Origin of the sequence: Pseudomonas sp. Q11 (assembly GCF_024494355.1) — a bacterium.
Classification (GTDB): Bacteria; Pseudomonadota; Gammaproteobacteria; order Pseudomonadales; family Pseudomonadaceae; genus Aquipseudomonas; species Aquipseudomonas hefeiensis.
The window spans coordinates 295,159-351,970 of the sequence record NZ_JAKNQY010000003.1 but is presented as its reverse complement, the minus strand read 5'-3'; the positions used below and the strand labels follow the sequence as shown (position 1 = coordinate 351,970).

Sequence of the window (56,812 nt, the reverse complement as noted above, 5' to 3'; positions counted from 1 at the left end):
TGCGGCGGTCTGCTGATTTCCGCGCTGGGTATCTACACTCACCAGATATGGCTGATGTGGGTAGGCTCCGGGGTAATCGGTGGTATCGGCCTGGGGCTGGGCTACATCTCCCCGGTTTCGACGCTGATCAAGTGGTTCCCGGACAAGCGTGGCATGGCTACCGGTATGGCGATCATGGGCTTCGGCGGCGGCGCGATGGTAGGTGCTCCGCTGGCTGCAGCGCTGATGAGCCATTTCTCTTCGCCGACTGAAGTGGGCGTATGGCAAAGCTTCCTGGTCATGGCCGCGATCTACTTCGTATTCATGGTCGGTGGCGCCCTGTCGTACCGCGTCCCGCCGACCGGCTGGAAGCCTGAAGGCTGGACCCCGGCACCGAAGAAAGCCGCGAACGCGATGATCACCCATCGTCACGTTCACGTGAACGTGGCCTGGAAAACCCCGCAGTTCCGTCTGGTATGGCTGGTGCTGTGCCTGAACGTATCCGCCGGTATCGGCATCATCGGCATGGCATCGCCACTGTTGCAGGAAGTGTTCGGCGGCAAGTTGCTCGGCAATGACTTGCCGTTCGGTCAGTTGGATGCTGTGCAACTGGGTCAGATCGCGGCCATTGCGGCCGGTTTCACTGGTCTGTTGAGCCTGTTCAACATCGGTGGGCGGTTCTTCTGGGCATCCTGCTCGGATTACCTGGGTCGCAAGAACACCTACTTCGTGTTCTTCGCCCTGGGCTTTGCCCTGTACGCGCTGATCCCGAACCTGGGCCATCTGGGCAGCGTCGCGCTGTTCGTGGCGGCGTTCTGCGTCATCCTGTCGATGTACGGCGGTGGTTTCGCCACCGTGCCGGCCTACCTGGCGGACCTGTTCGGTACGCAAATGGTCGGCGCGATCCACGGTCGTCTGTTGACCGCTTGGGCCGCAGCAGGCGTGCTGGGTCCGGTACTGGTGAACTACCTGCGTGAATATCAACTGAGCATCGGCGTTGAACGCGCCGCGGCCTATGACATCACCTTGTACATCCTCGCCGGCCTGCTGGTGCTGGGCTTCCTGTGCAACATGATGGTTCGCCCGGTTGCCGACAAGTACTTCATGACCGACGCCGAACTGGCCGCCGAACAGGCGCTGGGTCATGACAAGGGCGCCGACAGCAGCACTTCGCTGGAGTGGAAAGCCGCGCCGGGCACCAAGCCTTTGGCGATCGCCGCCTGGCTGGTGGTGGGCATTCCGTTGGCGTGGGGTATCTGGGTAACCCTGCAGAAGACGGCGGTGTTGTTCCAGTAAGACTGTTGCCCGAACCTTCAAGGTGAGGGCAAACCCTATGTGGGAGCGGGCTTGCTCGCGAAAACGGTGTGTCAGTTAACGATGATGTCGACTGATACGCCGCTTTCGCGAGCAAGCTCGCTCCCACATTTGTTTGGGTGATGGCCTCAATTGCTTGTACGGACATGTCTATCGCCGACAACCCGTCAGGGATATCACCTCCCGTGTTTCTGTTTGCCGCTCGCGCCCCTATAATGGCTGCCTTTTTCGCCCAATGATTTTGCGGAGCTGGTGATGGCCGAACGTAAGGCGTCTGTCGAGCGCGACACTCTGGAAACCCAGATCAAAGCCTCGATCAACCTGGATGGCACCGGAAAGGCCCGGTTTGATATCGGCGTGCCTTTTCTTGAGCACATGCTGGACCAGATCGCCCGTCATGGGCTGATCGACCTTGATATCGTCAGCAAGGGTGACCTGCACATCGACGACCACCACACGGTGGAAGACGTCGGTATCACCCTGGGGCAGGCTTTCACCAAAGCCATCGGCGACAAGAAAGGCATCCGTCGCTACGGTCACGCCTACGTGCCGCTCGATGAGGCGCTGTCACGCGTGGTCATCGACTTCTCCGGTCGCCCGGGCCTGCAAATGCATGTGCCATACACCCGTGCCACCGTTGGCGGCTTCGACGTGGACCTGTTCCAGGAATTTTTCCAGGGCTTCGTCAACCACGCCAATGTGACCCTGCACATCGACAACTTGCGCGGGCACAACACCCACCACCAGATCGAAACCGTGTTCAAGGCTTTCGGCCGCGCGCTGCGCATGGCCGTGGAGCTCGATGACCGCATGGCCGGGCAAATGCCCTCCACCAAGGGCGTTCTGTAATGCAGACGGTCGCGGTTATCGATTACGGCATGGGCAACCTGCACTCGGTGGCCAAGGCCCTCGAGCACGTGGGCGCCGGCAAGGTACTGATCACCAGCGATGCCGATGTAATTCGCGAAGCCGACCGGGTGGTCTTTCCTGGCGTCGGTGCGATTCGTGACTGCATGGCCGAGATCCGTCGCCTGGGCTTCGATTCGCTGGTGCATGAAGTCAGCCAGGACCGTCCGTTCCTTGGCATTTGTGTGGGCATGCAGGCCTTGCTTGAGAGCAGCGAGGAGAACGACGGCGTCGATTGCATCGCGATGTTTCCAGGCCAGGTGAAGTTCTTCGGCAAGGATCTGCACGAAGACGGCGAGCACCTGAAAGTCCCGCACATGGGCTGGAACGAGGTGAAGCAGACGGTGGATCACCCGCTGTGGCACAACATTCCAGACCTGGCGCGTTTCTACTTCGTGCACAGCTACTACATCGCGGCCGGTAATGCCCGGCAGGTGGTGGGCGGCGGTCACTATGGCGTCGACTTCGCCGCGGCCCTGGCCGACGGTTCACGCTTCGCCGTGCAGTTCCACCCGGAGAAGAGCCACACCCATGGCCTGCAATTGCTGCAGAACTTCGCGGCGTGGGACGGTCGCTGGTAATGGCTCGCAAGAAACCGCCGATCCTCACCCTCACACCCGAGCAGGAGAGTGAAGCGAACCGCAAGATCCAGCGGTTCATGGAGGATCGTTTCGAACTGGACCTGGGTTCGTTCGAAGCGGCGGAAATTCTTGAGCTGTTTACCCGCGAAATTGCTCCGCACTATTACAACAGGGCGATTTTCGATGTGCAGGCGCACCTTAAAGAAAGGTTCGAAAGCATCGAAAGCGATTTGTGGGCTTTAGAAAAGAGCAGCTGAAAGCTTCGAGCCGCAAGCTGCAAGAATTGAAACGCGTGCCTGCTTGCAGCTTATAGCTTGCAGCTTGCAGCTCTTTGACGAAGGAAAAGCATGCTCATTATCCCCGCTATCGATCTCAAGGACGGCGCTTGCGTACGTCTGCGCCAGGGCCGGATGGAAGACTCCACGGTGTTCTCCGATGACCCGGTGAGCATGGCCGCCAAGTGGGTGGAGGGCGGCTGCCGTCGCCTGCATCTGGTTGACCTGAACGGTGCCTTCGAAGGGCAGCCGGTGAACGGCGAAGTGGTCACGGCCATTGCCAAGCGCTACCCGAACCTGCCGATCCAGATCGGCGGCGGTATCCGCTCGCTGGAAACCATCGAACACTACGTCAAGGCTGGCGTGAGCTATGTGATCATCGGCACCAAGGCGGTGAAAGACCCGGCGTTTGTCGCTGAGGCCTGCCGCGCCTTCCCTGGCAAGGTCATCGTTGGCCTGGACGCCAAGGACGGTTTCGTCGCCACTGACGGTTGGGCTGAAGTCAGCACCGTGCAGGTGATTGACCTGGCCAAGCGTTTCGAGGCCGATGGCGTGTCTGCAATCGTCTACACCGACATCGCCAAAGACGGCATGATGCAGGGCTGCAACGTGCCGTTCACCGCCGCCCTGGCCGCCGCCACGAAGATTCCGGTGATCGCCTCCGGCGGCATTCATAACCTGGGCGACATCAAGGCGCTGCTCGACGCCAAGGCGCCAGGCATCATTGGTGCGATTACGGGCCGCGCGATTTATGAGGGCACGCTGGATGTGGCAGAAGCCCAAGCTTTTTGTGATGGCTATGCGGCCAGCTCTAAGCTGTAAGCTGCAAGTTAAAGCGCGATCGCAATCCGCTCTTTCTTGCAGCTTATAGCTTGAAGCTTGCAACTCTTAATCGGAGATTAAGCCCATGGCGTTAGCCAAACGCATCATCCCTTGCCTGGACGTGGACAACGGCCGGGTGGTCAAGGGCGTCAAGTTCGAGAACATCCGCGACGCCGGCGACCCGGTTGAAATCGCTCGTCGCTATGACGAGCAGGGCGCGGACGAGATTACCTTCCTCGACATCACGGCCAGCGTCGACGGCCGCGATACCACGTTGCACACCGTCGAGCGCATGGCCAGCCAGGTGTTCATCCCGCTGACCGTGGGCGGTGGCGTGCGCACCGTGCAGGACATTCGCAACCTGCTCAACGCCGGTGCGGACAAGGTGTCGATCAACACCGCCGCGGTGTTCAACCCGGAATTCGTCGGCGAAGCGGCCCAGCGTTTTGGTTCGCAGTGCATTGTCGTGGCCATCGACGCGAAGAAGGTGTCCGGTCCGGGCGAAACCCCGCGCTGGGAAATCTTCACCCACGGCGGGCGCAAACCCACCGGCCTGGACGCCGTTGAATGGGCGAAGAAGATGGAAGGCCTGGGGGCCGGTGAGATCCTGCTGACCAGCATGGACCAGGACGGCATGAAAAACGGTTTCGACTTGGGCGTCACCCGCGCCATCAGCGATGCCCTGGGCATTCCGGTCATCGCCTCCGGCGGCGTCGGCAACCTGCAGCACCTGGCCGATGGCATCCTTGAAGGGCATGCCAGTGCGGTACTGGCGGCGAGCATTTTCCACTTCGGCGAATACACCGTGCCTGAAGCCAAGGCTTACATGGCGCAGCGCGGTATCTGCATTCGCTGATTGCTGGACACCATGGCGGGCCCAAGGCACTCTTGGGTACACCATGGATTACGGTAGCCCGATATGCTCAAACGCTTCGTTCTTGCCTTTGTCGGCGTCACGTTGTTGCTGGCAGGCACCGCCCGCGCTACCGAGTCTTCGCTGGTGTTGCTGACGGAAAATTTTCCGCCCTACAACATGGCCAAGAATGGCAAAAACTTCGCTCAGGACGAGAACATCAATGGCATCGCCGTGGACATCGTCCGCGAGATATTCAAGCGTGCCGATATCAGCTACAGCCTGACGCTGCGTTTCCCATGGGAGCGTATTTATAAGCTGGCCCTGGATAATCCCGGGTACGGCGTGTTTGTCACGGCACGATTGCCCGAGCGTGAAAAACTCTTCAAATGGGTCGGTCCGATTGGCCCGGATGACTGGATCATGCTCGCCAAAGCCGACAGCAAGATTTCCCTGGACTCATTGGAGCAGGCGCGACAATACAGGATCGGGGCCTATAAAGGCGACGCGATTGCCGAGACATTGGCCAGGCAAGGACTGAACCCGATTGTCGTATTACGCGATCAGGACAACGCCAGAAAACTGGTCAACGGCCAGATCGATCTGTGGGCCACCGGGGACCCGGCCGGGCGGTACCTGGCGCGTCAGGAAGGGGTGGACGATCTCAAGACCGTGCTGCGGTTCAACAGTGCCGAGTTGTACCTGGCGTTGAACAAAAACGTGCCCGACGACGTGGTCGCCCGCCTTCAAGCGGCCCTGGATGAGCTGCGCAAGGAAGGTGCGGTGGACGCGATCATGGCGCGGTATCTCTGAAGACTGCGCCACCGCTATCGCGAGCAGGCTCGCTCCCACACTGGATCTGCGGCGAGTCAGTAATTTGCAAACGACCTGATCCCTGTGGGAGCGGGCTTGCTCGCGATAGCAGTGGGTCAGCTTGCATCCATGTTGAATGTGCTGGCCCCTTCGCGAGCAAGCCCGCTCCCACAAGGTTGCTTGGGTGTTCACAGGTGCCGCGCCTGCCATAGACCCACTGTGGGGGATTGCTCGCGATGGCGGCAACACGGTCGCCGCTACCGATAAACCCCATCTTTCCCATGCCCGGCCATCGCCCGATTGCTGCGCAGGCTGATCATCGACTTGATGTCGATCCATTCGATGCCCTGGGCCTTGAGCTTTGGCAGTTCGCGTTCGAGCACCGCCAGGGTCTGCGGATAGGGATGGCCAATCATCACCGCGGAACCCTGCTGGCGGGCCAGTTCTATGGCGACCTGAAGCTGGTGCGCGATGGCCGCTTCGGTGCGCTCATCGTCCAGGAACACATCGCGCGACACGCTGGCGAGGCCGATCTTCTGCGCCTCGGCGGCGGCGACCGTCTGGGCGCTGGTGCGGCTGTCGACAAAGAACTTGTGCCGCTGCTGCAAGTTCGCCATCAACCACGCCATGGCCCGCGGCTGGGAAGTCATGCGGCTGCCCATGTGGTTATTGATCCCGCTGGTGAAGGGTACCGCGGCGAATGCGGCGTCGAGGCGTTTTCCCAGCTCTTCAAGGGGCAGTTCCGGATGCCAGGCGAACGGCCCGGTGGCCGGGTCCATGGGCATGTGCAGCATGACGATCTTGCCGGCGCGATGGGCCTCGCGGGCAAACTCGGCGGCGTGGGGCGTATCAGGCATGATCGCTGCGGTGACTGGGCCGGGCAGGGCCAGCACGCGGCGATCCCGAGGCAGGTTTTGCCCCAGGTCGTCGATGATCAGGCTCAGGTAGGCCTTGTGCGGTGCAGGTGGCGGTGTGGCGGGCGCGGCAAAGGCAACGCCCGCCAGACAGCACATCAGGCCCAGGATGACGCGCAGGCCCATCTCAGCGGCCGGAGGTGATGTTCAGTCCTTTGAGCAGGCTCAGGGCCTGGGCCAACTGATAATCGTCATCCTGCGGCATTGGCTTGGCCTTGGCGCCGGAGCCGGTCGGTTTGTCGGCGCCGCCGTTGCCATTGCCCAAGTGACCCTGCAAGTCCGCTTCCTTGAAGTATTCGCTGTCCTGCTCGCTGGTGATCTTGGCCTTGCGCACCTCGATGTCCGGGACGATGCCCTGGGCCTGGATGGAGCGGCCGTTAGGTGTGTAGTACAGCGCAGTGGTGATCTTCAGGGCGCGGTCATTGTTGAGCGGCAGGACGGTCTGCACCGAGCCCTTGCCGAAACTGGTGGTGCCCATGACGACACCGCGCTTCTGGTCCTGCAGGGCGCCGGCGACGATTTCCGATGCCGAAGCGCTGCCACCGTTGATCAGTACCACCAATGGCACGGCTTCGCTCAGGTCGTTGCCGGTGGCCGAAAAGCGCAGCTCGGAATTGGCGATGCGGCCCTTGGTGTAGACGATCAGGCCCTTGGTGATGAAGTGGTCGACTACTTCCACCGCCGATTGCAGCACGCCGCCGGGGTTGTTACGCAGATCCAGAACCATGCCGTTAAGCTTCTTGCCGTTGTCCTTGCGCAGCTTGGCCAGGGCCTTGGCGACTTCTTCGCCGGTCTTGACCTGGAACTGGGTGATGCGGATGTAGCCGTAGCCCGATTCCAGCAATTGGCTCTTCACGCTTTTGACCTGGATGATCGCGCGGGTCAGGGTCACGTCGAACGGCATGCCGCCATCGCGTACCAGGGTCAGGGTAATCTTCTGGCCGATCTTGCCGCGCATCTTGTCCACGGCTTCGGTCATGCTCTGGCCGCGAGTCGGCTGGCCGTTGATCTTGACGATGAAATCGCCGGCCTGGATGCCGGCCTTGGAAGCGGGTGTGTCGTCGATGGGCGAAACCACTTTGACGAAGCCGTCTTCGCTGCCGACCTCGATGCCCAGGCCGCCGAACTCGCCGCTGGTGCTTTCTTGCAGCTCGGCGAAATCTTCCGGCCCCAGATACGCGGAGTGGGGGTCAAGGTTGCTGAGCATGCCTTTGATGGCGTTCTCCAGCAGCAGCTTGTCGTCCACCGGTTCCACGTAGGCGGCCTTGATCCGGTCCATGACTTCGGCAAAGGTGCGCAGTTCGTCCAGCGGCAGCGGGGCCTTGGTGGTCGCGGCCGTAGCGGCTGTCGACGATGGGGCCGGTTCAGCGGCGAACGCCAGGGGCGCACCGATCACAAGTGCGATCGTCAGGGCCAGCGAGGTGAGGCGGGACAAATGCAGCATGTCGAACGAACTCCTGAGTTGGATGGGCGCGCTTATCCTTGCGCACGACACCATTGGGTCGGGTCACTGGGGCGACCCTGCTGACGAATAGCGAAATACAGCGCTGGCGTATCCTGCCCGCCACTGTTACCAACCGTAGAGATGGACTCGCCGGCCTTGACCACATCGCCGGCAGCCTTGAGCAGCGACTGGTTATGGCCGTACAGACTCAAATAGCCGTTACCGTGATCCAGGATCACCAGCAGGCCGGCGCCGCGCAGCCAGTCGGCGAACACCACGCGACCACCATGCACGGCATGCACCTGGCTGCCGGCAGTGGCGCTGATCATCACGCCGTCCCATTTGGTGCGTGTGTCATCGCCGCGGGTTTGACCGAAGCGTGCAAGCAATCGACCATTGACCGGCCATGGAAGTTTGCCCCGTGCCGAAGCAAAAGCGCCGCCGAAGGTTTCGCCACCTGTGGAAACCAACGGGCCGGGGCTTGATCGGGCAGGCTTGCGCGGTGCATCGCTGGTGTCGGCCTGGGCCTCACGCAAACGCTTTTTTTCGGCTTCCTGCTGGGCGATCAGCGCCTTCTGGCGCGCTTCTTCCGCCTCTCGAGCCTGGCGTGCCAGGGTCTCTTCAATGGTCTTGAGGACCTTTGCCAGTTGAGCCTGGTCTTGCTCGCGGGCCTTGAGCTTGCTGTCGCGGGCCTTCACGTCCTTATTGAGCTTAGCCAGGGCGAGCTGACGCTCCTTGCGAACCTTCTCGAGTTCTTCGCGCTGGGTGTCGAGGCTGCTTTTCTGCACCAGCAACTGCGCCTGCTGCAATTCAATCTCTTTTTCGACATTGGCCAATTGGCGCAGGGTTTCGTTAAAGCTCTTGAGTTGCTCCAGGCGTGCCTGGCTCAGGTAATCGTAATAGGTGAGCGTGCGGGCGAACTTCTCGGGGTTCTGCTGGTTGAGCAGCAGCTTGAGATATTCCTGCCGGCCGTTCTGGTAAGCCGCCCGGGCCTGGATGGCGATCAGCTTTTGTTGTTCAGTGCGCGCGCTCTGGAGTTTTTTTTTCTCTCCATCGAGCCGCTGCAGCTCGGATTCACTTTTCTTCAGCTCTTTTTGCAGGGCGTCGACCTGTTTCTCCAGCTTGCCCATCTCGGTCTCGGTGCCGCGCAGGTCTTTCTGCACGCCGGACTTCTCTTCCTGCAACTTGCCCAGCAGCTTTTTCAGCTCGGCAATGTCCTGACGCGTGGCGTCCAACTGCTGTTGGGTTTGCGCGCGCTCGTCAGCAAAGGCCGGTTGGAGCAGGCAGGTCAGAACGAGGGCTATCAGAACGCGAAGCATAGAGGCGGGCGACACCAGGGAAAGGGACGGCCTAGTATGCCCGGCCCACGCTGCAAAAAAAACGCCCATTTGGGGCTGTGTGATAACTGGCCCAAAAAACACCTTGAACCCTGTGGGAGCGAGCCTGCTCGCGATGAGTCCATAACATCCAACATAGATGTTGACTGTAATACCGCTATCGCGAGCAGGCTCGCTCCCACATGGGTAAGTGTTGGGTCAGACCAGGATCGAGGTCCCGGTCATCTCCGCGGGTTTCTCCATGCCCAACAGCATCAGCATGGTTGGCGCCACGTCAGCCAGCACGCCGCCATCGCGGACCTTGAAGTTGCGCTTGCCGACATAGATGAACGGCACCGGCTCGGTGGTATGGGCGGTGTGGGCCTGGCCGGTGGACTCATCGGACATTTGCTCGACATTCCCGTGGTCGGCGGTGATCAGCGCTTCACCGCCGACCTTTTCCAGTGCCTCGACGATGCGCCCGACACAGGTATCCAGGCATTCCACGGCTTTGACTGCGGCGTCGAACACACCGCTGTGGCCGACCATGTCGCCGTTGGCGTAGTTGACCACGATCACGTCGTAGCGCTGGTTCTCAATGGCATCGACGATGCGGTCGGTGACTTCCGGTGCGCTCATCTCCGGTTGCAGGTCATAGGTGGCAACTTTCGGCGACGGGATCAGGATGCGTTCTTCGCCGGGGAAGGGCTCTTCACGGCCGCCGGAGAAGAAGAACGTCACGTGGGCATATTTCTCGGTTTCAGCGATGCGCAGTTGGGTCTTGCCGTGCTTCGCCAGGTAGTCGCCCAGCACGTTTTCCAGGCTGCCGGCGGCGAAGGCCGACGGTGCCGGGATGCTGGCGGCGTATTGGGTCAGCATCACGAAGCCGGCCAGTTTCGGCTGGCGGGCGCGTTCGAACTCCTTGAAATCGTCTTCGACAAACACGCGGGTCAACTCGCGGGCACGGTCGGCGCGGAAGTTCATGAACACCACGGCGTCGCCGTCCTCGACTTTGACCGGCTCACCAATGGTGGTGGCTTTGACGAACTCGTCGCTTTCACCCCGTTCGTAGGCGGCTTGCAGGCCTTCCTGGGCGGTGGCGGCGTTGAACTCGGCGTTGCCGTCGACAATCAGGTTGTAGGCCTGGGCCACCCGATCCCAGCGGTTATCGCGGTCCATGGCGTAGTAGCGGCCGACGATGCTGGCAATACGGCCCTTGCCGAGGGCCTCGAAAGTGCTGTCGAGCAGTTTGATCGACGACGTGGCGCTTTTTGGCGGGGTGTCACGGCCATCGAGGAACGCGTGCAGGTAGATTTTTTCGGCGCCGCGCTTGGAGGCCAGTTCGGCCATGGCGATCAGGTGGTCCTGGTGGCTGTGAACGCCACCATCGGACAGCAGGCCCATGAAATGCACGGCTTTGCCGGCGGCCACGGCTTTATCCACAGCAGCGCAGATGGTCGGGTTTTCAAAGAATTCGCCGTCGCGGATCGCTTTGGTCACGCGGGTGAAGTCCTGATACACCACGCGGCCCGCGCCGAGGTTCATGTGGCCGACTTCGGAGTTGCCCATCTGTCCGTCGGGCAGGCCGACGTCCATGCCGCTGCCGGAGATCAGGCCGTTCGGCACGGTGGCTCCCAGACGGTCCAGCACAGGCTTGCGGGCCGCGTACACGGCATTGGATTCGTGGCTGTCACTGTGACCGAAGCCGTCGAGAATCATCAGGACCAAAGGTTTAGGCGTGGTAGTCATGGAATCCACTCGTGGCTGATTAAAAGAAGGCGATGGAAAAGGGACGGGCAGTTTAAAGGTAAGTTCCGGTGCCGTCACCGCCGGGCGGGGTTTGGCCGACCTTGTGTGCTGTGTATACTGGCCGACATTTTAACGCCCTGGAACCTCCTTCGATGGTTGCTCACCTGATTGAATTTGCCACTAACCACTACCTTCTCGTCGGTATCTTCGTCGTACTGCTAGCGTTGCTGGTTGTCCATACGATGCAGGGCGGCGGCCGCAGCCTCAGTACTGGCGAGCTGACTGCGCTGGTCAACAAGGACACCGGCGTGGTGGTAGACATCCGCCCGAGCAAGGATTACGCCGCTGGTCACATTGTCGGCGCGGTGAACATTCCCCAGGACAAACTGATCGCCCGTATCGGTGAACTGGAAAAACACAAGACCAAGACGCTGATCCTGGTGGATGCCCAGGGCCAGCACGCAGGCACTCATGCCCGCGAACTGATGAAGTCCGGCTTTACCGCCGCCAAGCTTTCCGGCGGCGTTGCAAGCTGGAAAGCCGACAATCTGCCCCTGGTGAAGTGAGATGACCCACGTCGTTGTCTATTCCAGCGATTACTGCCCCTATTGCTCCCGAGCCAAGTTCCTGCTCAAGAACAAAGGCGTGGCTTTCGAAGAGATCAAGGTCGACGGCAAGCCGCAACTGCGTGCCGAAATGACTCGAAAGGCCGGACGTACCTCCGTGCCGCAGATCTGGATCGGCAGCACCCACGTGGGCGGTTGCGATGATCTGTTTGCCCTGGATCGTGCCGGCAAGCTCGATGCGATGCTCAAGGCCTGAATTCCCTACTAAGAACCTGAAAGTAAGAAGGATCTGCGATGACTGACCAACAGAACACAGCTGCCAGCGAAGAAGAAACCGCACCGCAATTCTCCTTGCAGCGCATTTACGTACGTGACCTGTCCTTCGAAGCCCCGAAAAGCCCGGCGATCTTTCGCCAGCAGTGGGAGCCGAGCGTAGGCCTGGACCTGAACACCCGCCAGAAAGCCCTGGAAGATGACTTCCACGAAGTGGTGCTGACCCTGTCGGTCACCGTGAAGAACGGTGACGAGGTGGCGTTCATCGCCGAAGTGCAACAGGCCGGGATCTTCCTGATCAAGAACCTGGATGCCGCTTCGATGAGTCACACCCTGGGTGCGTTCTGCCCGAACATCCTGTTCCCGTACGCCCGCGAAACCCTCGACAGCCTGGTGACTCGCGGTTCGTTCCCGGCCCTGATGCTGGCCCCGGTGAACTTCGATGCCCTGTACGCGCAAGAACTGCAGCGCATGCAAGAAGAAGGCACCGCAACCGTTCAGTAAGCGGCGCTGCCCATCCGGCACAAAACCTGTGGGAGCGAGCCCTGTGGGAGCAAAGCTTGCTCGCGATGAACGATGACGCGGTTTTGCAGTTGAACCGTGTCGACCTCATCGCGAGCAAGCTCAGCTCCTACAGGCTCGCTCCCACAGGTGTTTCTGGCTGACAGGGGCTCAGGCGAAACCGTTCTGCCGCCAGGCCTCGTAAACCGCCACTGCCACGGTGTTGGACAGGTTCAGGCTGCGACAGCCTTCGCGCATCGGTAGGCGCAGACGCTGGTCGGCGGGCAGGGCATCCAGTACCTCGGCCGGCAGGCCACGGCTTTCCGGACCGAACAGGAATGCATCGCCGGCGACGAAACTGGCGTCATGGAACGGCCGCGAGCCTTTGGTGGTGAAGGCGAACAGTCGCGGATGCCCCAGGCTTTCCAGACAGCTGGCGAGGTCGGCGTGGCGCTGCAGGGTGGCATACTCGTGATAGTCGAGGCCGGCACGGCGCAAGCGCTTGTCGTCCATCTCGAAGCCCAGCGGTTCGATCAAATGCAGGTGGCAGCCGCTGTTGGCGCACAGCCTGATGACGTTGCCGGTGTTCGGCGGAATTTCCGGTTGAAAAAGGATGACGTGAAACATGCACGGCTCCGCAGATAAAGATGAGCGGCATTCTACGCCGCAAACCGATCGGCGTTCGAAGCTATTGCCTCGGGTGATGGGGTCTTTGGCGATCTTCGGTCTGATGGTCGGCTTGATGATCGGTCGCCTGACCACGCCCGACCCAAGCGTGCTGCAACAAGTCGAGGTGATCGATGGGACGCTGGTGGCCTGGTTCAACAACGAACCCAAGCTGCACGGGGAAATGATCGACGGCTCCGTGGCGCTGTTGTTCCAGGCAGAAGGCCGCCCGCAGAAGGGCCAGCTCAAACTCAACGGCAAGGACGTGAACTGGCGGGTGCGTTTGAGTGACAAGGGGTTGTTGCTGACGCTGGTAGCGGCGCGCTCGTTGCGAGGGGAGTGGGTCGGCAGCGAGGTTGATGACCGCTGGCGGCTGGAGGTCCGTCTCCAGGAGCAATAAAAGAGGGAATCCCCGGCCTGCCTGTACCAAGGTCCCCAAACGGGAGGGCTTGCGCGAAACGCGCGGCCCCGGGTGTAAAGAAGGGAAACCTTGACCTGCCTGTATCAAGGCCCCCAAAACAGTGGGCTCGATGAGCCCGATATAAAATGGGGAATCCCCGGCCTGCCTGTACCAAGGTCCCCGAAACTGGGTAGTGATTGAGCTATTGCAGGGGGCGTGCCAGTTTTAAATGGCTTGTCACAAAAAGACTGCTGGTGATGCGAAAAGCCCCGTATTCCGGGGCTTTTGCTTTTGTTTGTGCGGTTTTTTCGAGTTGGGCTGATTGGTTTTGACGTGGGGCCGCATGTGCCATTGCGGTTCTCAGTGCATCGATGCGGTGCATCAAGCCTTCAAAAGCATCGCGAGCAGGCTCGCTCCCACAAGATAGTCGCAACACTGCAAACCTTTGTGGGAGCGAGCCTGCTCGCGATTGGCCTTCAAGATCAGCGAAGACCTAAAGACGGTTTGTCAGCCCTCATCCCCCTCATCATCATCCCCACCATCAACCTTCATCCCCAATTCCTTGATCTTGCGGGTCAAGGTATTGCGGCCCCAGCCCAGCAGCACGGCGGCATCGCGGCGGCGGCCGGCGGTGTGCTTGAGGGCGGTTTCGATCATGATGCGTTCGAAACTTGGTACGGCGCTGTCCAGCAGGTTCGATTGGCCGCGGGCCAGGGCCTGGTCGGCCCACTGGCGCAGGGCCTGTTCCCAATTGGTCACCGGAGCCGAGTCCTGGGGCAGGCTCAGCAGTTCCGGTGGCAGGTCGCTAATGTGCACTTCGCGACCGGACGCCATCACCGTGATCCACCGGCAGGTGTTCTCCAGTTGGCGCACGTTGCCGGGCCATGGCAGGTTCTTGAGGTATTCCTCGGTTTCGCTCTTGAGCAGCTTGGGCTCCACCGCCAGCTCCTGGGCGGCGCGGCTGAGGAAGTGCCGGGCCAGGGTCGGGATGTCTTCGCGACGGTCCGCCATGCGTGGAATATGAATGCGGATCACGTTCAGGCGATGGAACAAGTCTTCACGGAATTTTCCCGCGTGGACCAGCGTTTCCAGGTTCTGGTGGGTCGCGGCGATGATGCGTACATCGACCTTGACCGGGGTATGGCCGCCCACTCGATAGAACTCGCCGTCCGCCAGCACGCGCAACAGCCGGGTCTGGGTGTCGGCCGGCATGTCGCCGATTTCGTCGAGGAACAAGGTGCCGCCGTCGGCTTGTTCGAAGCGTCCGCGCCGCAGGTTGGCCGCGCCGGTGAACGCGCCTTTCTCGTGGCCGAACAACTCGGACTCCATCAGGTCCTTGGGGATCGCCGCCATGTTCAGTGCGATGAACGGTGATGCCGCCCGTGGACTGTGGCGGTGCAGGGCATGGGCGACCAGTTCTTTACCGGTGCCCGATTCGCCGTTGATCAGCACGGTGATATTGGAGTGGCTCAAGCGCCCAATGGCGCGAAACACTTCCTGCATCGCCGGCGCTTCACCAATGATTTCCGGGGTGCGGGCCAGCGCCGGCACCTCCTCCATGCCCTGTTGTTCCTGGGCGTGCTGGTTGGCGCGCTTGACCAGTGACACGGCCTCATCGACGTCGAACGGCTTGGGCAGGTATTCGAAGGCGCCGCCCTGGTAGGACGCTACGGCGCTGTCCAGGTCTGAGTGGGCGGTCATGATGATCACCGGCAGCCGGGGGTGCTGCTCGCGAATCCGCGCCAGCAGGTCCAGGCCGCTGGCGCCAGGCATGCGGATGTCGGAGATGATGACGTCCGGTTGCTGACGGGCAAGGCGGCTCATCACCCCGTCGGCGCTGTCGAAGCTCTGGGTGGTCATGCCTTCCTGTTGCAAGGCTTTTTCCAAGACCCAACGGATAGAACGGTCGTCATCGACGATCCACACGGTTTCACTACGGCTCATGTCGATGTGGCTCCTTGTTCCAGTGGCAGGAAGATCGAAAACGTGGTGTGGCCGGGGTGGCTCTCACATTCGATCAAGCCCTGATGCTGACTGATGATGTTCTGGGTAATGGACAGGCCCAGCCCGGTACCGTCCGGGCGGCCGCTGACCATGGGAAAGAAGATGGTTTCCTGCAACTCCGTGGGAATGCCCGGACCGTTGTCGATGATTTCGATCTTGGTCACCAGGCGATGGCGCACGTGGCCGATGGTGAATTGGCGCATGGCGCGGGTGCGCAGGCTGATGCGGCCCAGGCGCAGCTCGTTCTGGCTGCTGATGGCCTGCATGGCGTTGCGCACGATGTTCAGCACCGCCTGGATCATCTGTTCGCGGTCGATCAATACATCGGGGATGCTCGGGTCGTAGTCGCGCACCAAGGTGATGCACCCCTGGCTCTCGGCTTCCACCAGGCTGCTGACGCGCTCCAGCACTTCGTGGACATTGCACATCGCCAGGGACGGCAGCTTGTTGGAGCCGAGCATGCGATCCACCAGATTGCGCAAGCGGTCGGCTTCTTCAATGATGACGTTGGTGTAGTCCTTGAGGCTTTCTTCCGGCAGTTCCCGGGCCAGCAGTTGTGCGGCGCCGCGAATCCCTCCTAGGGGGTTCTTGATCTCATGGGCCAGGCCGCGCACCAGCATCTTGCTGGTTTCCTGCTTGGACAGCTGGGCTTCTTCCTTGGTGATGCGCAGCAGCCGATCACGGGGATGCACCTCCAGCAGCAACAGCGTGGCACCGTTGTTCAGGATCGGTGTTACCGCGTAATCCACTGTCAGGGTCTGACCGGTCAGGGCGGTGAGCATCGCTTCGCGCTTGGTGAACGGGTGCGCCTGTTCCACGGCCTGACGCAAGGAGTTGAGCGCCTCGGCCGATTCCGTGAACAGCTCGCTGATGAACTGCCCGTGGCTGCGCTGGCCGCTGACGGCCAGCAGCATCTCCGCTGCCGGGTTCATGTACTCGAGGCGCAGTTCTGCGTCGAGCAGGATGGTTGCGGTGGTGAGGTTGTCGAGTAGCAAGCGGTGTAGTGCGTCGCTAATGGTCATCAGGACCTCTTTTGGAGCGTAAGCAAGCACGCGTATGACGCGCTGATACAAGGAAAATGCAAAAACCAAACCAAGGCTCCGAAAAGAAGCGTTTAGAGCCTCAAACGAACCTTTTTCGCCCGATCGCGTGGCGTTCTGCCAGCTTTTTCGGGTACTTTCGAACCAAAATGGGCTGGAATTTGAGTAGGGTGCAGACACTTGCACCAATATAGTGCGCCATCCGGAGGCGTTAGAAAAACGGCAGGATGCTGCTTTGCTCTTCAGCCGGCTTATCGGCGAGGGGACATTCGGGGCGCTGGCCGTAATCGGCTGTGGCGCAGGGTTTGATGCGGCGTTTTTGCGCCAGGGAAATGCGCTGCATGTGGAAAGGCTGATTGGCGGTGCGTTCGACGATACGGTCCTGCTCATCGAGGATCTCCACCGCCAGATGATGGCTGCCTCGATCGATGTTGCCCAGGGCGAACACCGGGCTGGGCCCCGGTTCGTCGGTGGGATTGCCGTCCAGTAGCAGGCGGTAGCGGTGGCCTTTTTGCAAACCGGGTTCGCTGGTGACCGTGACGATCAGTTCCCCCGCTGTGCTGCGTATCGTGGCATCCGGTTCCGGGATCAGCAGCCGCAGCATTTCGTAACGGAACATTGGATCGGGCTTTTCTGCGGGCGCCGGCACCGAGGCTGCGCCGGAGGGCGGTGTCGCCATCCGGTTGGCGGGTGGCAGTTGCACTTTTTGGGCGTTACCGGGACGTGGTTGATCGGTGAAGACGCGATTGCCTTGAGCGTCGATGTAGGTATAGATCTGCGCCGCCCCCGGCAGCGCGGCCAGGGACAGGCACAGCGCGAGCAGCCAACGGATCATGGGCGGTGCACCCGTTGCACGGTGAAGATGACGGTTTCGCTCTGTTGCACAAGATGTTCGCCGTCGATGACCTGCACCGCCAGGCTGTGCTCGCCCCGGTCGATATTGACCAATTGCAGGCGCGGCACATTGCTCGGCTGGCCATAGGGCTGGCCGTCCAGCAACAACCTGAACAGATGAGGGCTTTGCAGGCGCGGCCGAGCCAGGACGCCAACGGTGAAGGTGCCGTTGTTGGCGCGCAAAGCCTCTTCGCTGGGGATGTCCGTCAGCTCCAGGGTTTCGTAGGCATCGGCTGATTCGTCGTAGGTCGAGGCGGGTGTGGGTGCATCCGCCGTGGCCGGGGGCTGGGGCTCGACGCTGTTGAGCGGCGGCAGGTCCACCGCCTGGGCCGGCACGCCATCAGGCGGCTGGTTGCTATAGGCGGTGTTGCCGTCGGCGTCGGTGTATTTGTAGATCTGTGCGGCGGCTGGCAGTGACAACAGCAACAACAGAATTCCTGGAAAGCCACGACCCATAAAATCAACCGAAAACCAAAAGTGTTGGATTGCAGCATAGGTCAGCGGAGGCGCTTGGCCCAAGTTGTTGCATGCAATCCATTGTGGGAACCGTCTCAGCCTCCAGGCTCGACACTGGCCCCCTGTGGGAGCGGGCTTGCTCGCGAAAGCGGAGTGTCAGTCACTGGAGTGCTGGATGTGCCGGCCTCTTCGCGAGCAAGCCCGCTCCCACATTGGAGTTGCGGTGTCCACAGCCTCCAGGCTCGCTCCCACAGGGGGAGATGTGTGGGGTCAGGTTTTTTTGAGCACGCACAACTCTGCGGTCGCTCGAACCAGCGCCATTTGCCGCAATGGGTCGTCACTGACGGTATGGGTGGCCTGGGCCAACCATTGTGGGCATTGCGGGTCGGTGCGGTAGGAGCTGAAGTCGGCCAGTTGTTGCAGCAGGCGTTTTTGCAGTTGATCCAGTTGCGGGCGGATCTGCCCAACCAGGTCCGGGCGCGGGGCGTCCGGGGCTTTGCCTTGCAATTGCCAGTCGGACAGGTGCGCGTATTGCACCAGTTTGTTGGCTTCTATTTGTGCGGCGAAAAACGCCTCTACCGCTGTGCTGCTCAGTTTGTAAGCCGATGCCTGGGCGACGGCTGCGGCGATCACCTCGCGTTCGCGCTGGCGATCTTCCACTGGTTTGCGGCTGTCCCATTTGCTCAAGGCGACTTGGTCGGCAATGGCCAGGCGCTCGCCTATGGTGCCCAGCAGCGGGGCGAGGGTGGCGGGTGCGGTGGCGGCCTGGGCGGCGGTGCCCAGCAACGCGGCAGACAGAGCAAGGCAGAATGAAAGGCGGGAAGTCATGGGTGATCTCGTCTTCGAACAGTGGAGGGCGCAGACAATCATGCACGTAACCTGCGCCCATAAAAAAGGCCTCCCGAAGGAGGCCTCTCTTTATTCACGCCGCGTGGGGCGGCACTACCGGATCAGCAGCTGTAGTACAGCTCATATTCCAGTGGGTGTACGAAGGTGCGGACCTTGATTTCTTCTTCGCTTTTCAGTGCGATGTAAGCGTCGATGAAGTCATCGCTGAATACGCCGCCCTTGGTCAGGAACGCACGGCCCTTGTCCAGCTCTTCCAGGGCTTCTTTGAGGCTGCCACACACCTGTGGAATTTCCTTGGCCTCTTCAGGCGGCAGGTCATACAGGTTTTTGTCGGCGGCATCGCCAGGGTGGATCTTGTTCTGGATGCCGTCCAGGCCGGCCATCATCAGTGCGGCGAAGGCCAGGTACGGGTTGGCAGCCGGATCCGGGAAACGGGCTTCGATACGGCGAGCCTTAGGGCTGTTGACGTAAGGAATACGGATCGAAGCGGAGCGGTTGCGAGCCGAATAGGCCAGCATGACCGGCGCTTCAAAGCCAGGCACCAGACGCTTGTAGGAGTTGGTCGACGGGTTGGTGAAGCCGTTCAGGGCCTTACCGTGCTTGATGATACCGCCGATGAAGTACAGGGCGGTGTCCGACAGGCCGGCATAACCTTCGCCTGCGAAGGTGTTCTTGCCGTCTTTGGAGATCGACATGTGCACGTGCATGCCCGAACCGTTGTCGCCGTACAGAGGCTTCGGCATGAAGGTCGCGGTGCGGCCGTAGGCATCAGCAACGTTGTGTACGCAGTACTTCAGGGTCTGGACTTCGTCAGCCTTCTTGACCAGCGTGTTGAATTTCACGCCGATTTCGTTCTGGCCGGCAGTCGCCACTTCGTGGTGGTGAACTTCGACGGTCTGGCCCATTTCTTCCAGTGCGTTGCACATGGAGGTACGGATTTCGTGGTCATGGTCGAACGGAGGAACCGGGAAGTAGCCGCCCTTGATGCCTGGACGGTGGCCTTTGTTGCCGCCTTCCACGTCCTGGTCGGACATCCACGAACCCTGTTCGGAGAAGATCTTGAACATGGAACCGGAGATGTCGGACTTGAACTTGACCGAGTCGAAGATGAAGAACTCAGGCTCAGGACCGAAGAATGCGGTGTCGCCGATACCGGTGGACTTCAGGTATTCCTCGGCGCGGTGGGCGATGGCGCGTGGGTCGCGGTCATAGCCTTGCATGGTCGAAGGTTCGATGATGTCGCAAACCAGGATCAGGGTCGGCTCTTCGGTGAACGGGTCCAGGACAGCAGTTTCGTCGTCCGGCATCAGGATCATGTCGGAGGCTTCGATGCCTTTCCAGCCAGAGATGGAGGAGCCGTCGAACATCTTCCCGATTTCAAAGAATTCGTCGTCCAGCGCATCACGGGCCGGCATGGTCACGTGATGTTGAGTGCCTTTGGTGTCAGTGAAGCGCAGATCAATCCACTTGACGTCATGATCTTTGATGAGTTGAACCGACTTCGACATATGTCCTCCGGGTGGCTTCGGGCGGGTAATGGTGTGCCCTTAGATATGGGTGATGCCGGCGCGAATACTCTGCCAAGGCAACCTGCCTCACAAGGGAGCAATTTGCATGCCAGTGCCCCAGCATGGGTTTTTTGCACCAAATCCACGCTTTTAAAGCCTTGAAGCCCGGATTGTCGAACAATTGCGCACTGCAATGTGGCGCGACTTGTGAGTGGTGACCTGTTTTGGTGCGTCGAAAACCGAGTGCACATTAACTGGTTAAACCTTGAGCAATTTCCGCTATAATCCGCGCCCCCCTTTTTCGGCTGGCCGTTCGCGCGCTGTTTTCATGAAACTAATCGTAAAAGTCTTCCCCGAGATCACCATCAAGAGCCGCCCGGTACGGATGCGTTTCATCCGCCAGCTGGCCAAGAACATCCGTGCCGTGCTCCGCGATCTGGACCCGGCTGTGGTGGTGAACGGCGTGTGGGACAACCTCGAGCTGGAAACCCGCGTCAGCGAACCCAAGATCCTCAAGGAAATGACCGAGCGCCTGAGTTGCATGCCGGGCATTGCGCATTTCCTGCAGGTCGATGAATACCCGCTGGGGGATTTCGACGACATCCTGGCCAAGTGCAAGCTTCATTACGGTGATGCTCTGGCCGGCAAGATTTTCTCGGTGCGTTGCAAGCGTGCAGGCAAACACCCGTTCAGCTCGATGGATGTGGAGAGATACGTCGGCAGCCAGTTGCGCCAGCAGTGCGGCGCCGCTGGAATCTCATTGAAAGAACCGCAAATCGAAGTGCGCATTGAAATTCGCGACCAACGGTTGTTCGTGATCCACAGTCAGCACGACGGCATTGGCGGTTACCCGCTGGGTTCGCTGGAGCAGACCCTTGTGCTGATGTCCGGCGGTTTCGACTCCACGGTCGCGGCCTACCAGATCATGCGTCGCGGGCTGATGAGCCATTTCTGCTTCTTCAATCTCGGCGGGCGCGCCCATGAACTGGGCGTAATGGAAGTGGCGCACTTCATCTGGAAGAAGTATGGCAGCTCCCAACGCGTGTTATTTGTGAGCGTACCGTTCGAGGAAGTCCTGGGCGAGATTCTCGGCAAAGTCGATAACAGTCATATGGGCGTCATTTTGAAGCGTATGATGTTGCGTGCCGCGTCCAGCATCGCCGATCGGTTGCACATCGATGCGCTGGTCACCGGCGAGGCGATCTCGCAGGTGTCGAGCCAGACGCTGCCGAACCTGTCAGTGATCGACTGTGTCACCGAAAAACTGGTGCTGCGCCCACTGATCGCCAGCCACAAGCAGGACATCATCGACCAGGCCAATGAAATCGGCACCGCCGAGTTTGCCCGGCACATGCCGGAGTACTGCGGGGTCATCTCGGTCAATCCGAAGACGGCGGCCAAGCGCGGGCGGGTGGAGCACGAAGAGAAAGAATTCGACATGGCGGTGCTCGAGCGTGCGCTCGAAAACGCCAGGCTGGTGCCAATTGATCGGGTAATCGATGAATTGGGCCAGGACATACAGATTGAAGAAGTCGGCGAAGCGCTGGCCGGTCAGATCATCATCGACATCCGTCACCCGGATGACGCCGAAGACGACCCGCTGAGTGTCGCCGGTATCGAGGTACAAACGATGCCGTTCTATGCAGTGAACGCGCGTTTCAAGGAACTGGACCCTACTCGCCAGTACCTGTTGTATTGCGACAAAGGCGTGATGAGTCGCCTGCATGCCCACCATTTGCTCAGTGAGGGGCATGCCAATGTGCGCGTTTATCGACCGAGCTAAGTGCCCGGGGCTGTTTGCCTGTGGCCTGCGTCACCGGCCCCCCGACGCCGCCGGCAAGCTGTAACGGCTTTGTCGGACTCAACGTAAATCGCTGCCACGACCTGTCAGCACACCGAATCCTCTGATCGAGATACACAAGTGATCGAAAATCTACGCAACATCGCCATCATTGCTCACGTTGACCACGGTAAGACCACCCTGGTAGACAAACTCTTGCGTCAATCCGGCACCCTGGAGCGCAACGAGCTCAACGACGAGCGCGTGATGGACTCCAACGACCAGGAAAAAGAGCGCGGTATTACCATCCTGGCGAAAAACACCGCCATCAACTGGAATGGCTACCACATCAACATCGTGGACACCCCGGGCCACGCCGACTTCGGTGGTGAAGTAGAGCGCGTAATGTCGATGGTCGACTCCGTGCTGCTGCTGGTCGATGCCCAGGACGGCCCTATGCCGCAAACCCGTTTCGTGACCAAGAAGGCTTTCGAAGCCGGCCTGCGTCCGATCGTGGTCATCAACAAGGTTGACCGTCCAGGCGCGCGTCCGGACTGGGTTCTGGATCAGATTTTCGACCTGTTCGACAACCTGGGCGCCACCGAAGAACAGCTGGACTTCAAAGTCGTCTACGCCTCGGCCCTGAACGGTATTGCCGGTCTGGACCACACCAACATGGCCGAAGACATGACCCCGCTGTACCAGTCGATCGTCGACGACGTACCTGCGCCGAAAGTCGACCGTGACGGTCCGTTCCAGATGCAAATCTCGGCCCTGGACTACAACAGCTTCCTGGGTGTGATCGGTGTTGGCCGTATCGCCCGTGGTCGCATCAAGCCGAACACGCCGGTCGTGGCTATCGACGCCGACGGCAAGAAGCGCAACGGTCGTATCCTCAAGCTGATGGGTCACCACGGCCTGCACCGCATTGACGTTGACGAGGCAGCTGCCGGCGACATCGTCTGCATCAGCGGCTTCGAGCAACTGTTCATCTCCGACACCCTGTGCGACCCACTGAACGTCGAAGCGATGAAGCCGTTGACCGTCGACGAGCCAACCGTTTCCATGACCTTCCAGGTCAACGACTCGCCATTCTGCGGTAAAGAAGGCAAGTTCGTGACCAGCCGTAACATCAAGGAGCGTCTGGACAAGGAGCTGCTCTACAACGTGGCACTGCGCGTTGAAGAAGGCGACTCGGCCGACAAGTTCAAGGTTTCCGGCCGTGGTGAGTTGCACCTCTCGGTTCTGATCGAAACCATGCGTCGCGAAGGCTTCGAAATGGGCGTGGGTCGTCCTGAAGTGATCATCCGTATGGTTGACGGCGTCAAGCACGAACCGTACGAAAACGTGACCATCGACCTGCCGGAAGAATCCCAGGGCGCGATCATGGAACAAATGGGCCTGCGCAAGGGCGACCTGACCAACATGGTTCCGGATGGCAAGGGCCGTGTGCGCCTTGAGTACAACATCCCGGCCCGTGGCCTGATCGGTTTCCGTAACGAGTTCCTGACCCTGACCTCCGGTGGCGGCATCCTGACTTCGATCTTCGATCGTTACGACGTGATGAAGTCCGGCGACATGTCCGGCCGTCAGAACGGTGTTCTGGTATCGGTTGCTACCGGCAAGGCACTGACCTACTCGCTGGAAACCCTGCAAGCGCGCGGCAAGCTGTTCGTCGAGCACGGCCAGGACATCTACGAAGGTCAAATCGTCGGCCTCAACAGCCGCGACAACGACCTGGGCGTGAACCCAACCAAAGGCAAGAAGCTCGACAACATGCGTGCTTCGGGCAAGGACGAAACCATCGCCCTGGTTCCGCCGGTCAAGTTCACCCTGGAGCAAGCGCTGGAGTTCGTGCAGGAAGACGAACTGTGCGAAGTGACGCCTAAGTCGATTCGCCTGCGTAAGAAGATCCTTGGCGAAAGCGAGCGTACCCGCGCTGCCAAGAAAAGCGGTAACTGAGTTTCGACTTAGTTAATGGCTGAAAAAAACGCCCCTGATTGTGAGATCGGGGGCGTTTTTTTATGCCTGGAAATTATGCGTCGCTTCTTAGGGCCCTATCGCGAGCAGGCTCGCTCCCACAGTGGATTTTCAGCGGATACAGATGTTGTGTCCGGCATAAATCCAGTGTGGGAGCGAGCCTGCTCGCGATGACAATGGTTCAGGCACTAAAGAGTCAGCGGCTGATCAGAACTTGTCCAACGTCCGAGGATTACGCTCGCGCACCACTGCCTTGGGCTGGTAGGCGCAATACCCTGGCCTCGGCCCGACTCGCGGATGGTTGCGGCAGGTGTCCGGGCGTTTCTCGTAAATGGTGCACAACCGGCTCTTGCGATCCAGATACAGGCAATCGTTGTTGCTCATGCGCTGAAGCGTGAAGATTTCGGATTTCTGGTTATAGCGCTCGACGATCCCTTCCTTTTGCAGGCGCTTGGCGATGTTTTTCGGCGGGTCGCCCAGCTCGAACTCATCGACGATGCCGATCCGGATCAGGTCCTTGATCTTGACCTCCACCGGCAGTGTGCAGCAGCTCGACACGCAGGAACCGCACATTGGCGCGGAGTACTTGGCCCAGGTATCGATTCGGTCGATCTCCGCGGCGGCGATCAGGTTGGGCTTCATCATCAAGGTTTACCAGCATGCATCAGGGCGCGCGATCATACCGGGACTGGTGAAATTTTGAACGACCATCTGCCGGTTTTTTTTCGAGCCTGGCAAAACTTTTCCTGGACCGGCACGGCCCCTGCATTCATTCGCTCATATGGCAATTCCCTGGCGGCGATTCTCCGGCACCACGGAAAAACCAACGAACCTGCGCCTGTAGCGCCTGTCAGACCGTCTAGGCTCAGACAATTTCATGCTCGTTCGAGGTCTCACCAATGACTCAAGAACCACTTGTTCGCGAAGCCGAAGTGGCTGCATTTCGCGATGCCGTGTTGACCAAACTCACTTACGCCGTTGGCAAGGACCCGGATCATGCGTTTGATCACGACTGGTTCGAAGCCATTGCCCTGGCCGCCCGCGACCATATGGTCGAGCACTGGATGGACCACACGCGACAGATCTACCGCAAGGGCCAGAAGCGCGTCTATTACCTTTCCCTGGAATTTCTCATCGGTCGCTTGCTCTATGACAGCCTGAGCAACCTCGGCCTGCTGGACACCGCCCGCGAAGCCCTGACCGAACTGGGCGTGGATCTGGAGCGCATTCGGCTGCTCGAACCCGATGCGGCGTTGGGCAACGGCGGCCTCGGCCGATTGGCGGCCTGTTTCATGGAAAGCATGTCCACCCTGGGCATTGCCGGCCATGGCTACGGCATTCGTTACGAGCACGGCCTGTTTCGACAGGCGATCGTCGATGGCTGGCAGCAGGAGCAAACCGAACACTGGCTGGATTTCGGCAACCCCTGGGAGTTCGAGCGGCCTGAAGTGGTCTACCCGATCGGCTTCGGCGGCAGCGTCGAGACCGTGACCGACGCCTCCGGCAATACCAAGCAAATCTGGTCCCCAGGCGAAACCGTGCGAGCCATCGCCTATGACACGCCCGTGGTGGGTTGGCGCGGTGCCAGCGTCAACACCCTGCGTCTCTGGCGCGCCCGCGCCATGGAAGAGCTGCACCTGGAACGCTTCAATGCCGGCGACCATTTGGGCGCTGTGGCGGAAGTGGCCCGGGCCGAAAGTATCTCCCGCGTGCTATACCCGGCCGACAGCACCGAGGCGGGCCAAGAACTGCGTCTGCGCCAGGAGTATTTCTTTGTGGCCGCCTCGTTGCAGGATTTGTTGCGCCGTCATCGCAACATGCACACCTCGGTGTTGACCTTGGGTGATCACGCGGCGATCCAGCTCAACGACACCCACCCGTCCATCGCCGTGGCCGAATTGATGCGTCAATTGGTGGACGTCTACGACGTGGCCTGGGACGCCGCCTGGCAGATCACCCAGGACACGCTCTCCTACACCAACCACACGCTGTTGCCCGAAGCCCTGGAAACCTGGCCGGTGGGGCTGATGGAACGCATGTTGCCGCGGCACATGCAGATCATCTACCTGATCAATGCCCAACACATCGATTCTCTGCGGTCCAAGGGCGTGCACGATTTCGACGTGCTGCGCGCGGTGTCATTGATTGAGGAAGACAATGGTCGCCGGGTGCGCATGGGCAACCTCGCGTTCCTCGGTTCCCACAGTGTCAACGGCGTATCGGCGTTGCACACGCAATTGATGCGCAACACGGTGTTTTCCGAGCTGCACACGCTCTACCCCGAACGGATCAACAACAAGACCAACGGCATCACTTTCCGCCGCTGGTTGTTCCAGGCCAACGCTGAATTGACCTCGATGATGGTCGATGCCCTGGGGCCGAGCGTGCTCGACAACCCCGAGGAGCGGCTGGTCGAGCTGGAGCCGTTCGCTGATCAACCGGCGTTCCGCAAACAGTTCGCCGAACAGCGCCTGCACAGCAAAAAGGCCTTGGCGCACCTGATTCACGAACGGTTGGGTATTGCCGTGAACCCGGCGGCGATGTTCGACGTGCAGGTCAAGCGGATCCATGAATACAAGCGCCAGTTGCTCAACCTGATGCACACCGTGGCGCTGTACCAGGCAATCCGCGCCGAACCGGAAGTGGACTGGGTGCCGCGGGTGAAAATTTTCGCGGGCAAGGCCGCCGCCAGCTATCACCAGGCCAAGTTGATCATCAAGCTGACCAACGATATTGCCCGGGTGGTGAACAACGACCCGACCGTGCGCGGCCTGCTCAAAGTGGTGTTCCTGCCCAACTACAACGTCAGCCTGGCCGAAAGCATCATCCCGGCGGCGGACCTTTCCGAGCAGATTTCCACGGCCGGTTTTGAGGCGTCAGGCACCAGTAACATGAAGTTCGGTCTTAACGGCGCGCTGACCATCGGCACCATGGACGGCGCCAACGTGGAGATGCATGAGCGCGTGGGCGGTGAGCACATGTTCATCTTCGGCCTGACGGCCGAGCAGGTGGAGGCTCGCAAGCAGAACGGCGAGTTCAGCGCCGCGCCGGACATTGCCGCGTCTCATCGCCTCAACGATGTGTTGCAGGCCATTCGCGGCGGGGTGTTTTCGCCTGACGATCCGATGCGTTACACCGGGCTTGTCGACTCACTGGTGGATTACGATCGCTTTCTGGTCTGCGCCGACTTCGACGCTTACTGGGATGCCCAGGCCAGGGTCGAGGAGCGCTGGCACGACGCCCAGCAATGGTGGCGTTCGGCGGTGCTCAACACCGCGCGCATGGGCTGGTTTTCCTCCGACCGGACCATCCGTGAATACGCCACCGACATCTGGAAAGCCTTGGAGTAGCAGTTGCAGGAAATGTGAGCGAAGCCCAACGGTGGTTGGGCTTGGCCGATATACTAAGCGCCAGTTTCGCCGGGCTGTGTGGCCGGGTTCAGTACTGCAAGCGCCAGCAATCCATTGTGGGAGCGAGCCTGCTCGCGATAACGGTGTGTCAGCCAAATGTCTGTAGCTGACGGACCGCTATCGCGAGCAGGCTCGCTCCCACAAGGTTTGTGTGATTCCTCTAGACTGAAGCAGACACCGCATCACCCCGGTTACGTCAGCAAAGGGCCGCTTAGGGATATCGACCATGCAATGGATCTTGACGCTGTTAGGCCTGGCACTCGGCTGGGTGGTGGATGAGTCGTTCGCCGATGCGCTGATAGGCGCGTTGCTAGGCCTTGGCATCGCTCAGGGGATTGGTCTGCGTCGCCTCGGTGCTCACGCCGCCGAACAGCAGAACCAGTTGCAAACGGCCCAGCGCGCCTTGAGCGCACTGGAGCAGCGGCTGATCGCGCTTGAGCTCAGCACTGTCGCAGCCTCGAGCGAACCTGCGCCATCGCCCGAGATCGTCGTGGCCCAGGCACCAGAATCCGAAATCCAACCTGAGCCGGAGCTGGTCTGGGAACTGCCGCCGGACCTTGAAGTCCTTCCGGCGATGACCGCACAAGCCGGCCAGCCGTTGCCCGACGACGTATGGAGGCCTGCGCCGGTCGCCCCCAAACCCGTTCAATCGGAACCAGTTGCCCCTCTTGGTCCGAATCTGCTCGAGCGTGCCGTGGCGGGCGGGCGTAACTGGCTGTTTGGCGGTAATACCGTGCTGCGGGTCGGCGTGGTGCTGTTGTTCCTCGGCCTGGCGTTTCTGCTGCGCTATGCCACTGAAGGCATGGTCGTGCCCATCGAGTTGCGTTACGCCAGCGTCGCGTCCAGTGCGGTAGGCCTGCTGGGCCTGGGCTGGTGGCTGCGCCAACGCAACAGCAACTACGCGCTGATGTTGCAGGGCACCGGGATCGCGGTGCTGTACCTGACCGTGTTCGCCGCCATGCGCCTGCATCCGCTGCTCGACTCCAAAGCAGCCTTGGGCTTGCTGGTGGCGGTCACGGTGTTCTCGGCGATTTTGGCGGTGACCCAGAATGCCCTCGGCCTTGCTGCGGTGGCGGCGTTGGGCGGGTTTGCCGCGCCGATCCTGACGTCCACCGGCAGCGGCAACCACATCGCGCTGTTCAGCTACTTCATCCTGCTCAATGCCGGCATCCTGGCGATTGCCTGGTTCAAGGCCTGGCGTCTGCTCAACCTGATTGGTTTTGTCGGCACCTTTGGCATCGGTTTCGCCTGGGGCTTGCGCTCTTATGGGCCAGAACTGCTCTGGAGCACCGAGCCGTTCCTGATTGTTTTCTTCCTGATGTACCTGGCGATCGGCTTGTTGTTCACCCGACGCAAGCTGCTGGAAATGGGCGATGGCCCCGAGCACGAAAGCCGCGATGCGCTGTTGCGCTGGTCGGTGCGCAAGGGCGACTACGTGGACGGCACCCTGCTGTTCGGCCCGCCGCTGGTGGGGTTCGGTTTGCAGTTCGCGCTGGTGCAGCATCTAGAGTTCGCCGCTGCGTTCAGCGCCTTGGCCCTGGGCATGATCTACATGGGGCTGGCGCGGGTATTGATGGGGGGTCGCGCCGTCCTGTTGGCCGAAACCTGCCTCGCTCTGGGGGTGATTTTTGCCAGCCTGGCGATTCCCCTGGGCCTCGACGCCCGGTGGACTGCGGCGGCATGGGCCGTGGAAGGGGCGGGGATTTTCTGGCTGGGCCTTCGTCAGCAGCGGCCATTGGCACGGGCTTTTGCCTTGCTGCTGCAACTGGGCTCGGCACTGGCCTTTGTCAGCGAGTTGCGTCAGGGCGACAGCAGCCTGATCGATGGCGCACCGCTGGGCGCGTTGATGCTGGGTGGCGCCTTGCTGTTCAGTTTCTACCAATTGCGCAAGACCGCGCCTGAGCACACCACCCGTTGGGAGCGCCACGGCCTGCCGGTGCTGGCTGTGCTGGGGTTGAGTTTTCTCTATCTGCTGGCGCCGCTGTTCTTCTTCACTCACGGCACCGCCATCGCCTGGGCTTTGGCCGGTCTGGCCACGCTGTTCGCGGGCCTGCGCCTGCAATCACGCAGCTTCCTGTTTACCGCGTTCGCGGTGCAACTGCTGGGCGGCGCGCTGTTCCTGTTGCGTTTGCAGGGGGCCGAAGGGGATTCGACCGCCGTGTTCAGCGCTGGCTGGAGCGGTTTGCTCAGCGCCTCCCTGATTGGCTTGGCGCTGATTGGCGGCATGCTGCTGGCGGCGCGCGATGACATGGTGCGCAACGATGTCCGATTGCTGCGCGGGTTGTCGGTGGTGCTGCTGGCGGGGTTGGTGCTGATCAACCTCGCCGTGCTCTTCGTCCTGCCCTGGCAAACGGCGAGCGGTGTATGGGCGGCCAGTGGCCTGTTGATCATCTGGCTGAGCCTGTACCTGAAGCAGCGCGTGAGTTTTGTGTTTGGCCTGCTGTTGCAGTTGATCGGTGGCGCGGCGTTCCTTGCCGCCGGGGCGGCGCTGCTCGGGCCGCTGAGTGCCGAGGATCTGCGGCCCCTGGCTCACAGCGGGTTCTGGACGCCGCTGGTGCTGGGGTTGGCGGCGCTGGTGGGCGCATGGCGATTGCAGCGGGGCCATCCTTCGGCGGTATTCCAGGCCTTGAGCTTGCAGCGTTTGTCCGAGTTGCTGCTGGTCTGGGGCGCAGGCTGGTGGGCGCTGGCGTGGGTCAGCGAAGTGCTGCGCTTTGCTCCGCAGAACCTGCAAGGTCATTTGTTGCTGATCGTCGCGGCAATCAGTGTGGCGCTGTGGACATTGCTGGCGCTGCGTTTGAAATGGCCGGTGATGGGGTTGCTATGTACCTTGCTGATTCTGGCGGCGGGCTGCGTGCTGGTCGCGACCGGGCACAGCCGTTATCACCCGGCGGCGGATTTTGGCTGGCTGGCCTGGTTGGCTGTGTTCGCCGTGCATTTCCTTTCCCTGAAACGCCTGGCGCCGATGCTGCCGGCCCGGGCGTGCAGCACCGCCCATGTGCTCGGTTGCTGGCTGCTCATCGGCATACTGGCGCTGGAGCTGCGCTATGCCCTGCTGCTGTTGTCCGAGCAGTACAACGCCTGGCGCTGGCTGGGTTGGGCGATTCTGCCGAGCCTGTACCTGGTGCTGATGGCCGCGCCACGCACCTGGCCATGGCCGGTCTCGGCTTACCCTCGCGAATATCGCGTGTACGCGGCGGCGCCCCTGGCGCTGTTGATGCTGGGCTGGTTCTGGCTGGCCAACACTTTCAGCGACGGCAGCGCCGAACCGTTGCCCTATGTGCCACTGCTCAACCCGCTGGAGCTGGGCTTGCTGTTCGCCTTGTTTGGCGTCTACGCATGGGCTCGCAGCACGGTAGCGCAACAGGCAATCCGATGGGGTCATGCCGGACACCTCGCCCAGTTGATCGCCGGCGTGTCGCTGTTCGCGTTCTTCACCGCCGTGGTGATGCGCAGTGCCCACCATTGGATCGGAGTGCCGTTTGAGCCGGAGGCGTTGCTCGAATCCATGTTTGTGCAGGCCGGGCTGTCCATCGTCTGGACCCTGATTGCCTTGGGCCTGATGATCGGCGGACATCTGCGCCATCGTCGTGAGGTGTGGCTGATCGGTGCAGCGTTGATCGCCGTGGTGGTGGCCAAACTGTTCTTTGTCGAATTGAGTAACCGTGGCGGTCTGGCGCGGATCGTGTCGTTTATCGGCGTGGGTGTATTGCTGTTGGTAGTGGGCTACTTCGCGCCGCTGCCGCCAAAACGCCCGGAAGGGGGCTCGCGGACCGAGCCGCCAATACCTGTCAGTGAGGGAGTGTCGTCTTGAGTCGCAAGTTGAGTCGGATCGGGCTGGGCGTGGCGGGGTTGTGGCTGGCCTTGTCGGTGACGGCCCAGGAACAACCAGCGGATTTCGCCCATCAGGTGCCATTGGCTTTGAGCGGCGAGGGGCCGTGGTATCGCCTGGCGTTGCCTCTGGAGATTCAGTTGCAAGCGCGGCAGACCGACCTGAGCGACCTGCGGGTGTTCAACGCCGCCGGGCAGGCCCAGGCCTATGCCCTTGTTCGCGAGACTGCCCGGAGCCGGGAAAACCGCACCACCGACGTGAAGTGGTTCCCGTTGTACAACGCCGCTGATGACAACGAGCGCGCGCCCAGCGTACGGGTGCAATCGAGCGCCAACGGCACGCTGGTGCAGGTGCAGCCGTCCAGCCGGCTCGAAGCGGGGGAGGAGGAGTTGCGCGGTTGGCTGCTGGATGCCAGTGCGATCAAGGCGCCCTTGCAGCAGTTGATCCTTGACTGGACCAGCGAGCGCGACGGCTTCCAGCGCTTCACCATCGAAGCCAGTGACGACTTGCAACACTGGCAGGCGTGGGGCGAAGGCCAAGTGGCGCGGCTGACCTTTGCTGATGAGCGGGTGGAGCAGCATGAGGTCAGCTTGCCGGGACAACCGGCGCGTTATCTGCGGTTGTTATGGGAATCGCCGTCATCGGCGCCGGTGTTGACCTCGGTCCAGTTGCAGAGCGGCAGTCGCGAAAGCCTGCCGTTGCCGTTGGCCTGGTCGCAGCCATTGGCCGGCAGCACCACGAAGGCTGGGCAATACACCTGGCAGTTGCCCATGGGGCTGAATATCGAGCAGGTGCAGGTCGAACTGAGCCAGGCCAACAGCCTGGCGCCGGTGACCCTGGCCGGACGGCGTGAAAGCAGCCAGCCGTGGCAAACACTGAACAGCGGTTTGCTCTATCGCCTGACCCAGAACGGCCAGGATGTACTGCAAAACCAATTGCAACTGTCGGGGCAGACCGTGCAGCAATTGAGGCTGACGGTGGACGAACGGGGCGGCGGCCTCGGTGCCGAAGCGCCGGCCTTGCGTTTTGCCGTGCGCCCGACCCAGGTGGTGTTCCTGGCGCGGGGCGAGGGCCCCTACAGCCTGGCACTGGGCAATGCGACGGTGAAAGCGGCCAGCCTGCCAATGGCCACGCTGGTACCCGACTACAAGCCGTCACGCCTGGCGACGCTGGGTACGGCGAAGGCGAATGGTGTTGCGACCTCGGCGCCGGCTGCCGCAACACCCACTGTCGAAACCAACTGGAAGAAAATCGGCTTGTGGGCGGTGTTGCTGATCAGCGTACTGGTCCTCGCGGCGATGGCCTTCAGCTTGCTGCGCAAGCCGCCGGTCAAATCCCCGTAGGAGCTGTCGAGTGCAACGAGGCTGCGATCTTGTCCCAGACACTTGAATCGGGAATGAAAGATCAAGATCAAAAGATCGCAGCCTCGCTTCGCTCGGCAGCTCCTACAGGGGTTGCCAGGGCCGGATATGAACTCAATCCCCTATAACCCGTCTCATAGGAGGAATTAAGTCCCGACTCGCGCTAAACTGCGCAGGTTTTTCCGCCCCCTATTCTTCGGAGCCGTCCATGTCCCGCGTTACCTTGAGTCGCTATTTGATTGAGCAGACCCGCAGCAACAACACCCCTGCCGATCTGCGCTTTTTGATCGAAGTGGTGGCGCGTGCGTGCAAGGAAATCAGCCACGCCGTATCCAAAGGCGCCCTGGGTGGTGTCCTGGGCAGTATGGGCACCGAAAACGTGCAGGGCGAAGTGCAGAAGAAGCTCGACGTGCTCTCTAACGAAATCCTGCTCGAAGCCAACGAATGGGGCGGTCACCTGGCCGGCATGGCGTCCGAGGAAATGGACAACGCTTACCAGATCCCGGGCAAATACCCCAAGGGTGCCTACCTGTTGGTGTTCGACCCACTGGACGGTTCGTCGAACATCGATATCAACGCGCCGGTGGGCACCATCTTCTCGGTACTGCGTTGCCCGAACGAGTACCTGAGCCAGAACGAAGCCTTGAATGAAAAGGCGTTCCTGCAGCCAGGCACCGAACAGGTAGCCGCTGGCTATGCCATCTATGGCCCGCAGACCATGCTGGTGCTGACCCTGGGCGACGGCGTCAAAGGTTTCACTCTGGACCGTGAGATGGGCAGCTTCGTACTGACCCACGAAGACATCACCATTCCGGAAACCACCCAGGAATTCGCCATCAACATGTCCAACCAGCGACACTGGGAAGCCCCGGTACAACGCTACGTTGGCGAATTGCTGGCCGGTGAAGAAGGTCCGCTGAAGAAGAATTACAACATGCGCTGGGTCGCCGCGATGGTCGCGGACGTGCACCGCATCCTGACCCGCGGCGGTCTGTTCATGTACCCGCGCGACAGCCGCGAGCCGTCCAAGCCGGGCAAACTGCGCCTGATGTACGAAGCCAACCCGATGTCGTTCCTGGTGGAGCAGGCCGGTGGTGCTTCCACTGACGGTCACCAGCGTATTCTCGACATCCAGCCTGAAGGCCTGCACCAGCGTGTGGCGGTGTTCCTGGGTTCGAAGGAAGAAGTCGCCCGCGCGACCGCCTACCACAAGGAATAAATCATGGCCCAGCCCTGGCAGTCGTTGCTCGATTGGTGGTTTGGCTCAGCCAAATCGCCGGACGAAATAGCCGCTGACAAAGGCAAGCTATGGTTTGGCAAGCGCCATGATCGCCAGGCGCACGAGCGCTTTGGCGATCAGGTCGAGCAGGCACTGGCCGGCGAATTGACCGATTGGGCGCAACGCCCCGAAGGCTGGCTGGCCCTGGTGCTGTTGCTTGATCAGCTCCCGCGAATGATCTTTCGCGACACTCCCAAGGCTTTTTCCGGTGACCTGCGTGCCCAAGCGCTGGTAGCCCAAGGCATGGCGGCGGGTTTTGACCGGCAACTCGAACCGATCCAGCGGGTGTTCATCTACCTGGTGCTCGAACATTGTGAAAACCTGGCGGTGCAGAATGAAGCGGTTTCCCGTTTCATCGAGCTGACCCGCGAGCAGCCCGAGGCGGATCGGGCGGTGTTCGAAGACAACCTGGATTACGCCGAGCGGCATCAGAAGATCATTGCGCGGTTTGGGCGCTTTCCCCATCGCAATGCGGTGTTGGGGCGTGAGTCCACGGCTGATGAAATCGAGTTTTTGAACAGGCCTGGGTCGCGGTTCTAATTTTGCGCTGCGGCGCCTACCGCTATCGCGAGCAGGCTCGCTCCCACAGTTGATCTCCAGTGCCCCCGGATTTTGTATCCGACAGAGATCGGTGTGGGAGCGAGCCTGCGATAGGGCTCGCCCTGGTGCTATATCCGGAAACTGCCCACCAACTGTTTCAACCGCGCCGCCTGCTGTTCAAGGTCGGCACAGGCCCGCAATGTGGCTTGCAGGTTTTCCACGCCTTCCTGGTTCAGCGTGTTGATTTCGGTGATGTCGACGTTGATTGATTCCACCACGGCGGTCTGTTCTTCGGTGGCGGTGGCCACGGACTGGTTCATGCCGTCGATTTCACCGATGCGCTGAGTCACGCTGCCCAGGCGTTCGCCGGCCTGGTTGGCGATGCCGACGCTACTTTCGCTCTGGCGCTGGCTGTCGGTCATGGTCAGGACCGCTTCCCGGGCGCCGACTTGCAGTTCTTCGATCATCTTCTGCACCTGCTGCGCCGAATCCTGGGTGCGATGAGCCAGGTTGCGCACTTCATCGGCCACCACCGCGAAGCCGCGCCCGGCTTCACCGGCCCGGGCGGCTTCGATGGCGGCGTTCAGAGCGAGCAGATTGGTCTGTTGGGAAATGCTGGTGATCACCTCAAGGATCTGGCCGATGTTCACCGTGTTGCTGTTCAGGGTTTCGATGTTGCCGCACGAATCGCTGATCTTGGCGGACAACTGCTGCATGGCGGTGATGGTCTTATCCACCACTTCTTGACCGTCTTCGGCCAGGCTGCGGGCATCGCTGGAATGTTGCGAGGCTAGGGCGGCGTTCTGGGCGATTTCCTGGGCGGCGGCACCGAGCTGGTTGATCGCCGCGGCCACGCTGCTGGTGCGCGAAGCCTGCTGGTCGGAGTTGACCATCGACGAGTTGGACGCGCTGACCACGCGCAGCGCGACTTCGTTGACCAGACCGGTGGCCGAGGCCACTTCGCGGATCGACGTGTGGATGCGCTCCACGAAACGGTTGAACGAGGTGCCCAAGGCGCCGAATTCGTCCTGGCCATGGATGGTCAGGCGGCGGGTCAGGTCGCCTTCGCCTTCGGCGATGTCATGCATAGCGCGGCCCATGGTCAGCAGCGGTTGCATCAGCACGCGGATCAGCATGCCCAGCAGGGCGATGATGAACACTACGGCAATGACCATGGCGATCAGCGCTGACGTACGGAACTCGCTGAGCATCGCCAGGGCAGTGTCCTTGTCGAGCACCAGCGCCACGTACCAGTCGGCCCCCGGCACGCCGTTGACCCGCGTGAAGGAGATGTATTGGGCCTTGCCGTCGAGTTCGACTTCCTTCATGCCTGGGCTGACTTGCAGTGCGCCGTTAGGGTAGGCCTCAGCCAGGGTTTTGAGCACGCGCTTGCTGTCAGGGTGGATGAGGATCTTGCCGTCGGCGCTGACGATGAACGCATGGCCGTGGCCGCCGAAGTTCAACGAGTTGATGATGGCGCTGACGCTCGACAGGTCGATGTCCGCACCGGCTACGCCGATCATCTGGTTCTGATGCTGTACTGGGGTGGCAACGGTAATCACCAGTTTGCCCGACGAGGCGGCGATGTAGGGTTCGGTGACGATGGTTTGTTGCGCGCTGTTGGCGGCCTTGTACCAGCCACGGGCGCGGGGATCGTAGTCGGCCGCACGATTGCCGGCCGGCACCGAGAACATCACGCCGTCAGTGCCGCCGAAATAGCTGAGCTGGAAGTTGCCGGTGTAGGCCGGTAGACCCACGGCGCGTTTGAGGCTGTCGGCATTGCTGCCATCCACCGCAATCTGCTGGGCCAGCGATTGCAGCAATTGGGTGCGGCCTTCGACCCAGGTTTGAATGTTACGGCTGGTCAGGCTGCCGAGCGCCTGCATGGAGGTCTCGGTGCTGGCATGCAGGCCCTGGCGCTGACGGTAATCGTTGAACAGGATGAAGCAGGCGAATGCAGTGGCTACCACAAGCGCAGCAGCCAGCAGGATTTTGTGGCTGAATTTCATGTTTTTGGTCATTAAGAACGCTACCGCAGAGGAGCTGGTCAGGAAGGGGCGCCAATTTGCCATAACACCTGGCATCGCGCTGCTCTTTTTATCGGCTCCAAAGCGCTTTGAATCAGGCGTGCGCAGGCTAATCCCGACGAAATACACGACGGCGTCACAAACTGATTGATTCATCCATGAAACACCTGCCCAAAGCCCAACAAATACTGGGTCTGTCAGGGAACCAGATAGGGGTTTTCTCTTCTAAGGTTCTGGTTGGCACCCTGCCACCCCCTTCCGTTCCAGGAGTTACACCATGTCGCTGCGATCTATCGCCCTGTTGTCCTTGTGCGTCTTGTTGACGGCATGCAGCAAGGTCAACCAGGAAAACTATTCGAAACTGTCTGCCGGCATGCCCAAGGCCGAAGTCGAAACGTTACTGGGGAAACCGACCGATTGTTCGGGCGCGCTCGGCATGTCCAGTTGCACCTGGGGTGATCAGAAAAGCTTTATCAGCGTGCAGTACGCCGGTGACAAAGTGTTGATGTTTTCCGGCCAAGGCCTGAAGTAAACCGGGGCCAGCGGCCCGCGGGAGAAAAATAATGATGCGGTTATTGTTAGTGCTTTTTGCCGGCCTGGTATTGGCTGGCTGTGCCACTTCTGGCGAAGACCCGTTGGCGCCAAAGACTGTCAACAGCGTCGACCTCAAGCGTTACCAAGGGACCTGGTACGAGTTGGCCCGTCTACCGATGTACTTCCAGCGCAACTGCGCGCAATCCGAAGCCCACTACACCCTCGAGCCTGACGGCAATGTGGATGTGTTCAACCGCTGCCTGACCTCGGACTGGCAGTGGGAAGAAGCCAGGGGCACTGCAACGCCTCAAGTGCCGGGCAAGACCGACAAGCTCTGGGTCGAATTCGATAACTGGTTTTCGCGGATCGTGCCGGGTGTGGCGAAGGGGCAATACTGGGTCCTGTATGTCAGCGATGATTACAAGACCGCCATCGTCGGTGACCCGAGCCGTCGTTACATGTGGTTGCTGTCCCGAACCCCGACGGTCAATGGCGTTGTGCGCGAAGAACTGCTGAGCAAGGCGCGCCAGCAGGGTTACGACACGACTCGGTTGATCTGGCGTGCGTCGGATCGGCAGATGGCCAAGACTTCGGATTGATAGTCACCGGGATCAAATGTGGGAGCGAGCCTGCTCGCGATGAGGTCGTCACATTCAACGCAGATGTTGACTGGTAGACCGCCATCGCGAGCAGGCTCGCTCCCACAGGTTTTTGTGGTCAACCCAACAGTTCGCGCAAGACTTGAGTGAACGCTCGGGCGCTTTGTTCTTCTTCGGCATGGCTGCCATCCCGCACCACCCATTGCCCGCCAACCATCACATCTCGCACCTGACGATCCCCGCCGGCAAACAGCCAGCGATTGAGAATCCCGTCGCCGTTGGCGGTGGCCAGGTAAGGGTCGTTGCCATCGAGCACCAGCCAGTCGGCGCGCTTGCCGACTTCGAGGGCGCCGACCGGTTGTCCCAAAGCCTGGGCTCCACCTTCCAGCGCAGCATCGAACAAGGTGCGCCCGACCATCGGTTGATCCGCCCGATACAAGCGGTTGCGCCGCTGGTCTCGCAGGCGCTGGCCGTATTCCAGCCAACGCAGCTCTTCCACCACGCTCAACGACACATGGCTGTCGGAACCGATTCCCAGGCGCCCGCCCTGGGCGAGGAAATCCACGGCAGGGAAAATCCCGTCGCCCAGGTTGGCTTCGGTGGTCAGGCACAGACCGGCGATCGCCCGGCTTCTAGCCATGAGGCTGACTTCGTGAGCATTGGCGTGGGTGGCGTGGACCAGGCACCAGCGCTGATCCACCTCGGTGTTTTCGTACAGCCATTGCAGCGGACGGGCGCCACTCCAGCTCAGGCAGTCGTCGACTTCCTTTTGCTGCTCGGCAATGTGTATGTGCACCGGGCAATGGCGGTCGCTGGCGGCGAGCACTTCCTGGATTTGCCCGGGCGTCACGGCGCGCAGGGAGTGGAAACACAAACCCAGCGCCTGGGCCGGTTGTCCGGCCAGAATCGGCTGCAGGCGTGACTGAAGTTTCAAGTAGTTTTCGGTGCTGTTGATGAATCGACGTTGTCCGTCATTGGGGGCCTGGCCGCCGAAACCGGAATGGCTGTAGAGCACCGGCAGCAGGGTCAGGCCGATACCGGCGGCGCTGGCAGCCTGGCTGATGCGCAGGGCCAGTTCCGCCGGGTCAGCGTAAGGCATGCCGTCGATGTTGTGGTGCACATAATGGAATTCGGCGACTGAGGTGTAACCGGCCTTGAGCATTTCGATGTACAGCTGTCGGGCGATGATGCCGAGCTGATCGGGGCTGATTTTTCCGACGAGGCGGTACATCAGGTCACGCCAGGTCCAGAAACTGTCATTGGGATTGCCCGCCACTTCCGCCAACCCGGCCATGGCCCGCTGGAAAGCGTGGGAGTGCAGGTTCGGCATCCCCGGCAACAGTGGCCCGCCCAGCCGTTCGGCGCCGTCTGCCTGGGAGTCGGCCTGGATATGAGTCAAGACGCCGCTGGCGTCGACTTCAAGACGTACATTATGGGCCCATCCATCAGGCAGCAGTGCGCGTTCGGCAAAGAAGGCGGACATGGTTCAACCTCATTGTGCGTAATTTGTATATACATATACAGACGTTTGCCTGCCCGGTAAACTCCGGCAAGCTAGCACCCTTCTTTTGCAGAACAAGGAACCGCCGTGCCGACTCCGCCTGCCAAACCGCCGCTGGCCGCAAACATGGGCGACAGTCCGGCGCCCTTGTACGCCCGCGTCAAACAGATGATCACCCAGCAGATCGACAGTGGAAACTGGCCACCGCATTACCGCGTGCCGTCGGAAAGCGAACTGGTCAACCAACTGGGTTTCAGCCGCATGACCATCAACCGCGCCCTGCGTGAGATGACCGCCGACGGCCTGTTGGTGCGCATGCAAGGCGTCGGCACGTTCGTGGCCGAGCCCAAGAGCCAGTCGGCGTTGTTCGAAGTGCATAACATTGCCGACGAGATTGCGTCCCGAGGCCATCGCCATACGTGCAAGGTCATCACGCTGGAGGAAGAGGCCGCCGGTTCCGAGCGCGCCCTGGCGTTGGACATGCGCGAAGGCCAGAAGGTGTTCCACTCGTTGATCGTGCATTTCGAGAACGACATCCCCGTGCAAATCGAGGACCGTTTCGTCAATGCCCTGGTGGCGCCGGACTACCTCAAGCAGGACTTCACCCTGCAAACGCCCTACGCCTACCTGAACCAGGTCGCGCCGCTGACCGAAGGCGAGCATGTGGTTGAGGCGATTCTTGCTGAGCCGAGCGAGTGCAAGTTGCTGCAGATCGAGCGGGGCGAACCGTGCCTGTTGATCCGCCGCCGCACTTGGTCGGGGCGCCAGCCGGTGACCGCCGCGCGCCTGATTCACCCCGGTTCCCGTCATCGTCTGGAAGGACGCTTTCATAAATGATCAAGCAGATGAACGTTCTGCGCGCTGCGGATTATCCACGCATGCCGTGGAAAAACGGCGGCGGCAGCACCGAAGAAATTACCCGGGATTCAGGCTCCGGCCTGGACGGTTTCGGTTGGCGCCTGTCGATCGCCGATATCGGTGAGTCGGGCGGCTTTTCGACCTTTGCCGGGTACGAGCGAATCATCAGCGTGTTGCAGGGCGACGGCATGACGCTGACGGTCGATGGTCAGGCCACGCGGTCTTTGCACCCTCTGGATCCCTTTGCATTCAGTGGCGAAAGTCATGTGACGTGCACCTTGCTGGGCGGAGCGATTCGCGACTTCAACCTGATCTACGCGCCAAAGCGTTACCGCGCACGGTTGCAGTGGATGGGCGGCCAGCAGCGGTTTTTCAGCGAGGCGGGGACGGTGTTGGTGTTCAGTGCGGCTCCGACGCTGAGGGTCAAGATTGATACGGCTGTCGAGGCACTGGGGCTTTATGACTGCCTGCAACTGAGCGGTAACACCGGATTGCTGGAGATCTCAACCGTTGGCCAGTGCTGCGTGATCGAGCTGTCCGCTCACTAATTCGCGGCGTGAGAGCTTTTGTGGCGAGGGAGCTTGCTCCCGCTGGGGCGCGCAGCGGCCCTGTTTTTTGGGACTGCTGCGCAGCCCAGCGGGAGCAAGCTCCCTCGCCACAAAAAGCGTGTTCGTTGTTCCTTCTACGCGCACCAACTTGTTACCGAATGCCCCAGCCTGGCGCAACGCCATGCTTTATTGCCCTTCCTTCCAGCTCCAGAAAAACCTCTTCAGAAATTTCATTTTCCGCTGGAACCCTTCTGATACGGGCCCTACGGCCACACTCACAGTTTTCCTCAAGGGCGCCTTCAACAAGTTGGCCGCTTGATTGCATATGCTTGTACATACAAGTAAAGACGTATGCGTATGAGTCGCCGCCGCTCAGCGCAACGTTGATAGAAATCGCGCCCATTGCCTGGGCTGGTCTGGATTGATCGCTGAGGAGTTTTTGCTGTGACCGACGCTACCCGCAAACCTGAAAAATACCGTGACGTTGAAATCCGTGCCCCACGCGGTAACACCCTGACCGCCAAGAGCTGGCTGACCGAAGCGCCGCTGCGGATGTTGATGAACAACCTCGACCCGGAAGTGGCCGAGAACCCCAAGGAGCTGGTGGTTTACGGTGGCATCGGCCGTGCGGCGCGCAATTGGGAGTGCTACGACAAGATCGTCGAAAGCCTGACCAACCTCAATGACGACGAAACCCTGCTGGTGCAATCCGGCAAGCCGGTGGGCGTGTTCAAGACTCACAGCAACGCTCCTCGCGTGTTGATCGCCAACTCCAACCTGGTGCCGCACTGGGCCAGTTGGGAACACTTCAATGAACTGGACGCCAAGGGTCTGGCCATGTACGGCCAGATGACCGCCGGCAGCTGGATCTACATCGGCAGCCAGGGCATCGTCCAGGGCACCTATGAAACCTTCGTCGAGGCCGGTCGTCAGCATTACGACGCAAACCTCAAGGGGCGCTGGGTCCTGACCGCCGGTCTGGGCGGCATGGGCGGTGCGCAGCCGTTGGCCGCGACGCTGGCGGGCGCCTGCTCGCTGAACATCGAATGCCAGCAGGTGAGCATCGATTTCCGCCTCAAGACGCGTTATGTCGACGAACAGGCCACTGACCTGGACGACGCCCTGGCCCGCATCGAGAAATACACCGCAGAAGGCAAGGCGATCTCCATCGCGCTCTGTGGCAACGCCGCCGAAATCCTGCCGGAAATGGTCCGTCGTGGTGTGCGCCCGGACATGGTCACCGACCAGACCAGTGCCCACGATCCCCTCAACGGCTACCTGCCGGCCGGCTGGACCTGGGACGAATACCGTGCCCGCGCCAAGTCTGAGCCCGCTGCTGTGGTGAAGGCCGCCAAGCAATCGATGGCCGTCCACGTCAAAGCCATGCTGGCTTTCCAGAAAATGGGCGTGCCGACCTTCGACTACGGCAACAACATCCGTCAGATGGCCCAGGAAGAGGGCGTCGAAAATGCCTTCGATTTCCCAGGGTTCGTGCCGGCGTATATCCGTCCGCTGTTTTGCCGTGGCATCGGTCCGTTCCGTTGGGCCGCACTGTCGGGTGACCCGCAGGACATTTACAAGACCGACGCCAAGGTCAAGGAACTGATTCCCGACGACGCGCATCTGCACAACTGGCTGGACATGGCCCGCGAGCGCATCAGCTTCCAGGGGCTGCCGGCGCGTATCTGCTGGGTCGGCCTGGGCCAGCGTGCCAAGTTGGGCCTGGCGTTCAACGAGATGGTGCGCAGCGGCGAATTGTCGGCCCCAATCGTGATCGGCCGCGATCACCTGGACTCCGGTTCCGTGGCCAGCCCCAACCGCGAAACCGAAGCCATGCAGGATGGCTCCGATGCCGTGTCTGACTGGCCGTTGCTCAACGCCTTGCTCAACACCGCCAGCGGCGCGACCTGGGTTTCGCTGCACCACGGCGGCGGCGTCGGCATGGGCTTCTCGCAGCATTCGGGCATGGTGATTGTCTGCGACGGCACCGACGAAGCGGCCGAGCGAATTGCCCGCGTGCTGCACAACGACCCAGGCACTGGCGTGATGCGTCATGCCGATGCCGGTTACCAGATCGCTATCGATTGCGCCAAGGAGCAAGGGCTGAACCTGCCGATGATCACCGGGTAGGAGCTGGCGAAGCCTGCGATCTTTTGATCTTGATCTTGATCTTGGTCTTTCGCTTGAGATTCAAGTGTCAGGGGAAAGATCGCAGTCTCGTTGCACTCGGCAGCTCCTACAGGGACCAGGGCCGTTATCCAGTAATCAGAACAATCCACAGAGGTTGAACCATGGCCGTCACCCGCACACGCGCAAGCAGCAAGTCGTTGATCGAGAAACGTTCGATCGACTACATCCCGGAAACGGAGAGACATGGTCGATTGTTGAGCCAGTTCACCCTCTGGATGGGTGCCAATCTGCAAATCACTGCAATTGTCACCGGTGCATTGGCGGTGGTGCTGGGCGGTGATGTGTTCTGGTCGTTGATCGGTTTGCTGATTGGCCAACTGCTCGGCGGTGGCGTCATGGCGTTGCATGCCGCGCAAGGACCCAAGCTCGGCCTGCCGCAGATGATCTCCAGCCGGGTGCAGTTTGGTGTTTATGGCGCGGCCATCCCGATCGTGTTGGTGTGCCTGATGTACCTGGGTTTCACCGCAACGGGAACCGTGCTCTCCGGCCAGGCGCTGGGCCAGCTGTTTGGCGTCAGCGACAGTGTCGGCATCCTCATTTTCGCCAGTGTCATCGTGCTGGTCACGGTGCTCGGTTATCGGGTGATTCACTTCATTGGACGTGTCGCCAGCGTTATTGGTGTGATTGCCTTTGTCTACCTGTTCGCTCGCCTGATCAGCCAGACAGACGTCGGCGCACTCCTGCAGATCCGCCATTTCAGCTGGAGCAGCTTTCTGCTTGCGGTGTCGCTCGCGGCATCCTGGCAGATCGCTTTCGGCCCCTACGTGGCTGACTATTCGCGTTACTTGCCGAGCAAGACTTCCTCGGTGAAAACCTTTTTTGCCGCAGGCGCCGGTTCAGTCATCGGCGCACAGGTGGCGATGATCCTCGGCGTGTTTGCCGCCGCCTCGGCCAATGGGCAGTTTGCCGGTCATGAAGTGGCCTACATTGTTGGCCTGGGTGGTACCGGTGCCACCGCTGCGCTGCTGTACTTCAGCATCGCGTTCGGCAAGGTCACCATCTCCACGCTGAACTCCTACGGCAGCTTCATGTGCATTGCGACCATCATCAGCGGTTTCCGTGGTCACCTGAACGTAACGCGCTTGCAGCGTCTGGTCTTCGTACTGGTCATCGTCGGCGCTGCGACCCTGATCGCGCTGCTCGGTCAGCACTCGTTCCTCGGTGCGTTCAAGTCCTTCATCCTGTTCTTGCTGGCATTCTTTACGCCTTGGAGCGCGATCAACCTGGTGGACTACTACTGCATCACTCGCGAGCGCTATGACGTGCCGGCACTGGCCGACCCGAACGGTCGCTATGGTCGCTGGAACGCCCTCGGCATCAGCGTCTATGTCTTCGGTGTACTGGTTCAACTGCCGTTCATCGCCACCAAGTTCTATACCGGTCCGCTGGTGGAAGCCATGGGTGGTGTGGATATTTCCTGGATCATCGGTCTGGTGCTTCCCGCAGCCCTGTATTACGCGTGTGCGAAAAAATGGCACGGCACGGTACCCGATCAACTGATTCTGCCGGTTGAGCCAACCGGCGTTGTAGACCCTATAACAAGCGGGGCTGGTCGCGCTGCGGCGCAGGCCTGATTGGACGTGGAAAGGGCTGGATGCCTCTTGACTGCCGTAAGCCATTTCAATGACCAAACTCAATGAGTAGGAGCGTCACATAATGAAATCGAACAAGACCCTGCTGACCACATTGCTTTGCATGGGCCTGCTGGCCAGCGCCGGCGCCACGCAAGCGGCGGGTTGGTGCGAGTCGGGTAAACCGGTGAAGTTCGCCGGCCTGAACTGGGAAAGCGGCATGTTGCTGACCGACGTCATGCAAGTGGTGCTGGAAAAAGGCTACGGCTGCAAGGTCGACAGTCTCCCGGGCAACTCGATCACCATGGAAAACGCCTTGAGCAGCAACGACATCCAGGTGTTCGCCGAAGAATGGGTAGGTCGCAGTGAAGTCTGGAACAAGGCCGAGAAGGCTGGCAAGGTCGTCGGCGTCGGTGCTCCGGTGGTGGGTGCTATCGAAGGCTGGTACGTGCCGCGTTATGTGATCGAGGGCGACGCCAAGCGCAAGCTCGAACCCAAGGCGCCGGGCCTGAAGAACATCGCTGACCTGGGCCAGTACGCCGCTGTGTTCAAGGACCAGGAAGAGCCGTCCAAGGGTCGCTTCTACAACTGCCCGGCCGGCTGGACCTGTGAGCTGGACAACAGCGAAATGCTCAAAAGCTATGGCCTGGAAAAAACCTACACCAACTTCCGTCCGGGCACCGGTCCGGCCCTGGATGCGGCGGTGCTGTCGAGCTACAAGCGCGGCGAGCCGATCCTGTTCTACTACTGGTCGCCTACCCCGCTCATGGGCCAGGTAGACCTGGTGAAACTGGAAGAAAAACCGGGCGTGGACAAAAGCGTGAGCATCAAGGTGGGCCTGTCCAAGACCTTCCACGACGAAGCGCCTGAACTGGTGGCGGTGCTGGAAAAGGTCAACCTGCCTATCGACATCCTGAACCAGAACCTCGGCCGCATGGCCAAAGAGCGGATCGAGTCGCCGAAACTGGCGAAGATCTTCCTGAAGGAACATCCTGAAGTCTGGCACGCCTGGGTAAGCGAAGACGCTGCCAGGAAAATCGACGCGGCTCTGTAGGTCGAGTACTTCCCGGCCCACCGAAGGGCTGGTCGGGACGTTCACCGCATCCATTTGATCGAGAGTCTCTTATGTTTCCCGAAAGCTTTACCTTCTCCATCGCCAACTGGGTCAACGGTTGGGTCGACTCCCTGGTGACCAACTACGGTGATGTGTTCCGGCATATCTCCGACACCATGCTATGGGCCATCGTCAACCTTGAAGGCCTGCTGCGCATGGCCCCCTGGTGGTTAATGCTGGCTATCGTCGGCGGCATTACCTGGCACGCCACTCGCAAGGTCGTGACCACGGCGGTGATTGTTGGCCTGCTGTTTCTGGTGGGCGCGGTGGGCCTGTGGGACAAACTGATGCAGACCCTCGCCCTGATGCTGGTGGCGACATTTATTTCGGTGTTGATCGGCATTCCGTTGGGCATTCTCTCGGCGCGCAGCAATCGCCTGCGTTCGGTGCTGATGCCGTTGCTGGACATCATGCAAACCATGCCGAGCTTCGTGTACCTGATTCCGGTATTGATGCTGTTTGGCCTGGGCAAGGTCCCGGCGATTTTCGCCACGGTGATCTACGCCGCGCCACCGTTGATTCGCCTGACCGACCTGGGCATTCGCCAGGTGGACGGTGAAGTGATGGAAGCCATCAATGCGTTCGGCGCCAACCGCTGGCAACAGCTGTTCGGCGTACAACTGCCCCTGGCCCTGCCAAGCATCATGGCCGGGATCAACCAGACCACCATGATGGCGCTGTCGATGGTCGTCATCGCTTCGATGATCGGCGCCCGTGGCCTGGGCGAAGATGTTCTGGTGGGCATCCAGACGCTCAACGTCGGGCGCGGCCTCGAAGCGGGGCTGGCGATCGTGATTCTCGCCGTGGTCATCGACCGCATTACCCAGGCCTATGGTCGCCCTCGGCATGAGGTGAGCAAATGAGCAACGCAGTCATCAGCAAGATCGAAGTCAAAAACGTCTTCAAGATTTTCGGCAATCGTTCCAAGGATGCCCTGGAACTGATCCGCCAGAACAAGACCAAGGACCAGGTCCTGGCCGAAACCGGTTGCGTGGTCGGTGTGAACGACCTGTCGTTGAGCATCGACACTGGCGAGATCTTCGTGATCATGGGCCTGTCCGGCTCCGGCAAGTCCACCCTGGTGCGGCACTTCAACCGGCTGATCGACCCTACCAGTGGCGCGATCCTGGTGGACGGCGAAGACATCCTGCAACTGGACATGGACGCCCTGCGCGAATTTCGCCGGCACAAGATCAGCATGGTGTTCCAGAGCTTCGGCCTGCTGCCCCACAAGAGCGTGCTGGACAATGTCGCCTACGGCTTGAAAGTGCGCGGCGAGAGCAAGCAGGTCTGCACTGAGCGGGCGCTGCACTGGATCAATACCGTGGGCCTCAAGGGCTACGAGAACAAGTATCCGCATCAGCTTTCCGGCGGCATGCGCCAGCGTGTGGGCCTGGCTCGTGCCTTGGCGGCGGACACCGACATCATTTTGATGGACGAAGCCTTCAGCGCTCTCGATCCGCTGATCCGCGCCGAAATGCAGGACCAGTTGCTGGAGCTGCAGAAGACCCTGCACAAGACCATCGTGTTCATCACCCACGACCTCGACGAAGCCGTGCGCATCGGCAACCGCATCGCGATTCTCAAGGATGGCAAGCTGATCCAGGTCGGCACGCCCCGGGAGATCCTGCACTCGCCGGCGGATGAGTATGTTGATCGGTTTGTGCAGCGCAGGGCTGCGGTGGTTTGAGGTTTTTTGGGTGACTGGACTGGCCTCTTCGCGAGCAGGCTCGCTCCCACAATGGGATCTCTTTTGTTCACTCATTTTGTGTCCAAAGCAAATCCCTGTGGGAGCGAGCCTGCTCGCGATGGCGCCGGTAAAGCTGCATCAATGTCCAGGTTATAAGCATGAGGTTGAAGATGTCCCAGGCTGAAAAAATCGTTATCGCCGATGCTCCATTGCGTTGGCAGGATGTGGTCGCCGTCGCACGCTGCGGTGCGCCTCTGGAGCTGTCGGCCGAGGCCTGGGCGCGGATCGACAATGCCCAGGCCATCGTCCAGCGCATCGTCGAGAGCGGCGAGCGCGCCTATGGCGTCAACACCGGCCTGGGCGCCTTGTGCAATGTCTCGCTCAAGGACGAACAGCTCAGCCAACTGTCGCGCAACACCCTGCTCAGCCATGCCTGTGGCGTCGGCGCGCCGCTGGCCGATGAACAGACCCGGGCGATTCTCTGCGCGGCCATCCTCAACTACAGCCAGGGCAAGTCCGGCATTCATCGCCGAGTGGTCGAAGCCCTGCTGGCGCTGCTCAATCACGGCATCACCCCGCAGGTGCCATCCCAGGGGTCGGTGGGTTACCTGACCCACATGGCCCATATCAGCATCGCGTTGTTGGGGGTTGGCAATGTCAGCTATCGCGGGCAAATAGTCCCGGCGCAACAGGCCCTGGCCGCAGAGGGCTTGCAACCGGTGCAGCTGGGGGCCAAGGATGGTTTGTGCCTGGTCAACGGCACGCCGTGCATGACCGGCCTCAGTTGCCTGGCCCTGGCCGATGCGACGCGGTTGCTGCAATGGGCCGACGTGATCGGTGCCATGAGCTTCGAGGCCCAGCGCGGGCAGATCGCGGCGTTCGATGCCCAGATCATCGCCCTCAAGCCGCACCCCGGCATGCAACAGGTCGGCGTCAACTTGCGGGCACTGCTGGACGGCAGCGAAGTCATCGCTTCGAGCCTGGGCATTCGCACCCAGGATGCGTTGAGCATCCGTTCGATTCCTCAGGTCCACGGTGCCGCGCGCGACCAACTGGCGCACGCCCGGCAACAGATCGAAACCGAACTCAACGCCACCACCGATAACCCGCTGTTGCTGGGCACGCCGGAGAGCTTCCGGGTCATGTCCCAGGCCAACCCCCACGGTCAGTCGGTGGCCTTGGCGGCGGACCTGCTGGCGATTGCCATGGCCGAAATCGGCTCCATCGCCGAACGCCGGCTCGACCGCTTGATCAATCCTCATGTCAGCGGCCTGCCGGCGTTTCTGGTGGCCAACCCCGGGGTGAACTCAGGGATGATGATCGTGCAATACGTCGCCGCGTCGCTGTGTGCGGAAAATCGCCAATTGGCCCAGCCGGCGGTGCTCGACAACTTCGTCACCTCGGGCTTGCAGGAAGATCACCTGAGCATGGGCACCAACGCCGCCCTGAAGCTGCACCGGGCGCTGGAAAACTGCACGCAGATCCTTGCCATCGAATACCTGCTGGCCGCCCAGGCTTTTGAGTTTCTCAAGGCGCAGCGGTTTGGGCGCGGCACTGACGTTGCCTGGAAACTGCTGCGCGAGCATGTGCCGGCCTACGACCAGGACCGCTGGCTGGCGCCGGACATCGCCAGCGCCGCCGCGCTGCTCAAGGACCCGGCCGTGCTGCACCAGGCTTTCCCGAATTTGAATTGATCAAAAATCGCCAGCGTGCCAAGGCGCCTATTTGCCCATAAGGCATCGCCCAAAAAGCGAAGGTGACGGATAACGGAGCATTCCGGAGCGATTGGCGGGTATATAACAACACTCTCAAAAGGAGCATGAAATGACTGCCTTAAACCTGATCCCTGGCCAACTGAGCCTGGCTCAATTGCGTGACATCTATCAGCAACCGGTGACCTTGAGTCTCGACGCCAGCGCTTCGGCGCAGATCGAGGCCAGCGTCGCGTGCGTGGAGCAGATTCTCGCCGAGAATCGCACGGCCTACGGCATCAACACTGGTTTTGGTCTGCTGGCCTCGACCCGCATCGCCAGTGAAGACCTGGAAAACCTGCAACGCTCGCTGGTGCTGTCCCATGCTGCTGGTGTGGGCGAGCCGATCAGCGATGCGCTGGTGCGGTTGGTCATGGTGCTTAAGGTCAATAGCCTGAGCCGGGGGTTTTCCGGCATCCGTCGGCAGGTGATCGATGCGCTGATTGCGCTGATCAATGCCGAGGTCTATCCGCACATTCCGTTGAAAGGCTCGGTCGGCGCTTCGGGTGATCTGGCGCCGCTGGCCCACATGTCCCTGGTGCTGTTGGGCGAAGGCAAGGCCCGTTATAAAGGTGAATGGTTGCCGGCCGTCGAGGCGCTGAAAGTGGCCGGGCTCGCACCTTTGACCCTGGCCGCGAAGGAAGGCCTGGCGTTGCTCAACGGCACTCAGGTGTCCACTGCGTTTGCCTTGCGTGGCCTGTTCGAAGGCGAAGACCTGTTCGCCGGTGCCCTGGCCCTGGGCAGCTTGACGGTAGAAGCGGTGCTCGGCTCCCGTTCGCCATTCGATGCGCGTATTCACGCCGCGCGCGGCCAGAAAGGCCAGATCGATGCCGCCGCCGCTTATCGCGATCTGCTGGGCGAGCGCAGCGAAGTCTCCGCCTCTCACCAGAATTGCGACAAGGTCCAGGATCCGTATTCCCTGCGCTGCCAGCCACAAGTGATGGGTGCCTGCCTGACCCAGTTCCGCCAGGCCGCTGAGGTGCTGGTGATCGAAGCCAACGCCGTGTCGGATAACCCGCTGGTATTCGCCGCCGAGGGCGATGTGATTTCCGGTGGCAACTTCCACGCCGAACCGGTGGCAATGGCCGCTGACAACATGGCCCTGGCAATCGCCGAAATCGGTTCCCTGAGTGAGCGGCGCATTTCGCTGATGATGGACAAGCACATGTCGCAACTGCCGCCGTTTCTGGTGGCCAATGGCGGGGTGAACTCGGGCTTCATGATCGCCCAGGTCACCGCCGCCGCCCTGGCCAGTGAAAACAAGGCGTTGTCCCATCCCCATTCGGTGGACAGCCTGCCGACTTCGGCCAACCAGGAGGACCATGTGTCCATGGCCCCCGCCGCCGGTAAGCGGCTGTGGGAAATGGCCGAGAACACCCGTGGGATTTTGGCGGTGGAGTGGCTCGCTGCCTGTCAGGGATTGGATCTGCGAGGCGGTTTGAAAACTTCTGCCAAGCTGGAGCAGGCCCGCGCCCTCTTGCGCGCAGAAGTGCCGTTTTATGAGAAGGACCGGTTCTTCGCGCCTGACATCAATGCGGCGAGCGAATTGTTGGCCAGTCGTTGCCTGAATGAACTGGTCACGGCGCAGTTGTTGCCGAGTCTGTAAGGACATCATCGCGAGCAGGCTCGCTCCCACAGGGGGTTGGTGTAGAGCCCCGGCACACCGGAAGTCCTTGTGGGAGCGAGCCTGCTCGCGATTCGATCTTCAATAATTCGAGGAAACCGGGATGAAAACTCTCTGGCAAAACTGCCACGCCGCCACCATGGCCCAGGGCGTCTACTCGATCATCGAAGACGCCGCCATCGTCACCCACGGCGAGCTCATTGAATGGATCGGCCCGCGTACCGCGCTGCCGGCCGGTGACTACCCGGCCGTCAACGACCTCAAGGGTGCCTGGGTCACTCCGGGGCTGATCGACTGTCACACCCACACGGTGTTCGGTGGCAACCGCAGCGGTGAATTCGAACAGCGCCTGCAGGGTGTCAGCTACGCCGAAATCGCAGCGGCCGGCGGGGGCATCGCCAGCACCGTGCGTGCTACCCGGGCCGCCAGCGAAGATGAACTGTTCAGCAGCGCCGCCCAACGCCTGAAAAGCCTGATGCGCGATGGCGTAACCACGGTGGAAATCAAGTCCGGCTACGGCCTTGACCTGGCCAGCGAACGCAAGATCCTGCGGGTCATCCGTCGTCTCGGTGAGCAACTGCCGGTCAGCGTGCGCAGCACGTGCCTGGCGGCTCACGCCTTGCCGCCGGAATACACTGATCGCGCCGATGACTACATCGAGCACATCTGCACCGAGATGCTCCCGGCGCTGGCCGCCGAAGGGCTGGTGGATGCGGTGGATGCATTTTGCGAGTACCTGGCGTTTTCCCCGGCGCAGGTCGAGCGGGTGTTTATCACTGCCCAACAACTGGGCCTGCCGGTGAAGCTGCACGCCGAACAATTGTCGTCGCTGCACGGTTCAAGCCTGGCGGCCCGTTATCAGGCGCTGTCGGCCGATCATCTGGAGTTCATGACCGAGGACGACGCCAGGGCCATGGCCGAATCCGGCACGGTGGCGGTGCTGCTGCCGGGGGCATTTTATTTCCTGCGCGAAACCCAGCTGCCGCCCATGGACGCCCTGCGCAAACATGGTGTGAAGATCGCCGTCGCCAGCGACCTCAACCCCGGCACCTCGCCGGCGCTGTCGTTGCGCTTGATGTTGAACATGGCCTGCACCTGCTTTCGCATGACCCCTGAAGAAGCCCTGGCCGGGGCGACGATTCATGCGGCCAGAGCCCTGGGCATGGCCGCTACCCACGGTTCGCTGGAGGCCGGCAAGGTGGCGGATTTTGTCGCCTGGCAGATCGACCGCCCGGCCGACCTGTCGTACTGGCTCGGTGGCGATCTGGAAAAACGCGTCGTGCGTCACGGCGTCGAAATCGATTAAGGAGAACGGTTGTGGAGAAGGTCCTGAATTTCAAGCAAGGGCGCGTGCCGCTGTTGATCAGCATGCCTCACGGCGGCCTGCGCCTGACGCCGGCGGTGAAGGCCGGCTTGATCCCCGAGGCGCAAAGCCTGCCGGACACCGACTGGCATATTCCTAAGCTCTACGAATTCGCCGCCGAACTGGGGGCCAGTACCCTGGCCGCTGAATATTCACGGTTCGTGATTGATCTGAACCGGCCCGACGATGACAAGCCGATGTACGTCGGTGCCACCACCGGTTTGTATCCTTCGATCCTGTTCGATGGCGTACCGTTGTTTCGCCAGGGGCTGGAGCCGTCCGCCGCGCAGCGGACGACTTATTTGCAGCAGATCTGGGCGCCTTACCACCAGGCCCTGCGACAGGAACTGGCGCGGCTCAAGGCCGAATTCGGCTATGCCTTGCTGTTCGACGCCCACTCGATCCGTTCGGTAATCCCACACCTGTTCGACGGCAAGTTGCCGGACTTCAACCTGGGCACTTTCAACGGCGCCAGTTGCGCCCCGACGCTAGCCAGCCAGCTCGAAGCCATCTGCGCTCGCCACGGTGAGTTCACCCATGTGCTCAACGGGCGCTTCAAGGGCGGACACATCACCCGGCACTACGGCAACCCGGCCGAGCACATCCACGCGGTGCAACTGGAGCTGTGCCAAAGCACCTACATGGAAGAGTTCGAACCGTTCAACTACCGCGCGGATCTGGCGGTGCCGACCCAAGTGGTGCTCAAGGAATTGCTGGAAGGCTTGTTGGCGTGGGGGCGGCAGGCCTACAAACAATAATCTGTGGTGAGGCAGCTTTTGTGGCGAGGGAGCTTGCTCCCGCTCGAGTGCGTAGCGCTCGCAAAATTTTGGGGCCGCTGCGCAGCCCAGCGGGAGCAAGCTCCCTCGCCACAACAGCCTTCATTGCAACAACCTGTCGCCACCGTGCAAAACCGGGTCGCCACAGTTCACCTTTCTCCCCTCGACGCTGCGTAATGTTTCGGGCACGGTGCAGCAAGACACCGGCCTACAATAATCCGCTGCCGCACGAGACCTTCCCGATGAAAAGACTGTTCAAACGCTGGCTGTCGATCTTCTGCGGTAGCGCAATACTCAGCACCGGGGTGATGGCCGCAGAGCCTGCGTCCTGCCAGACCGTACGCATGGGCGTGGTCAACTGGACCGACGTGATCGCCACCAGTGGCATGGCTGACGTGTTGCTCACGGGCCTGGGCTATGAAAGCAAACAGACCAGCGCCGTGCAGCAGATCATCTTCGCCGGCATCCGCGACAAGCGCCTCGATATTTTCCTGGGCTACTGGAAACCGGCGATGGACAACAACATCGCGCCGTTCCTGGCGGCCAACCAGGTGAGGGTCCTGGACCAGCCGAGCCTGGCCGATGCCCAGGCCACGCTGGCGGTGCCGGACTATGTGGCCGCAGCCGGCCTCAAGACTTTCGCTGACATCGCCCGATTCAAGGAGCAGCTCGGCGGCAAAATCTATGGCATCGAGCCGGGGAGCGGCGCCAACACCACCATCAAGACCATGATTGAAACCAATCACTTCGGTCTCAAGGACTTCAAACTGATCGAGTCCGGTGAGGCCGGGATGCTGGCCGCTGTGCAGCGGGCGGTGAATCGCAAGGAGTTCGTGGTGTTCGTCGGTTGGACACCGCACCCGATGAACATCAATATGAACATCACCTACCTGACGGGCAGCGAAGACGTCTACGGCCCGAACGAAGGCGCCGCAACCGTCTCCACCGTGACCGCGCCGGACTACGCCCAGCGTTGTCCGAACGTGAACCGCTTGCTGGAAAACCTCACCTTCACCGCCGCCCAGGAAAGCCAGTTGATGGTGCCGATCATGGCGCGCCAGACACCCCAGGACGTCGCCCGGCAATGGCTGCGTGAGCATCCCGAGGATCTTCAGCGCTGGCTCGTCGGGGTGACCAGTTTTGACGGCAAGGATGGCGTGGCGGCGGTGCAGGCCAGTCTCAAAAACTGAGCTGCCTGGCTGTGGCGGGGTGATTTATCTGTGGCGGGATGATTTATCCGTGGTGGGATGATTTATCTGGGTGGAGTGATTTATCTGTGGGAGCAAGGCTTGCCCGCGATAGCGATGGGTCAGTCGACATCACTATCGGATGCACCACCGCCATCGCGGGCAAGCCTTGCTCCCACATTTTAATAGTTGGTGTTCTTCATGGCCTCATATCCACTCTCTGAACAGATGTCAGCCTTCATCGACAAAACCCTGAGCTTCAACAGCCCGGACGACAGCCTCGCCGGTTGGCGCCAGGCCTACAGCCAAATGTGCCGGGCGCTCACCCCGGCATGCCCGCCGACGTTGGTCATCGAGGATCTGGAGCTGGCCGGCGTGGCCGTACGGGCCTATCACCCGCGGCGTGCCGCGCCGCTCGCAGGCTGGCCATGCATCTTTTATTTGCACGGTGGTGGTTGGGTCGTGGGCGATCTGGACTCCCACGACTTCATCTGCATGGAACTGGCCGCGACCCTCGGCGTGCTGGTGCTGGCGGTGGATTATCGACTGGCGCCGGAGCATCCATTCCCCGCCGGTTTCGAAGACTGCCTCGCCGTGTGGCGACATTTGGCGGCCGCCCCTTTTGCCATCGACCCACGTCGCCGGGTGGTGGCCGGTGACAGCGCCGGAGGCAATCTCGCCGCCGCCTTATGCCTGGCCTTGCGCGATGCCGGGCAAGCGCTACCGCGGGCGCAGGTGCTGATTTACCCCGCCCTCGGTGGCTCCGCGCATCTGCCTTCACGCCACGAATGTGCCGACGCGCCGCTGCTGAGCAGCAGCGAGCTGGAGGGGTACAGCGCGCTCTACCTGCGCGGCGTGCAACCGACCTGCTACGCCATGCCGTTGCTCGCCGATGACCTGGGCGGCCTGTCACCAGCGTTGGTTGTCGTGGCGCAATGGGACCCGTTGCGCGATGACGGTGTCCTTTATAGCGAGCGGCTGAACATCGCCGGGGTGAGCGCTTCCTTGTATGTCGGCGAGGGCCTGATCCATGGCTGCCTGCGGGGCCGAGGCATGGTGCCGGAGGTCGATCAGATGTATCGCACACTGCTGGCTTATCTGGCTGACACGCTTTGACTGCGCAGGGGACATGCTCATTCGGGTAATTCGGGTTTATGATGCCGGACGGCAGATTAAATAGAAGTCCCCCCAGGGATGACTCGACCCCTTACGGAGCGCGCAATGCAGACTTTGTACCCGCAGATCAAACCTCATGCCCGGCACGATCTGGCTGTCGATGACACCCACACGCTCTATGTCGATGAAAGCGGTTCCCCGGAAGGGCTGCCTGTGGTGTTCATTCACGGCGGCCCGGGTGCCGGTTGCGATGCCCAGAGCCGCCGCTATTTCGATCCGAACCTGTACCGCATCGTCACCTTCGACCAGCGCGGCTGTGGTCGTTCCACCCCTCATGCCAGCCTTGAAAACAACACCACCTGGGATCTGGTCGAAGACCTGGAGCGCATCCGCAAACATCTGGGCATCGAAAAGTGGGTGCTGTTTGGCGGCTCCTGGGGCTCGACCCTGGCCTTGGCTTACGCCCAGACCCATCCCGAGCGGGTACATGGCCTGATTCTGCGTGGGATCTTTCTCTGCCGTCCGCAGGAAATCGAGTGGTTCTACCAGGCCGGTGCCAGTCGCCTGTTCCCCGATTACTGGCAGGACTACATCGCGCCGATCCCCCTGGACGAACGCGACGACCTGCTCGGTGCCTTCCACAAACGCCTGACGGGTAATGACCAGATCGCCCAGATGCACGCGGCCAAGGCCTGGTCGACCTGGGAAGGCCGTACCGCGACCCTGCGCCCGAACCCGCTGGTGGTCGATCGCTTCTCCGAGCCGCAGCGTGCGTTGTCGATTGCCCGGATCGAGTGCCATTACTTCACCAACAATGCTTTCCTCGAACCCAATCAGTTGATCCGTGACATGGGCAAGATCGCCCATCTGCCGGGCGTCATCGTGCACGGCCGCTACGACGTGATCTGCCCGCTGGACAATGCCTGGGAGCTGCACCAGAACTGGCCCAACAGTGAATTGCAGGTGATCCGCGACGCCGGTCACGCCGCTTCGGAGCCAGGTATCACCGACGCTTTGGTGCGCGCCGCCGCTCAAATGGCCCGGCGCCTGCTTGATTTACCGCCTGAAGAAGCATGAAGGGCTTGTTGCAACGGGTCCGCGGCGCCCGTGTCGAAGTCGCGGGGGAAATCGTTGGCGCGGTGGATCAGGGCCTGCTGGTGCTGGTGGCGGTCGAGCCCGAGGATACCCAGGCCAGTGCCGACAAACTGCTGCACAAATTGTTGAACTATCGAGTATTCAGCGACGCCGAAGGCAAGATGAACCTGTCCCTGACGGATGTCGGCGGCGGCCTGTTGCTGGTGTCGCAGTTCACGCTGGCGGCGGACACCAAAAGCGGCTTGCGCCCAAGCTTTTCGACAGCTGCGCCTCCGGCCCTGGGCGAATCGTTATTCAGCTATTTGGTAAGCCAGGCGAAACAGGTGCATGGCACTGTGGCATCAGGTAGATTCGGCGCCGACATGCAGGTGCATCTGGTCAACGACGGCCCGGTAACCTTCCTGTTACAGGTCTGAAAGCGTTTGAAACATCTTTTCGGTCCTGTTTCGAGGCAAAACAGGGAGTTTTCTCGATAAATACTTTGTTACCCCTGATGCGTTGTCACGCGGGCTACTAGATAATCGCGCGCTACGGGGGACCAGCGTTCGTTGGTCCATTTGACTTAGGTAGAGACTTGTCCTGGGCCGTTTGGGGAATCATTTTGTCCCATCGGAGTCGGAACAATGCTCGCCAACTTGGCAAGAGTGGCCTGCAGGTGCGGTTTTCAATGCCGTTACCGTGCAGATACTTTATCTGGCCGTTGGTTTTTTGATCTGTTTTCGGCGAGGGTTGCTCGTGATTGTTAGTCCCTGTAATGCACCAAAAATGACTGCCAAACGGTTTAGAAACGCTCTGGTAGCGGGCTCGGCCCTGCTGTGCCTGTTTGGCGCGGGCCAACTGTGGGCATTCAGCCTGGATGATGTATCGGCGAAGGCTCAAGAACTGGCCGGGCAAAAATTCGAAGCCCCGCGCAGCAATCTGCCGAACGAATTCCGCGAAATGAAATTCGCTGACTATCAAAAAATC

Annotated in this window: 51 protein-coding genes (2 of these 51 running past the window's edge); 36 read left to right on the top strand and 15 right to left on the bottom strand. The window is 61.0% G+C overall.

Annotated elements, in window-relative coordinates:
- From MA884_RS05710 to MA884_RS05680, 7 genes are all read left to right on the top strand, one after another.
- Positions 1-1,275, top strand: partial view of an OFA family MFS transporter gene (locus tag MA884_RS05710; protein WP_256229467.1) — the 3' portion only. It extends 387 nt beyond the left edge of the window; only the last 1,275 of its 1,662 coding nucleotides appear in the window; its start codon lies off the left edge, out of view; the stop codon is at positions 1,273-1,275.
- Between the two features lie 273 nt (positions 1,276-1,548).
- A complete protein-coding gene (hisB, locus tag MA884_RS05705) occupies positions 1,549-2,142 on the top strand; it encodes an imidazoleglycerol-phosphate dehydratase HisB (protein ID WP_003186751.1) in 594 nt (197 codons plus the stop codon).
- Positions 2,142-2,780: an imidazole glycerol phosphate synthase subunit HisH gene (hisH, locus tag MA884_RS05700; protein ID WP_047226898.1), complete on the top strand. Its 639-nt coding sequence runs from the start codon at positions 2,142-2,144 to the stop codon at positions 2,778-2,780. The genes hisB and hisH overlap by 1 nt, the downstream gene beginning before the upstream one ends.
- Positions 2,780-3,037, top strand: a complete 258-nt coding sequence (locus tag MA884_RS05695; protein WP_256229466.1) for a DUF2164 domain-containing protein — start codon at positions 2,780-2,782, stop codon at positions 3,035-3,037. Before hisH ends, MA884_RS05695 begins: the two co-directional genes overlap by 1 nt.
- 90 nt (positions 3,038-3,127) lie before the next feature.
- Entirely contained in the window at positions 3,128-3,877 is a 750-nt protein-coding gene (hisA, locus tag MA884_RS05690; protein ID WP_186613226.1) for a 1-(5-phosphoribosyl)-5-[(5-phosphoribosylamino)methylideneamino]imidazole-4-carboxamide isomerase, read from the top strand.
- 85 nt (positions 3,878-3,962) lie between these two features.
- A complete protein-coding gene (gene hisF, locus MA884_RS05685) occupies positions 3,963-4,733 on the top strand; it encodes an imidazole glycerol phosphate synthase subunit HisF (protein ID WP_186658496.1) in 771 nt (256 codons plus the stop codon).
- 63 nt (positions 4,734-4,796) lie between these two features.
- Positions 4,797-5,543, top strand: a complete 747-nt coding sequence (locus MA884_RS05680) for an ABC transporter substrate-binding protein (protein ID WP_256229465.1) — start codon at positions 4,797-4,799, stop codon at positions 5,541-5,543.
- A gap of 257 nt (positions 5,544-5,800) precedes the next feature.
- On the opposite strand, the gene MA884_RS05675 is transcribed toward MA884_RS05680, so the two are convergent.
- From MA884_RS05675 to gpmI, 4 genes are all read right to left on the bottom strand, one after another.
- Positions 5,801-6,583 carry a divergent polysaccharide deacetylase family protein gene (locus MA884_RS05675; RefSeq protein ID WP_256229464.1) on the bottom strand — a complete coding sequence of 261 codons (783 nt, stop codon included), beginning with the start codon at positions 6,581-6,583 and terminating at the stop codon, positions 5,801-5,803.
- A gap of 1 nt (position 6,584) precedes the next feature.
- Positions 6,585-7,901, bottom strand: a complete 1,317-nt coding sequence (locus tag MA884_RS05670; protein ID WP_256229463.1) for a S41 family peptidase — start codon at positions 7,899-7,901, stop codon at positions 6,585-6,587.
- A 32-nt stretch (positions 7,902-7,933) separates the two neighbouring features.
- A complete protein-coding gene (locus tag MA884_RS05665; RefSeq protein WP_256229462.1) occupies positions 7,934-9,220 on the bottom strand; it encodes a murein hydrolase activator EnvC in 1,287 nt (428 codons plus the stop codon).
- Positions 9,221-9,436: 216 nt separating this feature from the next.
- Positions 9,437-10,966: a 2,3-bisphosphoglycerate-independent phosphoglycerate mutase gene (gene gpmI / locus MA884_RS05660; protein ID WP_256229461.1), complete on the bottom strand. Its 1,530-nt coding sequence runs from the start codon at positions 10,964-10,966 to the stop codon at positions 9,437-9,439.
- Between the two features lie 152 nt (positions 10,967-11,118).
- Here gpmI and MA884_RS05655 point away from each other — a divergent pair, with 152 nt between their 5' ends.
- The 3 genes from MA884_RS05655 to secB are packed head-to-tail and all read left to right on the top strand — an operon-like array spanning position 11,119 to position 12,309.
- Complete coding sequence (locus tag MA884_RS05655; RefSeq protein WP_256229460.1) at positions 11,119-11,532, top strand: rhodanese-like domain-containing protein; 414 nt, start codon at positions 11,119-11,121, stop codon at positions 11,530-11,532.
- A 1-nt stretch (position 11,533) separates the two neighbouring features.
- On the top strand, positions 11,534-11,788 hold the full coding sequence (gene grxC, locus MA884_RS05650) for a glutaredoxin 3 (RefSeq protein ID WP_256229459.1): 255 nt from the start codon (positions 11,534-11,536) through the stop codon (positions 11,786-11,788).
- A 38-nt stretch (positions 11,789-11,826) separates the two neighbouring features.
- Positions 11,827-12,309, top strand: a complete 483-nt coding sequence (gene secB / locus MA884_RS05645) for a protein-export chaperone SecB (protein WP_256229458.1) — start codon at positions 11,827-11,829, stop codon at positions 12,307-12,309.
- Positions 12,310-12,477: 168 nt separating this feature from the next.
- Here the strand turns inward: secB and trmL are convergent, their stop codons facing one another.
- Positions 12,478-12,933: a tRNA (uridine(34)/cytosine(34)/5-carboxymethylaminomethyluridine(34)-2'-O)-methyltransferase TrmL gene (trmL, locus tag MA884_RS05640; protein WP_058546236.1), complete on the bottom strand. Its 456-nt coding sequence runs from the start codon at positions 12,931-12,933 to the stop codon at positions 12,478-12,480.
- Between trmL and MA884_RS05635 the strand changes: the two genes are divergently transcribed.
- Positions 12,932-13,372, top strand: a complete 441-nt coding sequence (locus MA884_RS05635) for a hypothetical protein (RefSeq protein ID WP_256229457.1) — start codon at positions 12,932-12,934, stop codon at positions 13,370-13,372. The two genes, trmL and MA884_RS05635, sit on opposite strands and share 2 nt — an antisense overlap.
- 202 nt (positions 13,373-13,574) lie before the next feature.
- On the opposite strand, the gene MA884_RS05630 is transcribed toward MA884_RS05635, so the two are convergent.
- The 7 genes from MA884_RS05630 to glnA form a co-directional block, all read right to left on the bottom strand.
- Positions 13,575-13,754 (bottom strand): hypothetical protein, encoded by a 180-nt coding sequence (locus tag MA884_RS05630; protein ID WP_256229456.1) that lies wholly within the window; start codon positions 13,752-13,754, stop codon positions 13,575-13,577.
- A gap of 125 nt (positions 13,755-13,879) precedes the next feature.
- Positions 13,880-15,316 carry a nitrogen regulation protein NR(I) gene (ntrC, locus tag MA884_RS05625; protein WP_256229454.1) on the bottom strand — a complete coding sequence of 479 codons (1,437 nt, stop codon included), beginning with the start codon at positions 15,314-15,316 and terminating at the stop codon, positions 13,880-13,882.
- Positions 15,313-16,398, bottom strand: a complete 1,086-nt coding sequence (gene glnL / locus MA884_RS05620) for a nitrogen regulation protein NR(II) (protein ID WP_256229453.1) — start codon at positions 16,396-16,398, stop codon at positions 15,313-15,315. The genes ntrC and glnL overlap by 4 nt, the downstream gene beginning before the upstream one ends.
- A 229-nt stretch (positions 16,399-16,627) precedes the next feature.
- The gene (locus tag MA884_RS05615; protein ID WP_256229452.1) at positions 16,628-17,251 is read right to left on the bottom strand and encodes a DUF4124 domain-containing protein; all 624 of its coding nucleotides are present in this window, start codon (positions 17,249-17,251) and stop codon (positions 16,628-16,630) included.
- Positions 17,248-17,766 (bottom strand): DUF4124 domain-containing protein, encoded by a 519-nt coding sequence (locus MA884_RS05610; protein ID WP_256229451.1) that lies wholly within the window; start codon positions 17,764-17,766, stop codon positions 17,248-17,250. Before MA884_RS05610 ends, MA884_RS05615 begins: the two co-directional genes overlap by 4 nt.
- A 270-nt stretch (positions 17,767-18,036) precedes the next feature.
- Positions 18,037-18,594 (bottom strand): chorismate mutase, encoded by a 558-nt coding sequence (locus MA884_RS05605; protein ID WP_256229450.1) that lies wholly within the window; start codon positions 18,592-18,594, stop codon positions 18,037-18,039.
- 122 nt (positions 18,595-18,716) lie between these two features.
- Positions 18,717-20,123, bottom strand: a complete 1,407-nt coding sequence (gene glnA / locus MA884_RS05600; protein WP_003196860.1) for a type I glutamate--ammonia ligase — start codon at positions 20,121-20,123, stop codon at positions 18,717-18,719.
- Between the two features lie 328 nt (positions 20,124-20,451).
- Here glnA and thiI point away from each other — a divergent pair, with 328 nt between their 5' ends.
- Together thiI and typA are read left to right on the top strand one after the other, a co-directional pair.
- Entirely contained in the window at positions 20,452-21,906 is a 1,455-nt protein-coding gene (gene thiI, locus MA884_RS05595) for a tRNA uracil 4-sulfurtransferase ThiI (protein ID WP_256229449.1), read from the top strand.
- A 138-nt stretch (positions 21,907-22,044) separates the two neighbouring features.
- A complete protein-coding gene (typA, locus tag MA884_RS05590) occupies positions 22,045-23,865 on the top strand; it encodes a translational GTPase TypA (RefSeq protein ID WP_256229448.1) in 1,821 nt (606 codons plus the stop codon).
- A 225-nt stretch (positions 23,866-24,090) separates the two neighbouring features.
- Here typA and MA884_RS05585 read toward each other — a convergent pair whose 3' ends face one another.
- Entirely contained in the window at positions 24,091-24,528 is a 438-nt protein-coding gene (locus MA884_RS05585) for a YkgJ family cysteine cluster protein (protein ID WP_256229447.1), read from the bottom strand.
- Between the two features lie 254 nt (positions 24,529-24,782).
- Here MA884_RS05585 and MA884_RS05580 point away from each other — a divergent pair, with 254 nt between their 5' ends.
- The 5 genes from MA884_RS05580 to MA884_RS05560 all read left to right on the top strand — a co-directional run bounded on the left by MA884_RS05580 (position 24,783) and on the right by MA884_RS05560 (position 34,302).
- Positions 24,783-27,233, top strand: a complete 2,451-nt coding sequence (locus MA884_RS05580) for a glycogen/starch/alpha-glucan phosphorylase (protein WP_256229446.1) — start codon at positions 24,783-24,785, stop codon at positions 27,231-27,233.
- Positions 27,234-27,519: 286 nt separating this feature from the next.
- Complete coding sequence (locus tag MA884_RS05575) at positions 27,520-31,104, top strand: DUF2339 domain-containing protein (protein WP_256229445.1); 3,585 nt, start codon at positions 27,520-27,522, stop codon at positions 31,102-31,104.
- Entirely contained in the window at positions 31,101-32,465 is a 1,365-nt protein-coding gene (locus MA884_RS05570) for a DUF3999 domain-containing protein (protein ID WP_256229444.1), read from the top strand. Before MA884_RS05575 ends, MA884_RS05570 begins: the two co-directional genes overlap by 4 nt.
- Before the next feature lie 226 nt (positions 32,466-32,691).
- A complete protein-coding gene (locus MA884_RS05565) occupies positions 32,692-33,702 on the top strand; it encodes a class 1 fructose-bisphosphatase (RefSeq protein ID WP_047226923.1) in 1,011 nt (336 codons plus the stop codon).
- Between the two features lie 3 nt (positions 33,703-33,705).
- Complete coding sequence (locus MA884_RS05560; protein ID WP_256229443.1) at positions 33,706-34,302, top strand: DUF924 family protein; 597 nt, start codon at positions 33,706-33,708, stop codon at positions 34,300-34,302.
- Positions 34,303-34,430: 128 nt separating this feature from the next.
- Here MA884_RS05560 and MA884_RS05555 read toward each other — a convergent pair whose 3' ends face one another.
- Positions 34,431-36,323 (bottom strand): methyl-accepting chemotaxis protein, encoded by a 1,893-nt coding sequence (locus tag MA884_RS05555; protein ID WP_256229442.1) that lies wholly within the window; start codon positions 36,321-36,323, stop codon positions 34,431-34,433.
- A gap of 283 nt (positions 36,324-36,606) precedes the next feature.
- Here MA884_RS05555 and MA884_RS05550 point away from each other — a divergent pair, with 283 nt between their 5' ends.
- Both MA884_RS05550 and MA884_RS05545 read left to right on the top strand, forming a co-directional pair.
- Complete coding sequence (locus tag MA884_RS05550) at positions 36,607-36,861, top strand: hypothetical protein (RefSeq protein ID WP_025211369.1); 255 nt, start codon at positions 36,607-36,609, stop codon at positions 36,859-36,861.
- Positions 36,862-36,892: 31 nt separating this feature from the next.
- Positions 36,893-37,462: a lipocalin family protein gene (locus MA884_RS05545; RefSeq protein ID WP_186658416.1), complete on the top strand. Its 570-nt coding sequence runs from the start codon at positions 36,893-36,895 to the stop codon at positions 37,460-37,462.
- 118 nt (positions 37,463-37,580) lie between these two features.
- On the opposite strand, the gene MA884_RS05540 is transcribed toward MA884_RS05545, so the two are convergent.
- Positions 37,581-38,945: a formimidoylglutamate deiminase gene (locus MA884_RS05540; protein ID WP_256229441.1), complete on the bottom strand. Its 1,365-nt coding sequence runs from the start codon at positions 38,943-38,945 to the stop codon at positions 37,581-37,583.
- Positions 38,946-39,089: 144 nt separating this feature from the next.
- Between MA884_RS05540 and hutC the strand changes: the two genes are divergently transcribed.
- The 16 genes from hutC to MA884_RS05460 all read left to right on the top strand — a co-directional run.
- Positions 39,090-39,800: a histidine utilization repressor gene (hutC, locus tag MA884_RS05535; protein WP_256229493.1), complete on the top strand. Its 711-nt coding sequence runs from the start codon at positions 39,090-39,092 to the stop codon at positions 39,798-39,800.
- The gene (locus MA884_RS05530) at positions 39,797-40,369 is read left to right on the top strand and encodes a HutD family protein (RefSeq protein WP_305518459.1); all 573 of its coding nucleotides are present in this window, start codon (positions 39,797-39,799) and stop codon (positions 40,367-40,369) included. Before hutC ends, MA884_RS05530 begins: the two co-directional genes overlap by 4 nt.
- 444 nt (positions 40,370-40,813) lie before the next feature.
- The gene (hutU, locus tag MA884_RS05525; protein ID WP_256229439.1) at positions 40,814-42,499 is read left to right on the top strand and encodes a urocanate hydratase; all 1,686 of its coding nucleotides are present in this window, start codon (positions 40,814-40,816) and stop codon (positions 42,497-42,499) included.
- A gap of 161 nt (positions 42,500-42,660) precedes the next feature.
- Positions 42,661-44,133 (top strand): cytosine permease, encoded by a 1,473-nt coding sequence (locus tag MA884_RS05520; RefSeq protein WP_256229438.1) that lies wholly within the window; start codon positions 42,661-42,663, stop codon positions 44,131-44,133.
- A gap of 82 nt (positions 44,134-44,215) precedes the next feature.
- Positions 44,216-45,184, top strand: a complete 969-nt coding sequence (locus MA884_RS05515) for an ABC transporter substrate-binding protein (RefSeq protein ID WP_256229437.1) — start codon at positions 44,216-44,218, stop codon at positions 45,182-45,184.
- Between the two features lie 71 nt (positions 45,185-45,255).
- Positions 45,256-46,107: a proline/glycine betaine ABC transporter permease gene (locus MA884_RS05510; protein WP_256229436.1), complete on the top strand. Its 852-nt coding sequence runs from the start codon at positions 45,256-45,258 to the stop codon at positions 46,105-46,107.
- Entirely contained in the window at positions 46,104-46,934 is an 831-nt protein-coding gene (locus tag MA884_RS05505) for a glycine betaine/L-proline ABC transporter ATP-binding protein (RefSeq protein WP_256229435.1), read from the top strand. The genes MA884_RS05510 and MA884_RS05505 overlap by 4 nt, the downstream gene beginning before the upstream one ends.
- 170 nt (positions 46,935-47,104) lie before the next feature.
- Positions 47,105-48,628, top strand: a complete 1,524-nt coding sequence (gene hutH, locus MA884_RS05500) for a histidine ammonia-lyase (RefSeq protein WP_256229491.1) — start codon at positions 47,105-47,107, stop codon at positions 48,626-48,628.
- A gap of 130 nt (positions 48,629-48,758) precedes the next feature.
- Positions 48,759-50,291, top strand: coding sequence for a histidine ammonia-lyase (hutH, locus tag MA884_RS05495; RefSeq protein WP_047226936.1), 1,533 nt, complete (start codon positions 48,759-48,761; stop codon positions 50,289-50,291).
- A gap of 121 nt (positions 50,292-50,412) precedes the next feature.
- Positions 50,413-51,615 carry an imidazolonepropionase gene (gene hutI / locus MA884_RS05490; protein ID WP_256229434.1) on the top strand — a complete coding sequence of 401 codons (1,203 nt, stop codon included), beginning with the start codon at positions 50,413-50,415 and terminating at the stop codon, positions 51,613-51,615.
- 11 nt (positions 51,616-51,626) lie between these two features.
- The gene (hutG, locus tag MA884_RS05485; protein ID WP_256229433.1) at positions 51,627-52,430 is read left to right on the top strand and encodes an N-formylglutamate deformylase; all 804 of its coding nucleotides are present in this window, start codon (positions 51,627-51,629) and stop codon (positions 52,428-52,430) included.
- Between the two features lie 260 nt (positions 52,431-52,690).
- Positions 52,691-53,638, top strand: coding sequence for a choline ABC transporter substrate-binding protein (locus MA884_RS05480; protein WP_256229432.1), 948 nt, complete (start codon positions 52,691-52,693; stop codon positions 53,636-53,638).
- A gap of 198 nt (positions 53,639-53,836) precedes the next feature.
- Positions 53,837-54,751 carry an alpha/beta hydrolase gene (locus tag MA884_RS05475; protein WP_256229431.1) on the top strand — a complete coding sequence of 305 codons (915 nt, stop codon included), beginning with the start codon at positions 53,837-53,839 and terminating at the stop codon, positions 54,749-54,751.
- Positions 54,752-54,856: 105 nt separating this feature from the next.
- A complete protein-coding gene (gene pip / locus MA884_RS05470) occupies positions 54,857-55,828 on the top strand; it encodes a prolyl aminopeptidase (RefSeq protein ID WP_092401505.1) in 972 nt (323 codons plus the stop codon).
- Positions 55,825-56,262 carry a D-aminoacyl-tRNA deacylase gene (gene dtd / locus MA884_RS05465; RefSeq protein WP_256229430.1) on the top strand — a complete coding sequence of 146 codons (438 nt, stop codon included), beginning with the start codon at positions 55,825-55,827 and terminating at the stop codon, positions 56,260-56,262. Before pip ends, dtd begins: the two co-directional genes overlap by 4 nt.
- A 349-nt stretch (positions 56,263-56,611) precedes the next feature.
- Positions 56,612-56,812, top strand: partial view of a glucan biosynthesis protein G gene (locus MA884_RS05460; RefSeq protein ID WP_256229429.1) — the 5' portion only. It continues 1,539 nt past the right edge of the window; the window shows 201 of its 1,740 coding nt (coding positions 1-201); its start codon is at positions 56,612-56,614; the stop codon falls past the right edge of the window.

Excerpts from the sequence above, each read along its gene's own strand:
- MA884_RS05510 (WP_256229436.1), top strand. The coding sequence starts at position 45,256 with ATGTTTCCCGAAAGCTTTACCTTCTCCATCGCCAACTGGGTCAACGGT.
- MA884_RS05630 (WP_256229456.1), bottom strand. The coding sequence starts at position 13,754 with ATGCACCGCATCGATGCACTGAGAACCGCAATGGCACATGCGGCCCCA.
- hutI (WP_256229434.1), top strand. The coding sequence starts at position 50,413 with ATGAAAACTCTCTGGCAAAACTGCCACGCCGCCACCATGGCCCAGGGC.
- hisB (WP_003186751.1), top strand. The coding sequence starts at position 1,549 with ATGGCCGAACGTAAGGCGTCTGTCGAGCGCGACACTCTGGAAACCCAG.
- MA884_RS05695 (WP_256229466.1), top strand. The coding sequence starts at position 2,780 with ATGGCTCGCAAGAAACCGCCGATCCTCACCCTCACACCCGAGCAGGAG.
- hutH (WP_047226936.1), top strand. The coding sequence starts at position 48,759 with ATGACTGCCTTAAACCTGATCCCTGGCCAACTGAGCCTGGCTCAATTG.
- MA884_RS05520 (WP_256229438.1), top strand. The coding sequence starts at position 42,661 with ATGGCCGTCACCCGCACACGCGCAAGCAGCAAGTCGTTGATCGAGAAA.
- MA884_RS05605 (WP_256229450.1), bottom strand. The coding sequence starts at position 18,594 with ATGACTTCCCGCCTTTCATTCTGCCTTGCTCTGTCTGCCGCGTTGCTG.
- MA884_RS05670 (WP_256229463.1), bottom strand. The coding sequence starts at position 7,901 with ATGCTGCATTTGTCCCGCCTCACCTCGCTGGCCCTGACGATCGCACTT.
- MA884_RS05530 (WP_305518459.1), top strand. The coding sequence starts at position 39,797 with ATGATCAAGCAGATGAACGTTCTGCGCGCTGCGGATTATCCACGCATG.
- MA884_RS05580 (WP_256229446.1), top strand. The coding sequence starts at position 24,783 with ATGACTCAAGAACCACTTGTTCGCGAAGCCGAAGTGGCTGCATTTCGC.
- MA884_RS05680 (WP_256229465.1), top strand. The coding sequence starts at position 4,797 with ATGCTCAAACGCTTCGTTCTTGCCTTTGTCGGCGTCACGTTGTTGCTG.
- MA884_RS05655 (WP_256229460.1), top strand. The coding sequence starts at position 11,119 with ATGGTTGCTCACCTGATTGAATTTGCCACTAACCACTACCTTCTCGTC.
- MA884_RS05540 (WP_256229441.1), bottom strand. The coding sequence starts at position 38,945 with ATGTCCGCCTTCTTTGCCGAACGCGCACTGCTGCCTGATGGATGGGCC.
- MA884_RS05615 (WP_256229452.1), bottom strand. The coding sequence starts at position 17,251 with ATGATCCGTTGGCTGCTCGCGCTGTGCCTGTCCCTGGCCGCGCTGCCG.
- thiI (WP_256229449.1), top strand. The coding sequence starts at position 20,452 with ATGAAACTAATCGTAAAAGTCTTCCCCGAGATCACCATCAAGAGCCGC.
- MA884_RS05675 (WP_256229464.1), bottom strand. The coding sequence starts at position 6,583 with ATGGGCCTGCGCGTCATCCTGGGCCTGATGTGCTGTCTGGCGGGCGTT.
- MA884_RS05610 (WP_256229451.1), bottom strand. The coding sequence starts at position 17,766 with ATGGGTCGTGGCTTTCCAGGAATTCTGTTGTTGCTGTTGTCACTGCCA.
- MA884_RS05635 (WP_256229457.1), top strand. The coding sequence starts at position 12,932 with ATGCACGGCTCCGCAGATAAAGATGAGCGGCATTCTACGCCGCAAACC.
- grxC (WP_256229459.1), top strand. The coding sequence starts at position 11,534 with ATGACCCACGTCGTTGTCTATTCCAGCGATTACTGCCCCTATTGCTCC.
- gpmI (WP_256229461.1), bottom strand. The coding sequence starts at position 10,966 with ATGACTACCACGCCTAAACCTTTGGTCCTGATGATTCTCGACGGCTTC.
- MA884_RS05475 (WP_256229431.1), top strand. The coding sequence starts at position 53,837 with ATGGCCTCATATCCACTCTCTGAACAGATGTCAGCCTTCATCGACAAA.
- secB (WP_256229458.1), top strand. The coding sequence starts at position 11,827 with ATGACTGACCAACAGAACACAGCTGCCAGCGAAGAAGAAACCGCACCG.
- MA884_RS05665 (WP_256229462.1), bottom strand. The coding sequence starts at position 9,220 with ATGCTTCGCGTTCTGATAGCCCTCGTTCTGACCTGCCTGCTCCAACCG.
- hutC (WP_256229493.1), top strand. The coding sequence starts at position 39,090 with ATGGGCGACAGTCCGGCGCCCTTGTACGCCCGCGTCAAACAGATGATC.
- MA884_RS05555 (WP_256229442.1), bottom strand. The coding sequence starts at position 36,323 with ATGACCAAAAACATGAAATTCAGCCACAAAATCCTGCTGGCTGCTGCG.
- MA884_RS05515 (WP_256229437.1), top strand. The coding sequence starts at position 44,216 with ATGAAATCGAACAAGACCCTGCTGACCACATTGCTTTGCATGGGCCTG.
- hisF (WP_186658496.1), top strand. The coding sequence starts at position 3,963 with ATGGCGTTAGCCAAACGCATCATCCCTTGCCTGGACGTGGACAACGGC.
- MA884_RS05560 (WP_256229443.1), top strand. The coding sequence starts at position 33,706 with ATGGCCCAGCCCTGGCAGTCGTTGCTCGATTGGTGGTTTGGCTCAGCC.
- MA884_RS05565 (WP_047226923.1), top strand. The coding sequence starts at position 32,692 with ATGTCCCGCGTTACCTTGAGTCGCTATTTGATTGAGCAGACCCGCAGC.
- hutH (WP_256229491.1), top strand. The coding sequence starts at position 47,105 with ATGTCCCAGGCTGAAAAAATCGTTATCGCCGATGCTCCATTGCGTTGG.
- dtd (WP_256229430.1), top strand. The coding sequence starts at position 55,825 with ATGAAGGGCTTGTTGCAACGGGTCCGCGGCGCCCGTGTCGAAGTCGCG.
- trmL (WP_058546236.1), bottom strand. The coding sequence starts at position 12,933 with ATGTTTCACGTCATCCTTTTTCAACCGGAAATTCCGCCGAACACCGGC.
- hisA (WP_186613226.1), top strand. The coding sequence starts at position 3,128 with ATGCTCATTATCCCCGCTATCGATCTCAAGGACGGCGCTTGCGTACGT.
- MA884_RS05550 (WP_025211369.1), top strand. The coding sequence starts at position 36,607 with ATGTCGCTGCGATCTATCGCCCTGTTGTCCTTGTGCGTCTTGTTGACG.
- MA884_RS05585 (WP_256229447.1), bottom strand. The coding sequence starts at position 24,528 with ATGATGAAGCCCAACCTGATCGCCGCCGCGGAGATCGACCGAATCGAT.
- MA884_RS05545 (WP_186658416.1), top strand. The coding sequence starts at position 36,893 with ATGATGCGGTTATTGTTAGTGCTTTTTGCCGGCCTGGTATTGGCTGGC.
- MA884_RS05575 (WP_256229445.1), top strand. The coding sequence starts at position 27,520 with ATGCAATGGATCTTGACGCTGTTAGGCCTGGCACTCGGCTGGGTGGTG.
- MA884_RS05505 (WP_256229435.1), top strand. The coding sequence starts at position 46,104 with ATGAGCAACGCAGTCATCAGCAAGATCGAAGTCAAAAACGTCTTCAAG.
- hisH (WP_047226898.1), top strand. The coding sequence starts at position 2,142 with ATGCAGACGGTCGCGGTTATCGATTACGGCATGGGCAACCTGCACTCG.
- MA884_RS05480 (WP_256229432.1), top strand. The coding sequence starts at position 52,691 with ATGAAAAGACTGTTCAAACGCTGGCTGTCGATCTTCTGCGGTAGCGCA.
- glnL (WP_256229453.1), bottom strand. The coding sequence starts at position 16,398 with ATGACCATTAGCGACGCACTACACCGCTTGCTACTCGACAACCTCACC.
- ntrC (WP_256229454.1), bottom strand. The coding sequence starts at position 15,316 with ATGAGCCGTAGTGAAACCGTGTGGATCGTCGATGACGACCGTTCTATC.
- pip (WP_092401505.1), top strand. The coding sequence starts at position 54,857 with ATGCAGACTTTGTACCCGCAGATCAAACCTCATGCCCGGCACGATCTG.
- glnA (WP_003196860.1), bottom strand. The coding sequence starts at position 20,123 with ATGTCGAAGTCGGTTCAACTCATCAAAGATCATGACGTCAAGTGGATT.